Source organism: Jidongwangia harbinensis (assembly GCF_020216025.1).
Taxonomy (GTDB): domain Bacteria; phylum Actinomycetota; class Actinomycetes; order Mycobacteriales; family Micromonosporaceae; genus Actinoplanes; species Actinoplanes harbinensis.
Genome location: NZ_JAIWNC010000055.1, coordinates 1 through 56201, shown reverse-complemented (window position 1 = coordinate 56201; position 56201 = coordinate 1). Strand labels below are relative to the sequence as shown.

51 protein-coding genes (1 of these 51 running past the window's edge) are annotated in these 56201 nt (G+C 73.6%); 21 read left to right on the top strand and 30 right to left on the bottom strand.

The genetic code is table 11. The features are described 5' to 3' along the window. Positions 1-1636 carry the 5' portion of an ABC transporter permease gene (locus LDL48_RS39865; protein WP_225260378.1) on the bottom strand. Its footprint begins 680 nt before the window's first position, so the window shows 1636 of its 2316 coding nt (coding positions 1-1636); it begins with the start codon at positions 1634-1636; the stop codon falls past the left edge of the window. Then, on the bottom strand, positions 1633-2412 hold the full coding sequence (locus tag LDL48_RS39860) for an ABC transporter ATP-binding protein (protein ID WP_225260377.1): 780 nt from the start codon (positions 2410-2412) through the stop codon (positions 1633-1635). The genes LDL48_RS39865 and LDL48_RS39860 overlap by 4 nt, the downstream gene beginning before the upstream one ends. 109 nt (positions 2413-2521) lie before the next feature. On the opposite strand from LDL48_RS39860, the gene LDL48_RS39855 reads away from it, so the two are divergent. Continuing rightward, the gene (locus tag LDL48_RS39855; protein ID WP_225260376.1) at positions 2522-3778 is read left to right on the top strand and encodes a sensor histidine kinase; all 1257 of its coding nucleotides are present in this window, start codon (positions 2522-2524) and stop codon (positions 3776-3778) included. Further along, entirely contained in the window at positions 3771-4424 is a 654-nt protein-coding gene (locus LDL48_RS39850; protein WP_225260375.1) for a response regulator, read from the top strand. Before LDL48_RS39855 ends, LDL48_RS39850 begins: the two co-directional genes overlap by 8 nt. A 7-nt stretch (positions 4425-4431) precedes the next feature. On the opposite strand, the gene LDL48_RS39845 is transcribed toward LDL48_RS39850, so the two are convergent. Further along, positions 4432-5280 (bottom strand): DUF1028 domain-containing protein, encoded by an 849-nt coding sequence (locus LDL48_RS39845; RefSeq protein ID WP_225260374.1) that lies wholly within the window; start codon positions 5278-5280, stop codon positions 4432-4434. Between the two features lie 352 nt (positions 5281-5632). Between LDL48_RS39845 and LDL48_RS39840 the strand changes: the two genes are divergently transcribed. Further along, complete coding sequence (locus LDL48_RS39840) at positions 5633-8485, top strand: M36 family metallopeptidase (protein ID WP_225260373.1); 2853 nt, start codon at positions 5633-5635, stop codon at positions 8483-8485. Positions 8486-8517: 32 nt separating this feature from the next. On the opposite strand, the gene LDL48_RS39835 is transcribed toward LDL48_RS39840, so the two are convergent. Then, positions 8518-9441 carry a LysR substrate-binding domain-containing protein gene (locus LDL48_RS39835; protein ID WP_225260372.1) on the bottom strand — a complete coding sequence of 308 codons (924 nt, stop codon included), beginning with the start codon at positions 9439-9441 and terminating at the stop codon, positions 8518-8520. A gap of 71 nt (positions 9442-9512) precedes the next feature. Here LDL48_RS39835 and LDL48_RS39830 point away from each other — a divergent pair, with 71 nt between their 5' ends. After that, the gene (locus LDL48_RS39830) at positions 9513-10556 is read left to right on the top strand and encodes a threonine aldolase family protein (RefSeq protein ID WP_225260371.1); all 1044 of its coding nucleotides are present in this window, start codon (positions 9513-9515) and stop codon (positions 10554-10556) included. Between the two features lie 110 nt (positions 10557-10666). On the opposite strand, the gene LDL48_RS39825 is transcribed toward LDL48_RS39830, so the two are convergent. Next, complete coding sequence (locus tag LDL48_RS39825) at positions 10667-11017, bottom strand: winged helix-turn-helix transcriptional regulator (protein ID WP_225260370.1); 351 nt, start codon at positions 11015-11017, stop codon at positions 10667-10669. Positions 11018-11045: 28 nt separating this feature from the next. Between LDL48_RS39825 and LDL48_RS39820 the strand changes: the two genes are divergently transcribed. Continuing rightward, positions 11046-11930 (top strand): NAD(P)-dependent oxidoreductase, encoded by an 885-nt coding sequence (locus tag LDL48_RS39820; RefSeq protein WP_225260369.1) that lies wholly within the window; start codon positions 11046-11048, stop codon positions 11928-11930. Here LDL48_RS39820 and LDL48_RS39815 read toward each other — a convergent pair. The 4 genes from LDL48_RS39815 to LDL48_RS39800 form a co-directional block, all read right to left on the bottom strand. After that, entirely contained in the window at positions 11896-13038 is a 1143-nt protein-coding gene (locus LDL48_RS39815) for a hypothetical protein (protein WP_225260368.1), read from the bottom strand. The two genes, LDL48_RS39820 and LDL48_RS39815, sit on opposite strands and share 35 nt — an antisense overlap. A gap of 166 nt (positions 13039-13204) precedes the next feature. Then, a complete protein-coding gene (locus LDL48_RS39810) occupies positions 13205-14242 on the bottom strand; it encodes a hypothetical protein (protein ID WP_225260367.1) in 1038 nt (345 codons plus the stop codon). Continuing rightward, positions 14239-14568, bottom strand: coding sequence for a PadR family transcriptional regulator (locus LDL48_RS39805; protein WP_225260366.1), 330 nt, complete (start codon positions 14566-14568; stop codon positions 14239-14241). Before LDL48_RS39805 ends, LDL48_RS39810 begins: the two co-directional genes overlap by 4 nt. A gap of 85 nt (positions 14569-14653) precedes the next feature. After that, positions 14654-14890, bottom strand: coding sequence for a hypothetical protein (locus LDL48_RS39800; RefSeq protein WP_225260365.1), 237 nt, complete (start codon positions 14888-14890; stop codon positions 14654-14656). 90 nt (positions 14891-14980) lie between these two features. On the opposite strand from LDL48_RS39800, the gene LDL48_RS39795 reads away from it, so the two are divergent. Continuing rightward, on the top strand, positions 14981-15649 hold the full coding sequence (locus LDL48_RS39795; RefSeq protein ID WP_225260364.1) for a TetR/AcrR family transcriptional regulator: 669 nt from the start codon (positions 14981-14983) through the stop codon (positions 15647-15649). Positions 15650-15692: 43 nt separating this feature from the next. On the opposite strand, the gene bla is transcribed toward LDL48_RS39795, so the two are convergent. Beyond that, on the bottom strand, positions 15693-16586 hold the full coding sequence (gene bla, locus LDL48_RS39790; RefSeq protein ID WP_225260363.1) for a class A beta-lactamase: 894 nt from the start codon (positions 16584-16586) through the stop codon (positions 15693-15695). 127 nt (positions 16587-16713) lie between these two features. On the opposite strand from bla, the gene LDL48_RS39785 reads away from it, so the two are divergent. Then, positions 16714-18189, top strand: a complete 1476-nt coding sequence (locus tag LDL48_RS39785; protein ID WP_225260362.1) for an ATP-binding protein — start codon at positions 16714-16716, stop codon at positions 18187-18189. Between the two features lie 3 nt (positions 18190-18192). Here the strand turns inward: LDL48_RS39785 and LDL48_RS39780 are convergent, their stop codons facing one another. Both LDL48_RS39780 and LDL48_RS39775 read right to left on the bottom strand, forming a co-directional pair. After that, entirely contained in the window at positions 18193-20415 is a 2223-nt protein-coding gene (locus LDL48_RS39780; RefSeq protein WP_225260361.1) for a putative bifunctional diguanylate cyclase/phosphodiesterase, read from the bottom strand. Positions 20416-20467: 52 nt separating this feature from the next. Further along, positions 20468-22075, bottom strand: coding sequence for an acyl-CoA dehydrogenase family protein (locus LDL48_RS39775; RefSeq protein ID WP_225260360.1), 1608 nt, complete (start codon positions 22073-22075; stop codon positions 20468-20470). Positions 22076-22241: 166 nt separating this feature from the next. Here LDL48_RS39775 and LDL48_RS39770 point away from each other — a divergent pair, with 166 nt between their 5' ends. Then, on the top strand, positions 22242-24056 hold the full coding sequence (locus LDL48_RS39770; protein ID WP_225260359.1) for a dynamin family protein: 1815 nt from the start codon (positions 22242-22244) through the stop codon (positions 24054-24056). Continuing rightward, the gene (locus tag LDL48_RS39765) at positions 24053-25486 is read left to right on the top strand and encodes a dynamin family protein (RefSeq protein ID WP_225260358.1); all 1434 of its coding nucleotides are present in this window, start codon (positions 24053-24055) and stop codon (positions 25484-25486) included. The genes LDL48_RS39770 and LDL48_RS39765 overlap by 4 nt, the downstream gene beginning before the upstream one ends. 29 nt (positions 25487-25515) lie before the next feature. Here LDL48_RS39765 and LDL48_RS39760 read toward each other — a convergent pair whose 3' ends face one another. Further along, positions 25516-25866 carry a histone-like nucleoid-structuring protein Lsr2 gene (locus LDL48_RS39760; protein ID WP_225260357.1) on the bottom strand — a complete coding sequence of 117 codons (351 nt, stop codon included), beginning with the start codon at positions 25864-25866 and terminating at the stop codon, positions 25516-25518. Positions 25867-26038: 172 nt separating this feature from the next. Further along, the gene (locus LDL48_RS39755; RefSeq protein ID WP_225260356.1) at positions 26039-27994 is read right to left on the bottom strand and encodes an RICIN domain-containing protein; all 1956 of its coding nucleotides are present in this window, start codon (positions 27992-27994) and stop codon (positions 26039-26041) included. 794 nt (positions 27995-28788) lie between these two features. Here LDL48_RS39755 and LDL48_RS39750 point away from each other — a divergent pair. Then, positions 28789-29700 carry a hypothetical protein gene (locus tag LDL48_RS39750; RefSeq protein ID WP_225260355.1) on the top strand — a complete coding sequence of 304 codons (912 nt, stop codon included), beginning with the start codon at positions 28789-28791 and terminating at the stop codon, positions 29698-29700. A 99-nt stretch (positions 29701-29799) separates the two neighbouring features. Here LDL48_RS39750 and LDL48_RS39745 read toward each other — a convergent pair whose 3' ends face one another. Further along, complete coding sequence (locus LDL48_RS39745) at positions 29800-30513, bottom strand: hypothetical protein (RefSeq protein WP_225260354.1); 714 nt, start codon at positions 30511-30513, stop codon at positions 29800-29802. A gap of 202 nt (positions 30514-30715) precedes the next feature. Here LDL48_RS39745 and LDL48_RS39740 point away from each other — a divergent pair, with 202 nt between their 5' ends. Further along, the gene (locus tag LDL48_RS39740) at positions 30716-31492 is read left to right on the top strand and encodes a class I SAM-dependent methyltransferase (protein ID WP_225260353.1); all 777 of its coding nucleotides are present in this window, start codon (positions 30716-30718) and stop codon (positions 31490-31492) included. Positions 31493-31548: 56 nt separating this feature from the next. Here the strand turns inward: LDL48_RS39740 and LDL48_RS39735 are convergent, their stop codons facing one another. The 3 genes from LDL48_RS39735 to LDL48_RS39725 all read right to left on the bottom strand — a co-directional run bounded on the left by LDL48_RS39735 (position 31549) and on the right by LDL48_RS39725 (position 33922). Beyond that, positions 31549-32142, bottom strand: coding sequence for a VOC family protein (locus tag LDL48_RS39735; RefSeq protein ID WP_225260352.1), 594 nt, complete (start codon positions 32140-32142; stop codon positions 31549-31551). An 84-nt stretch (positions 32143-32226) separates the two neighbouring features. Continuing rightward, a complete protein-coding gene (locus LDL48_RS39730) occupies positions 32227-33465 on the bottom strand; it encodes a cytochrome P450 (protein WP_225260351.1) in 1239 nt (412 codons plus the stop codon). 100 nt (positions 33466-33565) lie between these two features. Continuing rightward, positions 33566-33922: a nitroreductase family deazaflavin-dependent oxidoreductase gene (locus LDL48_RS39725; RefSeq protein WP_225260350.1), complete on the bottom strand. Its 357-nt coding sequence runs from the start codon at positions 33920-33922 to the stop codon at positions 33566-33568. Between the two features lie 151 nt (positions 33923-34073). Between LDL48_RS39725 and LDL48_RS39720 the strand changes: the two genes are divergently transcribed. Both LDL48_RS39720 and LDL48_RS39715 read left to right on the top strand, forming a co-directional pair. Next, positions 34074-35135: a hypothetical protein gene (locus LDL48_RS39720; protein WP_225260349.1), complete on the top strand. Its 1062-nt coding sequence runs from the start codon at positions 34074-34076 to the stop codon at positions 35133-35135. 55 nt (positions 35136-35190) lie between these two features. Next, positions 35191-35448: a hypothetical protein gene (locus LDL48_RS39715; protein WP_225260348.1), complete on the top strand. Its 258-nt coding sequence runs from the start codon at positions 35191-35193 to the stop codon at positions 35446-35448. A 263-nt stretch (positions 35449-35711) separates the two neighbouring features. Here LDL48_RS39715 and LDL48_RS39710 read toward each other — a convergent pair whose 3' ends face one another. Both LDL48_RS39710 and LDL48_RS39705 read right to left on the bottom strand, forming a co-directional pair. Further along, complete coding sequence (locus LDL48_RS39710; protein ID WP_225260347.1) at positions 35712-35873, bottom strand: SMI1/KNR4 family protein; 162 nt, start codon at positions 35871-35873, stop codon at positions 35712-35714. 54 nt (positions 35874-35927) lie between these two features. After that, a complete protein-coding gene (locus tag LDL48_RS39705; protein WP_225260346.1) occupies positions 35928-36353 on the bottom strand; it encodes a MarR family winged helix-turn-helix transcriptional regulator in 426 nt (141 codons plus the stop codon). 149 nt (positions 36354-36502) lie between these two features. Between LDL48_RS39705 and LDL48_RS39700 the strand changes: the two genes are divergently transcribed. Genes LDL48_RS39700 through LDL48_RS39690 form a run of 3 tightly spaced genes read left to right on the top strand, consistent with a single transcriptional unit; the run spans position 36503 to position 41058 of the window. Continuing rightward, positions 36503-37342, top strand: coding sequence for an NAD(P)H-binding protein (locus LDL48_RS39700; RefSeq protein ID WP_225260345.1), 840 nt, complete (start codon positions 36503-36505; stop codon positions 37340-37342). 45 nt (positions 37343-37387) lie between these two features. Further along, complete coding sequence (locus tag LDL48_RS39695; protein ID WP_225260344.1) at positions 37388-39436, top strand: S9 family peptidase; 2049 nt, start codon at positions 37388-37390, stop codon at positions 39434-39436. A gap of 11 nt (positions 39437-39447) precedes the next feature. Beyond that, positions 39448-41058, top strand: coding sequence for a hypothetical protein (locus tag LDL48_RS39690; protein ID WP_225260343.1), 1611 nt, complete (start codon positions 39448-39450; stop codon positions 41056-41058). Positions 41059-41080: 22 nt separating this feature from the next. Here LDL48_RS39690 and LDL48_RS39685 read toward each other — a convergent pair whose 3' ends face one another. The 3 genes from LDL48_RS39685 to LDL48_RS39675 are packed head-to-tail and all read right to left on the bottom strand — an operon-like array spanning position 41081 to position 43094. After that, positions 41081-42265: an RNA polymerase sigma factor gene (locus LDL48_RS39685; protein WP_225260342.1), complete on the bottom strand. Its 1185-nt coding sequence runs from the start codon at positions 42263-42265 to the stop codon at positions 41081-41083. A gap of 23 nt (positions 42266-42288) precedes the next feature. Further along, a complete protein-coding gene (locus tag LDL48_RS39680) occupies positions 42289-42639 on the bottom strand; it encodes a YciI family protein (protein ID WP_225260341.1) in 351 nt (116 codons plus the stop codon). Positions 42640-42671: 32 nt separating this feature from the next. Beyond that, the gene (locus tag LDL48_RS39675) at positions 42672-43094 is read right to left on the bottom strand and encodes a DUF6069 family protein (RefSeq protein WP_225260340.1); all 423 of its coding nucleotides are present in this window, start codon (positions 43092-43094) and stop codon (positions 42672-42674) included. A gap of 179 nt (positions 43095-43273) precedes the next feature. Between LDL48_RS39675 and LDL48_RS39670 the strand changes: the two genes are divergently transcribed. From LDL48_RS39670 to LDL48_RS39655, 4 genes are all read left to right on the top strand, one after another. Further along, entirely contained in the window at positions 43274-43711 is a 438-nt protein-coding gene (locus LDL48_RS39670) for an SRPBCC domain-containing protein (RefSeq protein ID WP_225260339.1), read from the top strand. Beyond that, positions 43698-44027 carry an ArsR/SmtB family transcription factor gene (locus LDL48_RS39665; protein ID WP_225260338.1) on the top strand — a complete coding sequence of 110 codons (330 nt, stop codon included), beginning with the start codon at positions 43698-43700 and terminating at the stop codon, positions 44025-44027. Before LDL48_RS39670 ends, LDL48_RS39665 begins: the two co-directional genes overlap by 14 nt. Positions 44028-44039: 12 nt before the next feature. Then, on the top strand, positions 44040-44828 hold the full coding sequence (locus LDL48_RS39660; protein WP_225260337.1) for a DUF899 domain-containing protein: 789 nt from the start codon (positions 44040-44042) through the stop codon (positions 44826-44828). A gap of 238 nt (positions 44829-45066) precedes the next feature. Beyond that, entirely contained in the window at positions 45067-45969 is a 903-nt protein-coding gene (locus tag LDL48_RS39655; RefSeq protein WP_225260336.1) for a LysR family transcriptional regulator, read from the top strand. A gap of 7 nt (positions 45970-45976) precedes the next feature. Here the strand turns inward: LDL48_RS39655 and LDL48_RS39650 are convergent, their stop codons facing one another. The 5 genes from LDL48_RS39650 to LDL48_RS39630 all read right to left on the bottom strand — a co-directional run bounded on the left by LDL48_RS39650 (position 45977) and on the right by LDL48_RS39630 (position 52835). Next, positions 45977-47152 carry an aminoglycoside phosphotransferase/kinase family protein gene (locus LDL48_RS39650; RefSeq protein WP_225260335.1) on the bottom strand — a complete coding sequence of 392 codons (1176 nt, stop codon included), beginning with the start codon at positions 47150-47152 and terminating at the stop codon, positions 45977-45979. 172 nt (positions 47153-47324) lie between these two features. Next, the gene (locus LDL48_RS39645; protein WP_225260334.1) at positions 47325-48128 is read right to left on the bottom strand and encodes an SAM-dependent methyltransferase; all 804 of its coding nucleotides are present in this window, start codon (positions 48126-48128) and stop codon (positions 47325-47327) included. 64 nt (positions 48129-48192) lie between these two features. Then, a complete protein-coding gene (locus tag LDL48_RS39640) occupies positions 48193-49317 on the bottom strand; it encodes a GNAT family N-acetyltransferase (protein ID WP_225260333.1) in 1125 nt (374 codons plus the stop codon). Then, positions 49314-50387, bottom strand: a complete 1074-nt coding sequence (locus LDL48_RS39635) for a LacI family DNA-binding transcriptional regulator (RefSeq protein WP_225260332.1) — start codon at positions 50385-50387, stop codon at positions 49314-49316. Before LDL48_RS39635 ends, LDL48_RS39640 begins: the two co-directional genes overlap by 4 nt. A gap of 1014 nt (positions 50388-51401) precedes the next feature. Beyond that, positions 51402-52835 carry an RICIN domain-containing protein gene (locus tag LDL48_RS39630; RefSeq protein WP_225260331.1) on the bottom strand — a complete coding sequence of 478 codons (1434 nt, stop codon included), beginning with the start codon at positions 52833-52835 and terminating at the stop codon, positions 51402-51404. 147 nt (positions 52836-52982) lie between these two features. Between LDL48_RS39630 and LDL48_RS39625 the strand changes: the two genes are divergently transcribed. Next, positions 52983-53621, top strand: a complete 639-nt coding sequence (locus tag LDL48_RS39625) for a class I SAM-dependent methyltransferase (protein WP_225260330.1) — start codon at positions 52983-52985, stop codon at positions 53619-53621. Here LDL48_RS39625 and LDL48_RS39620 read toward each other — a convergent pair. Together LDL48_RS39620 and LDL48_RS39615 are read right to left on the bottom strand one after the other, a co-directional pair. Further along, positions 53618-54397, bottom strand: coding sequence for a class I SAM-dependent methyltransferase (locus LDL48_RS39620; protein ID WP_225260329.1), 780 nt, complete (start codon positions 54395-54397; stop codon positions 53618-53620). The two genes, LDL48_RS39625 and LDL48_RS39620, sit on opposite strands and share 4 nt — an antisense overlap. A gap of 58 nt (positions 54398-54455) precedes the next feature. After that, positions 54456-56000 (bottom strand): acetolactate synthase large subunit, encoded by a 1545-nt coding sequence (locus LDL48_RS39615; protein WP_225260328.1) that lies wholly within the window; start codon positions 55998-56000, stop codon positions 54456-54458. Positions 56001-56201: the final 201 nt, after the last annotated feature.

Genomic DNA, 56201 nt, shown 5'->3' with positions numbered 1-56201 from the left:
CGTACCCGGTGACCGTGCCGCCGTGGTTGACATGCACCCAGGTCGGCAACTGCGACTCGCCGCGCTGCGCGGCCACCGCGGCCTCGGACAGGCCGGGCGTGCCGTCCGCGGTGGCCACCGTGATCGCCGGGATCTTGGCCAGCTCCTCCGCGCCCTCGACCTCGGTGATCGTCGCCACGGTGCCGGTGAGCAGCATCGCGAACCCGACGGTCAGCAGCACCGGCGCGGCGGTCGAGGCGACCCGGCGTACCCCGGTGAGCGTGCCCTCGCGGACCACCATGCCGGTCGCCCCGCGCCGCCACGGCCAGGTGACCACCCGGACCAGCGGGACGATCACCACCGGTGCCAGCAGCGCCCCCGCGGTGAGCAGCAGCATCGCGGCACCCATGCCGACGGTGGCCTGCGACTGGATCGCCAGGTTCGGCAGGAACACCAGCAGCGCCACGCCGCCGGCCGCCGCGAGCAGCCCGGCCACCCAGCGCAGCGGGGACATCGCACGCTTCGAGACCTCCGCCTCCCGCAGCGCGTCCAGCGCCGGGGTCCGGCCGGCCCGGCGGGCCACCGACCAGACGCCCAGCAGCGCGACCACGATGCCGAGCGCGAACGTGCCGGCCAGCGCCACCGGCTGCACCGACACGGTGAAGATCGACGGCTGCAGCCCAGAGTCGATCATCGGCTGGGCGAGCAGCGGCGCGACGGCGGCGCCCAGCAACACCCCGACCGCGCTGCCGGCCACCGCGACCACCAGCGTCTCCGCGTACATCAGGCGGTGCACCTGGCCCGGAGTGGCGCCGACGGCGCGCAGCAGGGCGATCTCCCGGCGGCGCTGGGCGGTGCTCAACGCGGTCGTGGAGGACACCACGAAGATCGCGACGAACCCGCCGATCGCCACCATCGCGATCAGCAACTGGGCGCCCAGCCAGCGGGTGCGGGTCACCTCGCCGGGCTCCAGCCGGTCCCGGTCGTCGCCGGTGAGCACGGTGCCGTCCGCGCCGACCACCGCGCGGGCCGCCGCCGCGACGGCTTCCGGCTCGCCGTCGACCACCAGGCCGATCACCGGTACGCCGGCGGACCGGCGCAGCGCCGCGGCGTCCGCGACGTAGAACCCGGGTCCGTCCACCGTGCCGGTGACCGTCCACCGGGCCGGGCCGGCGACGGTGAGCACCTCCACCACCGTGCCGGGGGCGGCACCGGCGAGCGCCACCTCACCCTCCGCGGCCGGCGCCGTCCCCGCGGACAGTCGGTAGCCGCCGAGGACCGCGGACGACCACGCGTGCCCGGCGTAGCGGGACTGTTCCGGATCGCCGGTGGCCCGGCCGTCCACCACCCGCTGGACGTAGAACGACGGGTCGGGCACCGCGGCCGTCACCCCGGGCACCTCGGCCAGGCGGCCGGCCAGGGCGGTCGCCTCCGCCGCCGGCCACGGGCGGTGGTGCGGTCTACCGAGTTCGTACTCGCCGCTCTCCGGGGACTCGACCAGGACGGCGCTGCCGGCGTACCGGGCCGGAGTCTCCGGCTGCGACGACAGGTACAGCGTGGTGGCGCCGGCGACCACCGCGACGCCCAGCGCGACCGCCAGGAACGTGCCGGCGAAACCGGCGAACCGGTGCCGCACCATCTGCCAGGCCAGGTTCATCGCCGGGCCTCCGCGACGTCCCCGGCGCGGACGCCCTCCTCCAGCGCCGCGGTGCGCATGGCGATCTCCTGGGCGCCGGCCGGACCGGCCAGCGAGTCGACCACCCGGCCGTCGGCGAGGAACAGCACCCGGTCGGCGTGTGCGGCGGCGAACGGATCGTGGGTGACCATGACGACGGTCTGGGCGTGCCGGTCCACGGCCGTCCGGAGCAGGCGCAGCACCTCGCGCCCGGAGGCCGCGTCGAGCGCGCCGGTGGGCTCGTCGGCGAACAGCACGGCCGGCCGGGTGACCAGCGCCCGGGCGATCGCCACCCGCTGCTGCTGGCCGCCGGAGAGTTCGCTGGGGCGGTGCCCGGCCCGGTCGGCCAGCCCGACCTCGCCGAGCATCGCGGTGACCTCGCCCGGCTCCGGGCGGCGGCCGGCCAGCCGCAGCGGCAGCGCCACGTTCTGCGCCGCGGTGAGCGCCGGCACCAGGTTGAACGCCTGGAACACGAAGCCCACCCGGGCCCGCCGCAGCTTGGTCAGCGCCCGTTCGGTGAGGCCGTCCAGCGACACGCCGTCGATGATCACCTCGCCGCCGGTGGCCCGGTCCAGGCCGGCGGCGCAATGCAGCAGTGTGGACTTGCCGGAGCCGGACGGGCCCATGACGGCGGTGAAGCTGGCGGACGGGATGCGCAGGTCGACGGCGTCGAGTGCGGTGACCGCGCGCTCGCCGGTGCCGTAGACCCGGCGTACGGCACGAAGCTCGATGGCGGGTGCGGTTGTCGTGATGGTCATGGCGTCCAGCCAACCGGGCCGGCCGCCGCCGCACAGTCACGCGGCGTCGAGACTGTGGGGTATACCCAGCACTACCGTGCCCGTGGCGGTGCGCCGGTAGCGTCGGGGCATGCCGGTCCGCAACGCTCTGGACGCCCTCACCATGCGTCCCACCCGGTTCCTGCGGTCGGCGTGGCCGTGGCGGTCGCTGGCGTACCTGATCGGCGGCACGGTGCTGGGTTTCGCCACCATCTGCGCGGTGATCGGGCTGCTGGTCGCCGGGCTGATCCTCGCGGTCCTGGTGATCGGCGTCGCGGGCCTGGTCGCCACGGTGCTGTCCGGCGTCGCGGTGGGCCGGCTGGAACGCTGGCGGATGCGGCTGGTCGACGACGAGGTGCTGCCCGACCCGCACCGCCGCCCGCCGCGACCGGGCTTGCGGGCGTGGCTGGCGGTCCGGCTGCGGGAGAACGCGACGTGGCGCGAACTCGGCTACACGATCATCTCCGCGACCGTGCTCTGCTGGATGGACGCCATGGTGGTGGCGGGCGCGGTCTACCTGCCGCTGACGATGTTCGCCGCACCGCTGTACCTCAACGACGAGCCGGTGGTCAACCAGCTGCTGCTCTCGGCCGGCGGTGTCGGACTGGCCGTGGTGATGACGTACCCGGTGACCGCGTGGGCCGGTGCGCGGGCCGCGATGGCCCGGGCCATCCTGGCACCCCGCGCCGACGACACCGACGTCCGGCTGATCGAGGTGACCCGGTCCCGGGCGCGTCTGGTGGACGCGTTCGAGGTGGAGCGCCGCCGGATCGAGCGCGACCTGCACGACGGCGCGCAGCAGCGGCTGGTCGCGCTCAACCTGCAACTGGGACTGGCCCGGCTGGAGCTGCCGGAGGGGTCGGCGGCCGCGGCGCAGGTGGCCGCCGCGCACGACCTGGCCAAGGACGCCCTCGGTGAGCTGCGGGAGCTGATCCGCGGCGTGCACCCGAAGATTCTCACCGACCGGGGGCTGGCCGCCGCGATCGGCGACGCGGCCGGCAACGCACCGGTGCCGGTCGACGTCCGGGTGCGGCTGCCCGGCCGGTTGCCGCCGCCGGTCGAGGTCACCGCGTACTTCGTGGTGGTGGAGGCGCTGGCGAACGTCGCCAAGCACAGTGGCGCCACCCGGGCGGCGGTGGCCGCGTGGCTCACCGGCGGCTGGCTGGCCGTGGACGTGCGCGACGACGGCCGCGGCGGCGCCGATCCGCGCCGCGGCTCCGGTCTGGTCGGTCTCGCGGACCGGGTCGCGGCGGCCGGCGGGACGGTGGCGCTGACCAGCCCGGCCGGTGGCCCTACGCTGCTGCACGTGGAGATTCCGGTGACGGTGGACGACGAGTCGCATGGCTGACGCGCTGCGGGTGGTGATCGCGGAGGACGGGCTGATCGTCCGGGAGGGCATCGTCGGCATGCTGCGCCGGTTCGGCCACGAGGTGGTGGCCGCGGTGGGCGACGCGGACGCGCTGCGGGCCGCGGTGGCCGAGCACCGGCCGGACATCGTGGTCACCGACGTACGGATGCCGCCCGGTTTCAGCGACGAGGGGCTGCAGGCGGCGATCGAGTTGCGCGCCGCCGACCCGCGGCTGCCGGTGCTGGTCCTGAGCCAGTACGTGCAGCAGACGTACGCGGCCGAGCTGCTCGACGCGGGCCCCTCGGCGGGCGTCGGCTATCTGCTCAAGGACCGGATCGGCGAGGTCACCGAGTTCGTCGACGCGCTGCTGCAGGTGGCCGCCGGGCGTACCGTGGTCGATCCGGAGGTGGTCCGGCAGTTGCTGGGCCGGCGCCGCGACCCGCTGCTGCGCCTCACCCCGCGGGAGCGGGAGGTGCTGGGGCTGATGGCCGAGGGCCGGTCGAACGCGGCCATCGCCCGGGCCATGGTGGTCACCGAGGCGGCCGTGGCCAAGCACATCGGCAGCCTGCTGATGAAGCTGGACCTGCCGCCGGACGGCGACGACCACCGCCGGGTCCGTGCGGTGCTCGCCTACCTCCGGGACTGACCGCGGCTCACCCCGTCGCGGCGCGCAGCTGGGCCAGCACCAGCGGGTCGATCGCGCCCGCGACGATGCGCTCCTCCAGGTTCTCGATGCCGGCCCAGGCCGCCAGCGCCGTGTCCAGGCCGGCCGTGCCCGGCCCGGCCGGGTGCCCGGCGGCGGCGAGGCGGGACCGCACCTCGTCGGCGACCGCGCCGTCCAGCGGGATCAGTGTCGCCGGGTCCGGACGTTCGAAGTAGAGCGTGTGCATCTCGAGCAGGCGGGCCAGTTCGGTGACCGGGTCGGCGTGATCGTCGACGCGCAGGTCCACCACCACGTCGCTGGTGCCGCCGTACCCCATGCCCTTCGCCACCACCAGCAGCGCCGCGCTCTGCCGCCCGCGCCGGTCGCCGCCCGCCAGGTCGCCGGCGCGCAGCGCGGCCAGCAACCGGTAGGCCGGCCGCCGCTGGTCCGCGGCGGCCTGCCAGGCGGCCTCCATGTCGGTCACCACGCGCGGGCCGGCCAGCATGTTGCCCTGGATCGCGTAACCGTCGCCGGCCACCCCGCCGGCCCACGGGTGACAGGACTCACCGGTGAACGTGGCGCCCGGCCCGGACGTGCCGACCACGCCGACCTGGCGGTGGTCCACCGGGCCGTCGTCCCCGGCGATCAGGGCTCGCACCGTCCCGGGCGCCGCCACCCCGGTGCCGAGCAGGGCCAGCGCCTGCGGCCGGTAGGCGAGGTTGGCGTAGGACTGGGTGGCCACCGCGCCCACGTCGGCCAGGGCCGCGGGCACCGCCGCGCCGGCGCCGAGGAACCGGCTGGCCACCGCCACGCCCAGCGCGGTGCCGTCGGCCGAGCGCGCCACGATCGAGAACGTCATGCCTCGACGGTAGGTCATCTCGCAGTCCACGAAGACTCTGCCGTCCGGGTACGACGTTCGTAACGTTGACGGCGCACACTGGGCGGACGGGGTATCCCGTCGACCCCATCCGGCCGTGCCCGCCGCCGCCCCGGCGTGGCCGGTGAGGATCGCACCTCGACGGGCTCCGCCGCCCGGTGGCGTTCGACGAGCGGTCCGGTGCTGCGGGCGGGGAAAGCGGTTGCCGCCGCTGACCCGCCCGCAGCGTGCATTCGGCCCTTCCGTACCCCAATTCATTGCCCGCTCTCGATATCCGGCTGCCCTCTAGGTAGTTTCATCTTCAAGCTTTTGGGTGGATGCCATGGGAGGCGACATGCACGGATGGAGACGGGTGGCGGCGGCGGGTGTGCTGACCGCGTCGACAGTGTTCACCGGTGCGGCACCGGGTGCGGCCGGGCCGCCGGTGACCGCGCCGGCCGCCGGTGCGGGCCCGGCCGAGACGGAGTACGCGTTCCTCGACCACCGACCGCGGCCCGCCGGGCCCGCGGCCACCGACTCGCGGCGGGCACCGGCCGGCCTGACGGCCCGGTTCAACGCGCTGGGTACGCCGGCCGCGGTGTCCAGGATGGACGGACGGCCGCTGGCCACCGGCCTGTCCCGGAAGCCGGACACCGCGGCGCGGCAGTACCTGGCCGGCAACCGCGGCCTGTTCGCGCTCGACCGGACCGCCGTCGACGCGCTGGAGACGGTCGCGCAGACCCGGATCGGCGGCGGCACGGTCGTCCTGCTGCGACAGCGGTTCGGTACGCTGCCCGCCGGGTTCGAGGGCCTCGCCGCGGTGACCGTCCGCGACGGCGACGTGCTGCGGGTGACCTCGTCGCTCAGCGCGGCGGCCGGCACCCCGGCGGCCGCGCAACTCACCGCCGCGCGGGCGTTGGAGATCGCCCTCGACGACGCCGGGATTCCCGCCGATCGGCTGGCGCAGCAACGGGTCCGGCTGGTCGCCATGCCGATGCCCGGTGCTGCGCCGCGGGCGGCGTACCAGGTCGTGGTCGTGTCCGACGACGCGCACCATCCGCTGGGGTACACCACCTACGTGGACGCCCGGGACGGCGCCGTCCTGGTGCGGGAGAACCTGATCGACTTCGCCGACGACAACCCGCGCTGGAAGGTCTTCGCGGAACCACCGTCCGGCGACGGCGCGGACACCCGGCAGACCTGGTGCGCCATCGCCGTCGACGGCTGCGACCGGGCGGTCGTCGACCCGGCCACCGGGCAGGCCTGGGACACCGACGCCGGCACCGGCCGGCCGACCGGAACCACCCGGGGCAACTCGGCGGAGACCGTGGTCTCCTGGGGCAACGGCCACCCGGTGGCGTCGCCGACCAGCAGCCCGAACCGCGAGTACACCTACCCGTTCACCGATCAGTGGCACCAGCAGAAGTGCGACCCGGCCGCGCTCACCTCACCGCAGCGGGCGGACGCGGACGCGGCGGCGGCCAACCTGTTCGCGGTGCACAACCTGATGCACGACTGGTCGTACCACCTGGGCTTCACCGAGGCCACGTGGAACCTGCAGACGGTGAACGCCAAGCCGGGCGGGCTGGGCGGGGACGCCGAGCGGGGCAACGCCATGAACGGCGCGGCCACCCCCGACGTGCGGAACAACGCCAACCAGAGCTCCACCCCGGACGGGGTGCCGCCGACCACCAACATGTTCATGTTCCAGCCGCGGCGGGGCGAGATCTACGCGCCCTGCGTGGACGGTGACTTCGACGCCACCTTCATCGCGCACGAGTACGGGCACGCCATCTCCAACCGCATGATCGCCGGGCCGGACACCCGGCTCAACTCGCTGCACGGCAACGCCATGGGGGAGAGCTGGTCGGACCTGATCGCGATGGAGTTCCTCTTCGAGCACGGCTATGCGCCGGCCGGCGACTCCCCGTTCGTCACCGGCGGCTACGTCAGCGGCGACCCGGTCAGCGGGGTGCGCAACTACGACATGAGCGACAGCCCGCTGAACTTCTCCAACGTCGGCTACGACGCCACCAACAGCGTGCACTCGATCGGCGAGATCTGGAGCGCGGTCAATGCCGACATCCGCGCCGCCATGCTCGACCGGTACGGCGCCGGCGACCGCGAACTGCAGGAGTCCTGCGCGGCCGGCCGGACCGCGGTGGACCAGTGCCCCGGCAACCGGCGCTGGATCCAACTGGTCCTCGACTCGTTCCTGCTCCAGGCCACCGGCGAACCGAGCATGCTGGACATGCGCGACAACCTGCTGGCCGCCGACCAGGCACGCTTCGACGGCGCGAACGCCGACCTGCTGTGGCGGGCCTTCGCCCACCGGGGCTTCGGGGCCGACGCGGCCAGCGGGCCCGGCGACCTGGACCCGACGCCCAGCTTCCGGTCCCCGGCCGGCGACAACGTCGAGGTGACGCTGCGGCCGACCGGCGCCGGACAGGACCGGCCGGTCGCGCTCTACGTCGGCGACTACGAGGCGCGGTCCGTCCCGGTCGCCGACACGGACCCGGCCACCGCGCTGCCGGACACCGTGTCGATGGTGCCCGGGGACTACCGGTTCCTCGCCGTCGGCAAGGGGCTGGGCCACACCCGGCTCACCGGGACCGTCTCCGCGGACAACGCCACGGTCAGCCCGGAGATGCACCGCAACGTCGCGTCCGGCACCAACGGCGCGGTCGCGGCCGGCGGCACCGGCGCGACGGCGTTGCGGGCGGACCTGCTGGACGACGACGAGGACACCTTCTACATGAGCGGCCTGCTCCTCCCGCAGCCGGTCGCGCAGCCCTACGTCACCGTGGACCTGGCCGGGACCGCGGCCCAGGTGGTGACCCGGGTGCAGGTCGGCTCCGCCCAGGTCTCGGGACAGCGGTTCGACGCCCTGCGGTCGTTCCGGGTGGAGGCGTGTGACGCCACCGCGGGCGCGGACTGCGCCACCGACGCGGGGTACCGGGTCGCGTACACCAGTCCGGCCGACGCCTTCCCCGGCGGGACGTTCCGGCCCAAGATGCCGGACTTCACCACCCGGTCGTTCGCGCTGGAACCGACGCCGGCCACGCATCTGCGGATCCGGAGCCTGACCAGCCAGTGTTCCGGCAACCCGCACTACACCGCGGAGTCCGACAACGACCCGCGGACGTCCACGGTCTGCGCGAACAACAACGCGTCCAACTGGAACGAGTTCCAGGCGTTCACCGACTGATCCGTGGTGCCCGCGACCGGGACCGCCGGCAGTCACGGCGGTCCCGGTCCGCGCCTCCGGTGCCGGACCAGTTCCTGGCGGAAGGCGGCGACGGCGGGGGAACGGTCCGAGGTCCGGGTGGTGACGTGCACCGTCCGGGCCAGATGGGCCGGGGCGGTGATCTCCAGCAGCGCGACGCCGGGACGCCGGGCGGCTGCGGAGCGCGGGACCAGGGCGACGCCGAGCCCGGCCGCGACCAGATCGAGCTGCACCGGGTAGGTGTCCGCGCGGGACCTGATCCGGGGCTCGAAACCGGCCACGTGGCAGGCCATCTCGGTGACCGCCTGAAATCCCTGGGCGGAGATCCCGGAGATCCAGTCGGCGCCGGCGTAGGCACGCAACTCGGCGCCGGCCGGTCCGGGCGGCTCCGGGTCGGCGGCCAGGGTGGCCGGAACCGCCAGGAGCAACGGATCGGTGAAGACCAGCTGCTCGTGGAGGCCCCGGACGGACGGGCCGGGGAAGCCCGCGTACTGGTGGGTCAGGGCCACGTCCACCCGGCCGGCGGCCACCGCGGGAACGGACTCCTCCGGCTCCATCTCGGTGAAGGTCAGCTCGGTCCCGGGGTGCCGGCGCCGCATCGCGATCATCGCCGGGGCGACCACCCGGCGGGTCGCCGTGGCGAAGGACGCGATCCGCAGGTGAGCGGCCGTCTCCGAGCCGGCCGCGGCGACCGCCCGGGCGGCGGTGTCCAGGTCAGCGAGGATGCGGCGGGCGTGGTCGGTGAGCAATCGGCCGGCGTTGCTCAGCCGTACGCTGCGGGCCGAGCGTTCCAGCAACTGGGCCCGCGCCTCCCGCTCCAGCACGGCCAACTGCTGGGAGGCGGCCGCCGCGCTGCATCCGACCGTGGCGGCGGCCCCGGCGATGGAGCCGGTGTCGGCGACGGCGACGAGCAGGCGCAGCCGGTACGAATCGAGCATCCGAAAATCTTATGCTCAGCATTTCCGGCATCGGTTTCGCCGCGCTGCCCCAGCCGGTGAGGATGACGGACATGATCCTGCATGACCGGGAAGCCCGGGGCTTCGCCAGCGACAACTACTCGGGCATCCACCCCGAGGTCCTCACTGCCATCGCCGACGCCAACCACGGCCACCAGGGCAGCTACGGCGGCGACGTCTACACCCGGCGGCTCGGCGAGGTGTTCCGCGCGCACTTCGGCGACACCGCCCGGGTCTTTCCGGTGCTGACCGGCACCGGCGCCAACGTGGTGGCGCTGCAGGCGCTCTGCTCCCGATGGGGTTCGGTGATCTGCGCCGACTCCGGCCACATCCATGTCGACGAGGGCGGTGCCCCGGAGAAGACGGCCGGTCTCAAACTGCTACCGGTGGCGGCGCAGCAGGGCAAGCTGACGGTGCCCGCGATCCGTGCCGAGGCCCGCGGCTTCGACGACCCGCACCGGGCCCAGCCACAGGTCGTCTCCCTGGCGCAGGCCACCGAGCTGGGCACGGTCTACACCCCGGCCGAGATCCGGGAGATCGCCGGCTTCGCCCACGACCACGGCATGTACGTCCACCTGGACGGCTCCCGCCTCGCCAACGCCGCCGCCCACCTCGGCCTGCCGCTGCGCGCCCTGACCACGGACGCCGGGGTGGACGTCCTGTCCTACGGCGGCACCAAGAACGGGTTGCTGCTGGGTGAGGCCGTGGTGGTGCTCAACCCCGCGGTCGACCGGGGCACCGACCGGCTGCGGAAGACGTCCATGCAGCTGGCGTCGAAGCAGCGCTTCATCGCGGCCCAGTTCATCGCGCTGCTGGCGGGCGACCTGTGGCGGCGCAACGCGACGCACGCGAACGCGATGGCCACCCGGCTGCATCGGGCGGTCCGGCACGACGTCGAGGTGGTCTACCCGGTCGAGACGAACGCGGTGTTCGCGCGGCTGCCGGAGCAGGCGCTGGCCCGGCTGCACGACGAGTTCCCGTTCTACGACTGGGACACGGCGGCCGGCGAGGCCCGCTGGATGACTTCCTTCGACACCACCCCGGAGGACGTCGACCGGTTCGCCGCGGCGGTCCGGGCGCACACCCGCCGACCGTGACGAGGTACCCACCTTTTTGTGGGTACTTGGCGGCTGCCCGCGCCGTCGGCGAAGCTGATCGCGGGCGGCGGGCGGGCGGGTGGCTCCGGCGAGCGGGAGGTGACGACGGTTCAGACGGTCTGCGGACCGCCGGTCAGCCGGTCCAGGCGGCGGTGCCCCCAGTCGGACAACGGCGCCAGCGCCTCGGACAGCTCGCGGCCGAACCCGGTCAGTGAGTACTCGGTCTTCAGCGGCCGCACCGGGTGCGCCTCCCGGTGCACCAGGCCGTCGGCCTCCATCTCGCGCAGCGCCTGAGTCAGCACCTTCTCGGTCAGTCCGGGCAGCCGCCGCCGCAACTCCCCGGGGCGCTGCGGGCCGGACTCCAGCAGCCACAGCAGCGCCGTTTTCCACTTGCCGTCGATCACGGCGATCGCCGCGGTGACCCCGCACACGTTCGGGTCGCGGGCCCGGCTGCGCGTCATCGGTGTTCCCCTTCGTGGAGGTAGGTCCATGTCCTCGTACCCCGGAAAGTCTGTCACCGTCCTCGGTCTGGGACCGATGGGCCGCGCCCTGGCCGGCGCCTTCCTCGACGCCGGCGTGCCCACCACGGTGTGGAACCGGACCCCGGGCCGGGACTCCGCACTCGTCGCCCGCGGTGCGTCCGGTGCCGGCTCGGCCGCGGACGCGGTCGCCGCGAGCGACCTGACCGTGGTGTGCGTGGTGAACTACGACGCGTCGGACGCGGTGCTGCGTCCTGGCGAGGTGGCCGCCGCGCTCGCCGGCCGTACCGTGGTGAATCTGACGGCGGACACCCCGGCCCGGGCCCGGGAGACCGCGGACTGGGCGCACCGGCACCGCATCGGTTACCTGGACGGCGCGATCATGACACCGACCACGACCATCGGTACGCCGGACGCGGTCTTCCTGCACAGCGGTCCCGCCGACGTGTACCGGCGGCACCGGCCGGTCCTGGACAGCCTCGGCGGCACCCACACCCACCTCGGCGAGGACGCCGGCCGGGCGGCGGCGTACGACATCGCCCTGCTCGACGTCTTCTGGACCGCGCTGGCCGGCTACACGCACGCCCTGGCCGTGGCACACGCCGAGGGCGTCACCGCCCGGGAACTGGCACCGTTCGCCGCCGGCATCGGGACCATCCTGCCGCGGATCTTCGAGCAGGTCGCGAACGACGTGGACGGCGGCACGTTCTCCGGCGTGGACAATCCGATCACCTCGGCCGCCTCCTCGATGGCCCACATCGTGCACACGTCCGAGGCGCACGGGATCGACGCCGGGATCATGCGCGCCGCCGAAGGGCTGGCCCGCCGGGTGATCGGGCGGGGCCACGGCACCGACGGGTTCAGCCGGGTCGCCGAGTACCTGCTGCGCCGGTGAAGCGCTCGGCCAGGGCGTGGAAGGCGAGCTTCGGCTCCCAGTGCCAGCGCGGGCCAGGATCGGCGGGCGTGTCCCAGATCGTCCGGACGATGCTGTAGCTGGCCAGGTCGAGGTCGTACCGGGGGTCGCGGCGGTGCGGTGCGTCCGGGGTGACGAAGTCGTAGACCAGCGCGGCGTACAGGCCCATCGCCTCGAACCGGCCGAGCTGGCCGGTGAGGAACCGCGCCTGGTCGCGCTCGCTGCGGACCAGGTCGCCGACGATCTCCGGCGGGTCCTTGTCGTAGTCGACGACGTTCCACCCCATCCCGCCGTCGGCGGCGGCCCCGGCGTACGTGCAGCAGCCGAACTCGGTGACCGCGACCGGCTTGCCGAGGCGCAGATGCGGCGCCAGGTCGCGCTCCGGGCGGTCGCCGTAGTAGTTCGCGCTGATCAGATCGAACGGCGACCAGTCGACCTCCTCGTCGTACCCGGCGCCGTAGGTCATCGGCCCGTGGAAGACCGACCGTCCGGTGCGGGCCGCGCGCCCGGTGAACGCGGCCAACCGGCGTCGCAGGACGGCCGGGTCGTAGTTGCCGGCCAGCAGGTTCCGCACCCGCTCCAGCACGTCGTCGCCGGGGACGATGCCGGGCACGAAGAGCACGAACTCGCACCCGACGCTGAACACCACCCGGGCACCCTGCCGGCGCATCTGTTCGGCCCGGCGGCCGGTCTCCGCGAGGTGGTCCAGGATGTCCGCCGGTGGTACGTCGGCCAGCCGCGGCTGCAGCCAGACGTGCAGCCCGCGCTCGGCCGCCTCGGTGGCGGTGGCGGCGAGGCGGTCGACGCCGGAGCCGTACACCGAGACCGAACTGGCGTGCAGGTCGGTGGCGATCGCCCGCAGGTCGGTGCGCATCCGGGCGGCGGTCCATCCGGTGGCGGGGTGGTCGCCGTCCTGGACGCCGTAACAGACGCCCCGGTGGGTCAGCCGCCGCGCCGGGCCCTTCGCCGCCGATCCGCCCGCCGCCGCCGATCCACCGGCCGCCGCCGGGGCCCCGCCGGCCACCGCGGCGGCCACGGCGGCGCCGGCTCCGGCCAGGAACGTCGCCCGGCTGATTCCCCGCTTGTCCATGTCGCCTCCCCTGAGTTGCTGCCAGTCTCGGCGGCAACCTCGGGCGCCCGCGTCGGCCATCGGGCTACGGCCGCGGCTACCAGGGTCGTAGGCCGCGGCGACCTAATACTGCAACGGCATCTCCCTGAGGTCACCGCGAGGGCGCACCGGGCTGCCTTCCGTTCGATCAGGTGGCGACGGCCCGGTCGTCCGCCCGGCCCGGCCGGGCGACGATCGCCGCGATGGCGATCAGGCCGAAGCCCCAGATCGGCAGCACCGCGAAGTCGCTCGGGACCAGGATCCAGCCCTCGCCGATGTCCATCCTGCGCATCCACTCCGTGGTCGGCCCGAAGGCGAAACCGTCGAAGTGCGGCAGGTGACCGCTGCCCGGCCGGCCGGTGGCCGTCGTCAGATAACTGGTCAGCGAGGCGACGAAGCCGACGGCCGACGGGGCCACCAGGAACACCCCGAGAGCGGTGAGCACCATGCTGACGATCGGCCGGCCCGCCGCCTGGATCCGGTGTGCCAGCGCTACCCCGGTCAGCCAGCCGGCGACCAGGCCGAGCAACAGACCGGCGATCGTCAGCGGCAGATAGGCGGCGGGACGCTGCGGCCAGCCAGTGAGCATCAGGAGACCGGCGCCGTCGGCGTCCGAGTACGCGTAGACGTCCAGAACGGTCTGATCTGTCGCGGCGTAGAAGTGGACGTTGGCGAGGACACCGTCCGTGCCGTCGCCGGTCTGCAGCGGCCCGGTCCGCCAGCCCTCGGCCGCCAGCCGCTGCCGCACCGACTCGGCGGCCGCCCGACCGTCCACCGCGGCACCGAAGCCGCTGTTGCCCTGCAGGTAGAGGTCACCGGTGCTGCCGGTGGCCGGGGCCGGCAGCACCCGCTCGGCCAGGGCGGCACCGTCCGGCATGGTGGCGTAACCGAAGGAGCCCAGCCAGGACCCGGCCGCGGCACCCAGGGCGCCGCCGATCAGCAGCGCCAGGATCGCCGCGACCAGGGCGATCGGGCGGCGCACCGGGGGACGGAACCGCTCGCGGAGACCGTCGAGCATCAGCAGGCCTTTCGCTTTGCGGGTCGGCGCGCCACCAGGACCGGCCATCTCCAGGATGGTGTCGATCAGTTCGGCGCCGTGCTTGCGGCGGATCCGGGCCGGATAGGCGGCCAGTACGGCCCGGTAGCCCCGAGCGGCCGGCGACGCCCTGGCGAACGAGTCGCTCATGCGGCACCTCCGGCGATGTTCGGGCGGAGGGCGAGCTGTCGGTCGGCGGTGTCGGCGCGCCGCCGCAGGCGCTGGGACTGCGCGGCGAGCGCGGCGGCGCCGCTGTCACTGAGCCGGTAGTAGCGGCGCAGCCGGCCGTCGACGGCCTCCTCCCGGTCGACGGCGATCAGCCCCTGCTGGTCCAGACGGTCGAGAGCGCCGTAGAGGGTGCCGGGGCGAAGGTTCACCTCCCCGTCGGAGAGTCGGGTCACGGCTTGGGTGATCCCGTAACCGTGCAACGACTGCGTGGCGAGCACGGTGAGGATCAGATAGGTGGGTTCCTGCACGTCGTGGACAGTACGTCCACCGATGTATAACGTCAATCATGGTATTCACCCCACCGCGGGGCGTGATCGCCGGGTCGGGTGTCGATCACGGCCGTCCGCGCACGGTGTCCGGGTAGATCTGCACGTCGTAGAGCAGGCGGACCGGTTCGCCGTTCGTGACGCCGACGAAGACCGGTTCCGCGGCCGGAGTGCGACCGCGCCGCCAGACCTCGGCCCGCGCGGCGTCCCGGGACGGGCGATGGATCCGGTCGGCCCGGTGCAGTTCCAGGACCCGGCGGGCGGTGGCCCGGTCGCTGTCCAGCTGGATGCGCATCAGGGGCATGAACCGCGCCTCCTCCCGAGCACTACTTAACACTGTGCAGGAAAACTTATCAACGTAAAATCGGCTTGTGCAACGTCTTACGATCGCGGGGTGACGGAAACACAGCCCGGTTCGGTATGGCTCCGGGAGAACGCCGCGCGACCCCGCCCGGCCCCGCTGAGCCGGGACCGCATCGTCGACGCGGCGGTGGCCCTGCTCGACGAGTACGGCATCGACGGGCTGACCATGCGCCGCCTCGCGCAGGCGGTCGACGTGACCTCGACCGCGCTGTACTGGCACGTGAAGACCAAGGAGGACGTCCTCGACCTGGCCCTCGACCGGATCTTCGGTGAGGTGCCGTTGCCGGAGGCCGGCGACGACTGGGCGCAGGACGTCCGCCGCCTGATCCGCGCCTGGCGCAGCGTCATGCTCCGCCACCCCTGGGCGCCGGGCCTGATCGGCCGGCCGATGCTCGGGCCCAACGTGCTCGCCCGGACCGAGCACCTGCAGTCCGCGCTGGTCCGCGGTGGCCTCGCCGGCCGGGACCTGGCCGTGACCACCCGCCTGCTGGCCAACTACGTGATCGGCGCCGCGCTGACCGAGGCGACCTGGCGCCGGACGGCGGATCCGGCCGCGCAGCGTGAGGCCCGCCGGCACATCACGGCGGACCCCACGGCCTATCCCACGCTCAACGCCTCCGGCCACCTGGACGCCGGCCGCTGGGACGACGACGACCTGTTCGAACGCGGCCTCGACGCCGTCCTGGGCCGTCCGGGGTAGCCGGGCACCGCCACGACCCGCCTCCGCCGGGCGGCAGCGCCGGTCAGCGCGCGGTGAGCGCCCCGGTCAGGATCCGGGCCGTCTCCGCGATCACCGTCTCGTCGTACGGCCGGCCCGGCTCGTCCCGCCGGGTGTAGACGGCGAGGATCACCGGCGCACCGACCGGCCGGTGGGCGACGGCCACGTCGTTCGCGGCGCCGTACGAGTCGCCGGCCGAGCCGGTCTTGTCGCCGACCGTCCAGTCGGCCGGCACCCCGGCCCGGATCCGGTTGTCCCCGGTCACGGTGGCCCGCATCCAGCCCACCAGGGTCGCCCGGTCGTCGGCGTGCAGCGCCCGCCCCACGGTCAGCGCCTGCAGGTCGTGGCCGATCGCGGCCGGCGTGGTGGTGTCCCGGCGCTCGCCCGGCGACCAGATGTTCAGGTCGGTCTCCCAGCGGTCCAGCCGGGACACCGGATCGCCGAGCCGGCGCAGGTACCGGGTCAGCCCGGCCGGCCCGCCGACCAGGCGCAGCAGCAGGTTGCCGGCGGTGTTGTCGCTGAGCGTGATGGCGGCGTGGCACAGCTGCGCCACGGTCAGCCCGTCCGCCACGTGTTCCCCGGTGACCGGGGAGTACTCCACCAGGTCGGCCTCGGTCCACCGGACGGTGCGGTCCAGCAGGCCCGGCTCGCAGGTGCGGCCCCGGTCCAGCACCGCCGCGGAGACCAGCACCTTGAACGTGGAGAGCAGCGGGAACCGCTCGCCCGCCCGGTACGCCAGCGTGGTCCCGGTCCCGGTGTCCCGGACGTACGCGCCGATCCGTCCGGCGTAGCCCCGTTCCAGCTCACGCAGCCGCTCCCGCCACCCGGATTGCGGGGGCGCGCCCACGGCCGCACCGGGCAGAAGCAGCACCGCCGATCCGGCGGCCCCGGCGAGCAGACTTCGGCGTGACAGCGTCACGTGTACCTCCATGATCTCTCCAACGATTCCCCGCCATTGTGCAAACCTCGTGCCCGGTACCCGGGCACCGTTCGTCCACACGTGTCACGCTTGCCTCAGCACACCCGTTCGAGGGCGGAGGATGGCCATGTCGGAGGCAGGTTCGGGGCCGCGGTCGCGCAGCCAGACGTTCGAGTACGCCGGCGCCACGGTGGAACTGGTCGACGCCGCGACCGTCCTGGCCGCCGCCCGGGTCAACCCGGTCGAACTGCTCCGGCGGGCGCAGTGGCCGGCTCCGGTGCAGCGGGTGGAGATGACGGTCGCCGGCACCGACACCGCGGCCGGCCCGGTGCACGTGTTCACGGCCGCGATCAGCACCGTGGCCGACCCGCTGAGCAAGGAACGGATCCGGGCGCTGGTGCTCGGCTCGGACCCGGTCGGGCTGCTGCTCGCCAAGCGGGTCGAGGCGGGCGACCCGATCGCCACCCGGATCGTCGACGGCGTGGGTACGGCCGCCGCGGCGGCGTACCGGAAACTCGGTCTTGATCGTGGCCAGCCGGTCGCCCAGCGGGAGCCGGGCACGCTGGCCGACGCCGTGGTGGGCCTGCAGGCGAGCGTCACCTACGACGAGTCGGGCACGGTGGTGCGACTGCGGGCGGAGGTGCCGCGGGACGACGTGGCCCCGGCGCACCTGCAGGCGTTCGCCGGGCTGACCCTGCAGGCGGTGCTCGAGCTGGCCGGCCCGGAGAGCCTCACCGGCCGCCGGTACGTGCTCAGCCGGGAGAGCCTGCCGACCGTGCCGGCCACCACCCAGACCGTCACGCTGGACCAGGTCGGCGGCCTCGCCGACATCGTGGCCGAGCTGCGCCAGATCGCGGTGTCGTTCCGGCACCCGGAGGCGATGGCCCGCTGGGGCGCGCGCCGCCCGCAGGGCATCCTGATGTACGGCCCGCCCGGCACCGGCAAGACCATGCTGTCGCGGGCGCTGGCCAACGAGATCGGTGCCGACTTCCGGGAGATCCGCACCCCGGAGATCCTGGACAAGTGGCTCGGCGGCTCGGAGCGCAACATCAAGCAGATCTTCCGGGACGCCCGCCGGTACCGGGTGCCGACGCTGATCCTGTTCGACGAGTTCGACTCGATCATCAGCTACGCGGGTGCCGGCGGGGACGCCGCCAGTCAGGCGATCAACGCCGTGGCCGGCATCTTCAAGCAGGAGATGAACGACCTGATCGAGGCGAATCCCAACGTCATCGTGGTGGCCACCACGAACTTCCCGCACCGGGTCGACGACTCGCTGATCCGGTCCGGCCGCTTCGACGTCAAGGTGTCGGTGCCGAAGCCGGACGACGCCAGCCGCGCCGAGATCTTCCGCAAGATGATCCGCGGGCTGATCGCCGCGCACGAGGCGCCCGGCTTCCAGATGTTCGACGACGACCTGGACCTCGCCGAGCTGGCCCGGGCCAGCCACGGCATGACCGGGGCGGACATCAAGGAGGTGCTGCGCCGGGTGCAGCTGGCCAAGGCGATGCAGGACGCCCGCGGCGGTCAGGTGGGGCCGATCACCCAGCGGGAGCTGGCGGACAGCATCGCGGCGCTGCGCGGTCCGCGGCCGGCGGCCTGACCGTCAGGCGGTCAGCTGCCCGGTGCGGGTGAAGTCCGGTTCGGCGGTCGGGCGGCCGAAGTGGAAGCCCTGGACCAGCCGGTAGCCGAGCCGGTACAACTCGTCCGCCTGCTCCCTGGTCTCCACGCCCTCGGCCACCGCGGTCAGCCCGAGACCGTCGCTGACCTGGATCAGCGCGGTGGCGATGACGGCGTGCCGGCCGGCCATGGTGATGTTGTCCACGAACGACTTGTCGACCTTGAGAATGTCCACCGGCACGGTTTGCAGCAGGCCCAGCGACGAGTGGCCGGTGCCGAAGTCGTCGAGCGCGATGCGTACCCCGAGGCGGCGCAGCTCGTGCAGCGTCTCCAGGGCCTGCCCGCCCTCGAACACCGCGGTCTCGGTCACCTCCACCGCCAGGCCGGACGCGGGCAGGCCGCTGTCGGCCAGGGCGTCGGCGACCTCCTCGGCGAATCCGGGCCGGGCCAGCTGCCGGGCCGAGACGTTCACGCTGATCTTCTCCGGGGCCGCGGCACCGTGGTCGGCCCGCCACCGGGCGGCCTGCTCGCAGGCGGTCCGCAGGATCCACCGGCCCAGCTCGACGATCAGGCCGTTCTGCTCGGCGACCGCGATGAAGTCGGCCGGGTTGACCAGGCCGCGTTCCGGGTGGGCCCAGCGCACCAGCGCCTCCACGGCCACCACCCGGCCCTCCGGCAGGGCCACGATCGGCTGGTACACCAGCCGGAACTGGCCGGTGTCCAGCGCGGTGCGCAGTTCGGCGCCGAGGCTGGCCTGCGCACTGGCCCGCTCGTCCAGCTCCGTGGTGTACCGGCGGCGCTGCTCGCCGTTTTCCTTCGCGGCGTACATCGCGACGTCGGCCCGGCGGAGCACCTCGAACGGGTCGTCGGTGCCGGTGCCGTCGGTGACGCCGAAGCTCGCGGTCACCAGCAGCTGGTGACCGCCGACCCGGACCGGTTCCCGCAGCACCCCGGCGAGCTGGTCGACCAGGTGGTCGGCCTCCGCCGGCCCGGCACCCGGTACCAGCACCGCGAACTCGTCGCCGCCCATCCGGGCCACCGTCGACCGGGCGCACACGGTCGCCCGCAGCCGTCCGGCCAGTTCCACGATCAACCGGTCGCCGAGGGCGTGCCCGAGGTCGTCGTTGACCTTCTTGAAGCCGTCCAGGTCGAGCAGCGTCACCAGGACCGGGCCGCTGCCCAGCGCCTGGCGCAGCTTCTGCTCGAACCGGCGCCGGTTGGCCAGCCCGGTGAGGTCGTCGTGCATGGCCAGGTCCTCGAGCTGGCCGGCCTGCCGCTGCACCTGCTGCACGAAGCCCGACATCCGCAGGACCACCAGCAGGAACAGCACCATGGCGCCGAGCGCGACGGCGGCCCGGTCGGCGTCGTCGTCGCCCACGCCGGGCAGGAACAGCATGGCCGGCGCGATCAGCGAGCAGGCCGCGAGCAGCAGTAGCCGCCCGCGGCCGATGCCGGCCGGTCGGGTACCGGTCGCGTCGGTGCCACTGATCCGCATCGACGGGTGCAGGGCGGCGGCCGCCCAGGTGACGTACGACATCAGCCACAGCGCGTCGAGGCTCCGGGCCTGCCCGTCGGAGTAGAGCGTGACCACCGAGTACCCGATGTCCGCGACCAGCAGCAGCAGCGTGGCGAGCGCGAGCAGCCGGACACTGGACGTGGTCCGGCGGCTGCTCGTGTAGAGCCGGGCCAGCAGCGCCAGCAGCAGCACGTCCGCCGCCGGGTACGCGGTGCTGATCAACCGTTCCGTCCAGCCGACGCTGTCGTCCGACGCGATCGGCTCCAGCACGAAGATCCAGAGCACCAGCCCGAGCCCCGTGCCCACCACCGCGGCGTCGATCAGCCCGGCCAGGTCGCGGCCGCGACCGCCGCGGACCAGCGGGAGGAGGCCGAGGATCAGCAACGGGTACGCGCCCAGGTAGAACACGTCGGCCGCCGACGGGTACGGCTCGACGTGCCGGACGTACGCGTAGTACTCCCACACCACGTCGCCGATCACCCAGACGATCTGTCCGGCCGCGAACCAGTACCACAGGCCCGGCATCTCCGGCCGGTGCAGCCGCACCCCGGTCAGGATGAGGAGCCCGGACGCCAGCCCGATGACGTTGTACGCGAGGCTGCTGGTCAGCGAGCCCCGGGGCAACAGGAAGTAGCCGGCGGTGGCCGCGGAGCCCACCGCCAGCCATACCCACCAGAGCCTGCTGAACCGCACATTGTGCCATCGGCGGCGGCGGTCCCGACCTGAGCCGCTCGGGCGCCCGGACCTAACCCGGAAGCACGCGTGTGACCAGCGCCGCAGCGTCCGCGCCGGGCGGGAGGGTGCCGAACGCGTACCCGCCGTCGCCGAGCCGGCTCGCGCAGAAGGCGTCCGCGACGGCCGCCGGCGCGTACCGGATCAGCAGCGACGCCTGCAGGACCAGCGCCATCCGCTCCACCGTGCGCCGCGCCTGCCCGTCCGCGCCGTCCGGGTCGGCGAGTTGCGCGACCAGCCCGGCCAGGGCCGCGTCGAACCGCCGGTCGGCGCCCCGGGCCGCGGTCACCTCGGCGATGAACGCCGCCACGCTGTCCGGCTCGCGGCGCAGCGTGCGCAGCACGTCGAGGGCCTGGACGTTGCCCGAGCCCTCCCAGATCGAGTTGAGCGGCGCGTCCCGGTACAGCCGGGGCAGGCCGGAGTCCTCCACGTAGCCGTTGCCGCCCAGGCACTCCAGCGCCTCACCGACCACGGCCGGCTGCCGCTTGCACACCCAGTACTTGCCGACCGCGATGGCCAGTCGGCGGAACGGGTGCTCCGCGCCGCCCCGGTCCACCGCCCCGGCCAGCCGGATCGCCAGCGCGGTGGCCGCCTCCGACTCCACGGCCAGGTCGGCCAGTACGTTGCGCATCAACGGCTGGTCCGCCAGCCGGGCCCCGAACGCGCGCCGGTGCCGGGCGTGGTGCACGGCCTGCACCAGTGCGGCACGCATCCCGGCGGCCGACCCGGTCACGCAGTCCAGCCGGGTCATCGCCACCATCTCGAGAATGGTGCGCACGCCCCGGCCCTCGCCGCCCACCGGCCACGCCACCGTGTCGTCGAACTCCGGTTCGCCGCTGGCGTTGCTGCGGTTGCCGAGCTTGTCCTTCAGCCGCTGGATGCGGAACACGTTGCGGGTGCCGTCCGGCAGCACCCGGGGCACCAGGAAGCACGTCAGCCCCGCGGGCACCTGCGCCAGCACCAGGAACAGGTCGCACATCGGCGCGCTGGTGAACCACTTGTGACCGCGTAACCGGTAGGAGCCGTCGCCGGCCGGGGTGGCGGTGGTGGTGTTCGCGCGGACGTCCGACCCGCCCTGCTTCTCGGTCATGCCCATCCCGGCGAGCAGCCCGCGCTTGGTCAGCGGCGCCCGCAGCCCGGGGTGGTAGGTGCGGGCGGCGAGCAGCGGCTCGTACGCGGCAGCCAGGTCCGGCGCGTGGCGCAGCGCGGGCACCACCGCGTACGTCATCGAGATCGGGCAGATGTGCCCCGCCTCCACCTGGCTCCACACGAACAGCCCGGCGGCCCGGGCCACGTGCGTACCGGGGCGCGGGTCGGTCCACGGCGCCCCGGCGAGGCCCTCGGTGACCGCGACGTCCATCAGCCGGTGCCAGGCCGGGTGGAACTCGACCTCGTCGATGCGGTGGCCGTACCGGTCGTGGGTGCGCAGTCGCGGCGGGTACCGGTCGGCGTCCTCGGCCCAGCGTTGCGGCTCGGCCGTGCCGGCCAGCCGGCCGAGCCGGTGCAGGTCGTCCACCGCCCAGCCGGCGCCCTCCCGGGTGACCGCGTCGAGCAGCGCCGGGTCCGCGGCGACGTCGTGGTCCACCAGCGGCGGCGGCTGGTTCAGCACCTCGTGCGTCATACCGCGAATGTAGAGCGGGCCGGGACTGCGCGCCGTCCGACGCACGATCATCGACTTCTCTACCATGGGACCCTCAGGGCAGGTTTCCGACAGCGCGGCGGTGGTCGTCGCGACCCGCGGACACGTACTGTTTGACCTGCCTGCGTCGACGGATGTGAGGGAGCGGTTGGCCACGGTTACGCCCACGGCGGCGCGGCGCGGCCAGGCGGTCGCCGGCGTGCTCGCCGAACTCGACAACGCCCGGCAGATCGCCGCGGGCGCGCAGCGCCCCGACCTCGCCGAGCGGGTCGAGCGCGCCGCCGTCCGGTTGCGTGCCGACGACGTCGCGGTGGCCGTGGTGGGCGAGTTCAAGCAGGGCAAGAGCACGCTGGTCAACGCGCTGCTGCGGACCGACATCTGCCCGGTGGACGCGGACGTCGTGACCGCGGTGCCCACCGTGCTGCGCTACGGCCGACCGCCCGCGGTCTTCCTGCAGATCCCCGGCGCCGACGGCCGCACCGAGTCGGTCCCGGTGCCCTTCGACCAACTGCGCCGGCACGTCACCGAGGGCGCCCCGGCTGACGACCGGCCCGCGCCGCGCAGCGTCGAGGTGCGGCTGGAGCGGCGGTTGCTGGGCGCGGGTCTGTCCTTCATCGACACGCCCGGCGTCGGCGGGCTGGACTCGGCGCAGGGCAACCTGACGCTGGCCATGCTGCCGCTCGCCGGGGCGGCGCTGTTCGTCACGGACGCGGCGCAGGAACTGACCGCGCCCGAGGTGGAGTTCCTGCGGCGCACGCTGGAGCGCTGCCCGCGGGCGTTCTGCGTGGTCACCAAGACCGACCTGTACGCGGAGTGGCGCCGCATCGTCGACATCAACCGCGGCCATCTGCAGCGCGCCGGGCTGGACGTGCCGATCGTCGCGGTCTCCTCGTTCCTGCGGATGCGCGCCCAGTCGCAGAACAGCGCCGACCTCAACGCCGAGTCCGGCTTCCCCCGCCTGGTCGACCTGCTCCGCCGGGACGTGCTCGGCGCGGCCGAGGGCGCCGCCCTGACCGCGGCCCGCAGCGAGCTGGGGTTCGTGGTGGAGCAGCTGCGCGAGCGGGTCGCGGCCGAACAGGCCGCCGCGGCCACCCCGGAGGAAGCGCCGGAGATCGCCCGCCGGTACGCCGAGAAGACCCGCCGCAGCGCCTGGCTCAGCGGCGGCTCGTGGCAGACCGTGCTCGGCGACGGCATCCAGGACCTCACCGCCGACGTCGACCACGACCTGCGTGAACGGCTGCGCCTGATGGTGCGCAAGGGCGAGGAGCTGATCGACGAGTCGGACCCGCGCGACACCTGGCGGGACTTCCAGGCCTGGGCCGCCCGGGAGGCCACCGCCGCCGCCGTGGACAACCTGATGCTGCTGGTGGCGCGCACCGAACAGCTGGCCCGCGACGTCGCCGAGCGCTTCGACATCGAGTACGACAGCCTGGACGTGGACCTGCCCGCACCGCAGGCCGCGCTGCGCAAGGTGGACGACCTGGACGTCAGCTTCGACAAGTCCCGGATGCAGCAGTTCCTCGGCGCGTTCACCGCGGCCCGGGTCACCTACGGCGGTTTCTACATGTTGGGCGCGGTCGGTGCGCTGTTCAACCTGGCCGTGGCCGCACCGCTCGGCCTGCTGGCCGGCATGACGCTGGGGCGGCGGCTGGTCCGGCACGAACGCGAACGCCAGATGCAGCAGCGCCGGGCCCAGGCGAAACAGGAGCTGCGCCGGTACGTCGACGACGTCTCGTTCCACATGGGCCGCGACTCGCGCGAGGCGGTCCGGCGCACCCAGCGGTTCCTGCGCGACGAGTTCGCGGCCCGCGCGCTGGCGGTGGAACGCTCCGCCGCGGCCGCCGCGGACGCGGTCCGCACCACCGCCGCCCTGCCCGACGACGAGCGCGCCCGGCGGGCGGAGCAGCTGGCCGCGCAGCGCCGGGAACTGGACCGCCTCGGCCGGACGGTGTCCCGCTCATGACGGACCTCCTCGATCGGGTACGCACCCTCCTGGACCGGGCGTCCGTGGAGTTGCGCGATCCCGGTCTGCGGGCCCGCCTCGCCACCGCCCGCCGCCGGGTCGACGAGCCGCTGCGGGTGGCCATCGCGGGCAAGGTGAAGGCGGGCAAGTCCACGCTCCTCAACGCGCTCGTCGGGGAGGAACTCGCGCCCACCGACGCGGGGGAGTGCACCCGCATCGTCACCTGGTACGCCGACGGTCCCACCTATCAGGTGCAGTCGTACCTGCGCGACGGCACCGCCGAGCCGCGCCCGTTCAACCGGGTCGGCGGCGCGGTCCGGATCGACCTGGGCCGTCCCGCCGACGAGGTGGACCACCTGGAGGTACGCGTACCCAGTGCCCGCCTGCGCCGGCACACCCTGATCGACACCCCGGGCATCGCCTCGCTCTCCACCGACGTGTCGCTGCGCACCATGGCGTTCCTGGAGGCCGAGGGCGAGCGGGCCGCGCAGACCGACGCGGTGATCTACCTGTTGCGCCACATGCACGGCAGCGACGTGCGGTTCCTCGAGTCGTTCCACGGCGACGGGCTGTCCAACGGCACCCCGGTGAACGCGGTCGGGGTGCTGTCCCGGGCCGACGAGATCGGCGGCTGCCGGCTGGACGCCATGGCGGCCGCCGCCCGGGTCGCCGGCCGCTACGCCTCCGACGAGCGGCTGCGCCGGCTGTGCCCGGTGGTGGTCCCGGTGGCCGGCCTGCTCGGCGCGGCCGGTGCCACGCTGCGCGAGGAGGAGTACGCGACGCTGGCCGCGGTCGCCGGCCTGCCGATGGCCGACGTGGTGGAGCTGCTGCTGACCGCCGACCGGTTCGGCGGGTCCGGTCCGGGCCGGCAACCGGTGCTGGACCGGCTGGGGCTGTTCGGGGTCCGGCTGTCGGTGCGGCTGATCCGGGAACGCGCCGTGCACGACTCGGCCGACCTGGCCCGCGCGCTCACCGCGCACAGCGGCATCGACCGGCTGCGGGACGTGTTCGAGGCGCAGTTCGTGGGCCGCAGCGAGGTGCTCAAGGCCCGGTCCGCGCTCGCCGTCATCGACGAGTGCCTGCCGTCCGACTCGGCGCTGGCCGGGGAGGCGGAACGGATCCGGGCCAGCGCCCACGAGTTCGTCGAGCTGCGGCTGCTGCACCTGATCCGGTCCGACCGGCTGCCCGGCACCGACGAACAACTGGCCGAGATGGACCGGCTGCTCGGCGGGGCGGGCGGGGCCGCGTACCACCGGCTCGGCCTGCCCGCGGACGCCCCGCCGGCGCGCATCGCCGCGGCCGCCCAGCAGGCCCTGGCCCGCTGGCAGGCGGTGTCCGAGCATCCGTTCTCGGCGCGCGAGCTGCGGACCGCCGCCCGCGCGGCCGCCCGCAGCTGCGAGGGCATGCTCGCCACCCCGGCCCGTTCCTGACGGTCTCTTACCGACGGTCCTCGGGCACGTCAGTGTGCTTGGTGGAAGGCCTCCACCACCGACGTCGGGATGCGACCCCGCTCCGACACCTCGTGGCCGTTCTGCAGCGCCCATTCCCGGATCGCCTGGTTCTGATCGCGGTTCGACCGGCTGCCCGATACGGCTCCCCGGCCGCGACCCGGACCGCGGCTCTCCAGGCCACCGCGGCCCACCCGGGTGCCCGCGGCGATGAACGGCTCCAGCGCCTGACGCAGCTTCTCGGCATTGGAGTCGGAAAGATCGATCGTGTAGTTCACGCCGTCAAGACCGAATTCGACGCTGCGGTCCGCCTCCGACCCGTCGAGATCGTCGGTCAAAAGAGTAATGACCTGTCTAGCCATACCGTGATCACTCCATATCGCAGAGTTACCTACTCGTGGAAATCCGAATAAACGTAACGCCAGATAAGAGTACCCGAATGGGGATCGCCGGAATGCCCCGTAGAAATGCATCCACGGTACGCCGGGCCGGCCGAGGAGCGAACGGCCGGCCCGGTTGTTGCGACGAGATCGGTCAGTTCGGCGCGTGGACCTCGTCGCCCTTGCGATTACCGAACGCGCCGTTGTTGCAGTAGTTCTTGAAGTTGATGTGCAGCGGCGCCTGACCCTCGAGCATGGCATGGTTGCCCTCGAAGCTCTGCGCGATGGCGCCGGTGAACGGCGTCTCCGAGAACCGCAGCCCGTGCACGTCGGTGTACCAGGTGGCCGGGCCGGTGTTCTGCAACGCGAACATCGAGAAGAACTGCCGGCCGCACCCGTTGAACGGCGAGGCGGTGCTGTCCCAGGCGACGCCGTCCTGGACGTCCCTGCACGAGCCGAACGAACCGCGGTCGCGCAGGCCCGGCACCGAATAGCACAGGTCGATCGTGTGGGCGAGCTTCTTCGGCTGGGCCGGGTCGTAGTAGCGGGCCGGGTTGAGCACGTAGAACATCGAGTCGGACCGGAACGTGAGCCTGCCTTCCGACACGTTGAACCGCGGGTTCCAGAACTCGTGGGTGGTGTTCAGCATGTCGCCGCCGTCGCGCAGCTTGTCGACGCACGACACGTCGGGAATGGTCCGGCCGGACACCGTGCCGAACAGATCGCCGCGTCCCTTCGGTACGTCCCGCGAGTTGGCCGGCGACGCGGTTCCGGTGTTCTTCACCTCCTGGAAGCTGCACGGGCTGACGAAACTGCCCGGGTGGCCGAACGGCACCAGCGCCTTGAACCGGGTCGCGATGACCTCGCCGTTGTCCGCGTACGTACACGTCAGATTGAGGTTCATCTCGTGCTCGTTGCTGGCGAACGCGTCCGGCGAGTGGGTGCCCTGGTGCACCATGGCCAGCGCGCTGCAGGTCTTCTGCGTGGTGCCGCCCGGGCGGTTCGGGTTGGTCACCACGTCGCCCTTGACGACCGGGAAGTCGTTCTCGGCGAACAGCTTGTAGCCGTAGTGGTCCTCGTTGCGCTGGCTGGCCGGGTCGCTCGGCGCCAGCTGCTCGTTGACGTAGCCGAACGCGGGCAGGCCGGTCTTGCCGAACAGGTTCGACGTCCGCGGGTCGGCGCCGTGCTCGTGCCCGAACGCGCAGCCGCTAGCGTCCCGGGCCGGGTGCCAGGTCGGGTACACCTTGCCGTCCGCGCCGAACACCCAGTACCGGGCGTGGATCTCCGTGCCGCACTCGGCGCCGCGCGGCCGGTAGCCCTTCTCGCTGTCGCCGAGGAGCAGGTCGTAGGCCCGGCTGCGGGGCGCGCCGGCCGGGGGCGGTTCCTTGCCCCAGAGCGGATTGTCCGGGGTACGGGCGGAGGCGTCGCCGGTCCCGGTGGGATCGTCCACGCCGGTCGCCGCCGGTGCCGGTGCCGAACTGGCCGGCGCCTCCGTCCCGGTGCCGGGTCCGCTGCCAGGTCCGGTGCCGGTCGACGGCGGCGCGGCGGTCGCGGTGCCGGTGCCGGTGGTGGCCGCGCCGTCGGCCGGCAGGCTGGGCGCCGCGGTCTCGATGCGCCACACCTCGTTGCCGGCGGTCCGGGCGTCGCCGCAGGCCCACTGGAGGACGTGCGCCCCGGCGTTCTGGCTGCCGGAGAAGACGTCCAGACACTTGCCGGAGTGCGCGGCCACCACCATGTACGACTTCTCCGCCGCGGCCGGGCGCAGGCCGAACCGCTGGTTGCCCCGCCCGGTGCACCGGCCGGTGGAGGTCAGTGGCGTGCCGTTGTCCACCCGTGCGCGGTGCACGTCCAGGCACGCGTCCCAGGCCACGCTACGGATCTGGTAGGCGTCCGACCCGGCCCGGAGGAACTCGAACCTCTGCTGGTCGCTGCCGTCGCACGGTGCCTGGCGCAGGCTCAGGGCGTCCCGGGCCGGCACCGTGAGGCACTGGCCGGAGTGGGCCGCCACCAGAGTGCTGGCGAAGTCCGGCGACTCGGCGATGGTCACGGCGGCGTACGCCGTGCCGGCGACGCCCAGTACCCCGACCGTCAGGAAGGTGGCGATCCGCACCGGGGTCCGGGAACGGTTCGAAAATGGGGAAAGTCGCACGAACATGCCTCCGTCGAAGCAGAACTGGTGGAATAACGCAAACCACGGCGCGGCCGGTGGAGCATGACGATTAGACACGTGCGGGCGAATCAGGTCATCCCCGGACGCTCGGTCTAAGCCATTCTTAAGGGATACTTGAGAGTATTCTTCAACGTCGATTGAACTGATCCATGGTCATCGAATCCCCTGAGGCGATCTCAGGGCGGCCGGCGGGGGCGTTTCACCGGGGTGCGGACTCCCGGCAGGTATCGCCGAGCCCGTCCATGCCGTTGTTCGCTCGGTGCCGGTGTTCCAGGTGATCTCAGTAACGAATGCTCGGGGTGCGACACGGGCAATCCGCTGGAGACGGGCATGAGATGCGGAGGGCGTGGGCCCTCGGTAGGTGATCACCAGCCTTGGTGAGGGCCTCACGTGACCCCCTATCGCGCCGATCCTCGATCTCGTGGTTCGGCGGCGGGTCGCTTCGGAGCGCGATCATCGGTGCCGAGTTCCGATTCGACCGGGCCGCCAAGATCTGACGCGCCCGTCGCGCCACCTCGCTGAGATCACCTCTGTGGAACACCGCGGTAGTTGTCGGGTGCCCGTAACGACGCTGGTGTTCCACTGGAGCGCTCCAGTGGAACACCAGCGTCGTTATGAGGGCCGGATAACCACGCTGGTGTTCCACCGAGGCGGGCGTCGGGGTGATCGTGGACGGGGGCGGAGTTGTGCGTGGCGGCCGGGTGCCCCTGGTGCGGGTTGCCTACATTGCTGCCATGATCCTGAAGATCGCCCGGGTCGCCGCGCTCGCCGCCGTGCTCGGCCTCGCCGGTTGCGCGAACGCCACCCCGTCCACGCCGCCCGGCGACTCCGCCGACGCCAGGCGGGCGCTGGAGGGTTCCCTCGGCGGCGTGCGGGCCGGCAACTACACGTTCACCCGGACCGGCGGCGGCCAGTCCGAGGGCGCCGTCCACCTGCCGGGCAGCTCGCTGATCGCCCAGGGTCACGGCCCGTCGGTGCTGCGTACCGGGTCGGGGTTCTACCTGCGCTACCGCATCCACGGCGACGGCTACGCATCCTGGGCGAAGCTCTACCAGAAGCATGCCGGCGACGCCGACGCGAAGCAGCGGGCCGAACTGGCCCGGGTGCGACGGGTGATGGCGGTGCTGGACGGTACCCACTGGGTCCGGGCCGACGAGAAGCGCCTCACCGCCGCCGCGGCCGAAGAGGACCTCAGCGGCCTGGAGCGGATGCCGCCGGTGCCCACCGCGGAGAAGCCCGACGTCACCGGCGCGACCGAACTGGTCACGGCGGCGGTCACCGCCCGGCGCGACGGCGACACCGTCACCGGCACGCTGGACGCCACCAAGGTGGACGCCGAGCTGGGGGTCTTCGCGAACGATCCGTACTACTTCTACGGCCCGCGGGCCTCGGCGATGCCGTACCGGGCCCGGCTGGACGCCCAGGGCCGGCTGACCGAGCTGACCGTCGAGGTACCCGGCCAGCTCGAGGCGCCGGCCTCGCAGCCGCCGGCCGGCTTCCCGTCCGACGCGCCGACCGCGCCCGCCGACCCGCCGGTGGTCATCACCATCACCCGGTACGGCGAGACGCCCGAGCAGCCCGTCCCGAAGGGCGTCACCGACCTGGACCCCGGCGCCTACGAGATGCTCACCAACGACGTCGACTGAGACGCATCCGGCGGCGCGTGCCGAGGTGCCCGGTGCGCGGACCGACGGTGGGCTCGGCGCCCGGATGCCGCCTTCCCCGGGGAGGGCCGCCCCGAGCGCTCAGATCAGCAGCGACTCGCGCATGTCCTTGCCGGGGTTGATGCCGCCGGCGATCCGGTTCTCGGTGGGATGGTGGACGTCGATGACGTTGTTGCGGCGCATCAGTTCGCGGACCGGCGGCGGCAGCGGCGGCGGGTCCGACATCGCCGAGCGCAGCTCCCGGGCGCCGGTGATCAGCCGGTCGGCCAGGGAGGCCGCGTCCACGTCCACCCGGACCCGGGCGAACTCCCAGCCGGCGACGGTGAGGTCGAGCACCTCGAACAGGTGCGCCAGCAGGGGCTCCGGTTCGGTCACCCGGACGATCCGGCGGGACCGGGCCCCGACCACCGTGACCGCCCCGGCCACGTGCACGTACGGGTGGAGCCCGCCGGGCAGCGCGAACAGCGGCCACCGCAGGTAGGGCCCGGCCGCCTTCCACATGGGCCGGTAGTTGCGGCGGTCGACGGCGAGCCCGCGTCCGGTACGCCGCTGCAGGTCGGCCGCCTGCGCGAGCATGTCGGCGTACGCGGCGTCGGCGAACTCGCGCAGGATCGCGGCCGCCACGGTCAGCCCGTCGTCGCCGTCCAGCAGCCCGGCGATCGCGTCCACCTGGTCCGGGAACCGCATCTGGACGTGCGCGCCGAAGCGGTCCCGTACCTCGTGGAACAGCGCGGCCTGCCGGTCCGGGTCATGCTCCACCTGCCGCTTTCCCAGCCCGCGCCGGAACCACCGCATGTCGCCTCGTCTCAGCAGCCAGTTGCAGAACGCGGCAATGCTAATGGAGACGGTCCACACCGCGATCGCGACCGGGGGCGGCACCGGCCCGGCCCGGCCCGGCCGACGGCGACCATCGAGGGAGCGGTCACCATGACGGCGACCGGCCGGTCGCCTAACCTGGGGCGCGGCCCCGGTCGGCCGGGCGCCGGGAGGGACCGCGATGGGACACGCCGCAGGGTACGACGCCGAGCTGCGCCGGCATCACGAGGTGTTGCGCCGGGCGGCCGGCGTCCGCGTCACCGATCACGTCCTGGACGTCGGCTGCGGGGCCGGGCAGACCACCCGGGACGCCGCCCGGGCGGCCGGCGCGGGCAGTGCCCTGGGTGTCGACGTGTCGGCGCCCGCGATCGCCCGCGCCCGTGAGCTGGCCCGGGCGCAGGGCCTCCGCAACGTCACCTTCGAACGGGCCGACGCGCAGGTGCACCGCTTTCCGCCGGCCCGCTTCGACGTGGCGATCAGCCGGTTCGGCACGATGTTCTTCGCCGACCCGGTCGCCGCGTTCACCAACCTCGGCCGCGCGCTGCGGCCGGCCGGGCGGCTGGTGATGATGGTCTGGCAGGCGGCGGAGCGCAACGAATGGGACGTCGCCGTCCGCCGGTCCCTCGCCGCGGCCGGTGGGGCGGTGGACGGCGCCCGACCCGGACCGGACCCGTTCGCGCTGGCCGACCCGCCGGCCGTGCGGGAGATCCTGCGGGACGCGGGCTTCCACGACGTCGCGTTCGCGGACGTCCGCGAGCCGGTCTGGTACGGCCCGGACGTGGCCGCCGCCCTCGACTGGGTCCGCGGCTTCACCTGCACCAGCGAGATCCTGACCCGGTCGGATCCCGAGGCCGCGGGCCGGGTGGAGGAGCGGCTGCGCCGGGAATGCGCCGCGCGTCTGCGCGACGACGGCGTCTGGTTCGACTCCCGCGCCTGGATCGTCACCGCGCACGTGTGAGCCGGCGGCGGCCAGGCCGCCGCCGGACGACACCGGCCCCCACGTCGATGACCGCCCTAGCTGGGTGGGGCGGTGCCGTCCTGCTCGCTCACCATGAACCGCGCGTACCAGTCGGGCCAGTCCTCATCGCGTACCCCGGTGCGCTTCTCGTGTTCGCCGTGCGCGGCCTCGGCGCGCCGCAGCGCGCCGGCCAGCTCGGCCACCGTGGCGAAGGAGGCGGTCCCGGGGTCGATGCGGCCGGGCAGCCGGGTGGTCACCTCCTGCAGCAGCCAGCCGTTGCCGTCCGGATCGGTGAACGCGGAGTACGAGTTGTAGGTGCCGCGGTCGGGTGCCGGGCCGTCGGCCCGGCCGTCCGGCGTGAGGTGGAAGATTCCGCCGGTGGTGACGCCGCGCCGGGCCAGGTCGTCGCGGGCCGCCGCGATGTCGGGAACGACCAGGAACAGCCCCTGTGCCGATCCGGGCGGGACCGCCGGGTTGCCGGTGCTGAAGTGGATCGAGCAGGCGGAACCCGGCGGCGTGAACTGGATGGCCCGCCGCCCGCCGAGGACGAAGTCGGCGTCGAGCCGCCAGCCCAGGCCGGCGTAGAACTCCTTGGCGCGGTCCAGATCGGCGACCGGGATGGTGACCACTTCGAGTGCGAGAGCCGTCATGTCGGTTCCTCCCTCAGGTGACGGGGAGGATTGTCCTCCGTGGACCGGCGCGCCACCAGGCCCGGCGGCGCGCCGCCCGGCGGCTCAGGGCCGGGGCCAGACCGCGTCGAGGCGGATCGGGCCACGGTGCAGGAGATTGGCCAGGTACGGCGCGTGGAAGCCGTCGGCGAGCCGGATGCCGGGCAGCCGTCGTACCAGGGTGGTGATCGCCGTGCGCGCCTCCAGCCGGGCCAGGGCCGCGCCGACGCAGAAGTGGATGCCCCGGCCGAACGCCAGGTGCCGGTCGGGGCGTTCGCGGCCCGGGTCGAAGGTGTCCGGATCGGTGGTGGCGGCGGGGTCGCGGTTGGCGGCACCGATCACCGCGAACACCTGCGCGCCGGCCGGGATGCGGACGCCGGCCAGTTCGGTGTCGGCCACCACGGTGCGGAACGAGCCCTGTACCGGGGGATCGGCGCGCAGCGTCTCCTCGATGAGCGGATCGGCCCGGGCCGGATCGGCGGCGACCGCCGCGGCCAGGCCGGGGTCGCGGAGAAGCAGCAGCAGCGCGCTGCCGATCAGGTTCGCGGTGGTCTCGTGCCCGCCGAAGATCAACGTGAGCAGCAGGCTGACCAGCTCGGTGGTGGAGAACCGCCAGCCGCTGTGCTCCGGGGCCTCGGCGGCCAGCAGGTCGGTGAGCAGGTCGTCGCGCGGGTCGGCACGGCGGGCCTCGACGAGGCCGGCCAGGTACTTCTCGAACGCGACGGACTGGTGCGCGGCCGCGCGCTGGCGTTCCGGCGTCACGTCGAACGAGGTGAGCGTCTTCAGTTCCTCGGTCCACGCCCGCACCTGTCCGGCGTCCGCCGGGTCGATGCCGATCAGTTCGCAGATGACCTGCAGCGGAAGCGGCAGGGCGAACCGGCCCACCAGGTCGGCCCGGCCGTCGTCGGCGAAGCCGTCGATCAGCGCGTCGGTGAGCTGTTGGACGCGCGGCGCCAGCTGACGGGTCCGGCGCGGCGAGAACGCCGCGGCGACCAGGGCCCGGGTACGGGTGTGCGCCGGCGGGTCCTCGTTCAGCAGCGCCGGCACCTCGGGGTGGCCGGTGGCGAGGATCTCCCGCACGCCGTCCGCCGCGACCAGGGGGGTACGGATGCCGAACGCCGACGAGAACCGCTCGACGTCGGTGAGCACGGTCTGCACATCGTCGTGCCGGGTGACCACCCAGACGCCGAACGCGTCCGCGAAGTGCACCGGCGCCTCGGCGCGCGCCCGCCGGTAGAGCGGGTAGGGATCGTCCAGATGCGACGCGGAGAAGCGGTCGAACACGAACGTGTCAGCCTCGGTCATATCCGCTCCCGGACGTCGCCTGCAGTGCCGGCAGCCTAAGCGTCCGCGGGGCGGTGCGGCGATCGGCGGATCGGTCGGAGAATCCGATGCGGACACCCGATCAGGCCAGTTCGATCTCCACCAGGGGACTGCCGTCGATCCAGGTCCCCACGTCGCCCGCCCAGGACAGACCCGGCACGATCTCCCGGAACACCCGGGTGCGTTCCTGCTGATCGGTGACCACCCGGCCGCGTACCGGCAGATCCAGGCCGGTCAGGTGCAGCGTGAAGCGGGGATGGGCCACCAGGTTGGCGTACCAGTCGCGCGACCCGGGGCTGCCGGTCAGCCAGTACCGCCCGCCGGCCCGGTAGCGCCAGGTCTCGATGCGACGTGGCTGCCCGCTCCGGCGCCCGATCGTGGTGATCTCCACCGTCTGCTGCCGGTCCAGCGCCCGGCGCACCTCGTCCGTCTCGGTCATCCCGCCATGCTGCAACCTCGAGCGGACTTCAGGTCAACCGGTACGGCCGGATCCGGGTTGCCCGAAGGGCTGCCCGTGGGGCCTTCCGGCCCCGCTGCCGGTCGCCGACAATGACGCCAGGGGCATTCCACCGCCGGAGGGTACGAAACCCATGGATCGAGTGCGAGCGGGCACGGAGGCCGCGGCCGAGGAGGACCTGCCGGGGCCGTGGCGCGCGCCCGGACCGTCGGTGGTGCCGTTCCAGGCGTCCGGCCGGCCGGCCCACCTCACGCCGGCGGCCGTGCTGTCGCTGCAGGGCTCCGCCGGCAACGCGGCGACCAGTCGCGTCCTGGGCGCCGCGGAAGCGGGCTTCGGGGAGACCGATCCCGACCAGACGCTGCGTGACGAGGAGCCGGTCCTGGTCGCCGCGGAGGGGGTCGCCGCCACCGTGTCCGGCGGATCGCCGGCCCCGGTGCCGGCCCGGGCGGGCGGGGTCACGGTCGACCTCGACGCGCTCAGCGCGTTCCAGACCGTCGCACCGGGCGGCGGGCCGAACCGGCACAACGGCGGTGGCAACGACTGCACCCCGGGCCGGCCGACGCTGACCTGGGCGGTGGTGGACACCGGAGCGACCTGGAAGGTCGATGTGACCGCCCTGCGGCTGACCGGCGAGATGCACGTCACCGACTGGCCGAGCGCGCCCAGCTCGATGACGGTGCCGAACACCGCCAACCCGGTCGACGGCGGCAACATCAACAACACCGCCGGCTCGCCGAACCACTGGCAGGCGGCGATCGACGACATGACCGACTACGACACGGTCGGCGGTGGCCGCGGGCCGAACTGGCACAGCACGGCAGCATCGTCGGCCCACGAGAACGCGCACTGGGACGGCGACTACCTCGGCGACGCGCTACCCGCCGGCAACTGGGCCCAGACGAACACCGATCTCGACGCCATCAGCATTCCGAAGGCGTCGGCGGCCGACGCGGCGGCCGCGCGGGTGGCGCTCGAACCACTGGTCGCGGCCCGGCTCCGCACGTTCAACCAGGCCGTGATCGCCCGGTGGAACGTGCTGATCACCACGACCGACAAGCCGGGCAGCGGCGGGCGTGGCTACGCCGCCGGTCAGGCCGTGCTGAACGGCCTGATCAACGGGGTCCGCGCCTATGCCACGGCGAAGGGCTGGAACGCCCCGCCGGCACCACCGCCCGGTCCGGCGCCCGGCCCGTGACGACGCGTGACGACCGGACCCGATCCGTGGTCGAATGTCGGCGAGAAGGTGAGCTGTGACCGAGTTGAGTACCGCGACGGCCCTGACCGAGGCGATTGCCCTCGCCGAACGCTCGTTCCCGCCGGACGACCGGCCGGAGGACTACCGGCTGATCCAGGCCGAACTCCAGCTCGGCAGCCAGGTGTGGCGGCTGACCTTCAAGCGGGCACGGCTCCTGCCGGACTCCGCCGAGGACCCGATCGGCGCCGGTGGTGAGCTGTTCTTCACCGTGGATCTGGCCGGCCGGTCGGCGACGTACACCGGCGGCGAGTGATACGGCGGCCTGCTCCGCGGCGCCCCGCAACTCCCGGAACCGCGTCCAGTCCCGCGCGGTCCACGCCGCGGTCTGCTGCTGCTCCCGGCCGGCCGGATCGTCGGCGAGCACCGCCCGGGCGGTGGTGAGCAGCAGTTCGGTGGTGCGGACCACGTGCGCCGCGACCCGGTCGGCGGACCAGGAGCCGGCCGGTGCCGGACCGAGGTCACCCGCGCGCAGTTCGGCCACGAAGGCGGCATAGCGTCGGCGGAGCCGGGTCACGTTCACCGGCATGCTCCCGCCGCTCGACCAGCGGCCCCGCTCTGCTCGGCGGCGCGGAGGTCGTCCTCCGAAGCGGGCGGCCGGATCCGCGCCGACGTGGGTGGGGAGTGCCGGCGCAGCCACTCCACGATGACGTCCCACGAGTCGTCCACGGTGGGCAGCATCCGCCCATGATGCAAGCGGTCGCCGGGCCGGTCCAGTGTGGACCGGGCGGCAGCTCAGCGTCCGAGCGCCTTGCGGAGCAGCGTCGCCAGCTGGTCCTGTTCGGCCGGGCTCAGCTGGGAGATGGCGGACCGGGCGAACGCGAACGACTCCTCGAAGTCCGCGTACAGCGTGCTGCCGGCCGGGGTGCGGACGATCTGCCGGGACCGCCGGTCGTGCGGACCGGTGCGGCGCCGTACCAGATCGCGGGTTTCCAGGCGGGCGATGATCTGGGTGACGTTGGAGGCGTCGCAGCCCAGTTCGTCGGCCAGTTCGCGCATGCCGCGCGGGTCGGCGAGGCGCCCGAGCACGCAGGCCTGTGCCGCGGTGAGCCCGTGCCGCACGGCGGCGGTCTCGTAGGCACGGTCGTAGGCGTCGACGAAGTCGAACATGGCCCGTTCGGCCTCGGTGGACGCGGCGACGGGCCCGGACGGTACGGCCATGCGACCACTCTAGCAAAAAGCTTGAGTCCCTAAACTTTCCGTGCGAGCATGATGCTTGAGTGGATAAAGCATCTACCGGAGGAGGTTCCGATGACCGTCGGAGGCAAGCGCCGAGCTCCCGGGTGGCACGTCCGACCCGGGGAGCTGCCATGACCCGCACCGTCCTGGTCACCGGCGCCCGGGGCAAGACCGGCCGCGAGGTGGTCCGCCGGCTGCGGCACGCCGACGTCGTGGTCCGCGCCGGATCGTCCCGGCCCGCCGGGGAGCCGTCGCCGTCGGTGCGCCCGGTCCGGTTCGACTGGTCCGACCCGTCGACCTGGCCGGAAGCGGTCGACGGGGTGGACGCGATCTATCTGATGCGGCCCGACCGGCCCGACGCCCCCGACCTCGCCGCCCGCCTGGTCGGCCTCCGTCCCACCGCCCACGTGGTGCTGCTGTCCGAGCAGGGCGCCGAGCGGATGCCCGCCGGGCACTGGGCCCGCCGGGTGGAGGACGCGGTCGTCGCCGGGGCGGCCGGCTGGACCCTGCTCCGGCCGTCCTGGTTCCACCAGGTCCTGACGGACGCCCGGTTCTACCGGGACAGCATCCGGACCGACCGGGTCTTCGGCCTGCCGTCCGGTGGTGCGCCGATCGCCTGGGTCGACGCCCGGGACATCGCCGCCGTGGCGGTGGCCGCGCTCGGCGATCCCGGCCGGCACCACGCGCGGGCGTACACGCTGACCGGGCCGGCGGTGCTGACCGTCGAGGAGGTCGCGGCGGAACTGTCCGCACAGCTCGGGCAGCCGGTCCGCGCGGACGACCCGCCCGTGCGGCAGGCCATCGAGGGGCTCGACGCATGGACCGCGGACCTGTACGCCGAGGTCTTCGACCGGGTCCGGCGGGGCGACTTCGCGGAGACCTCGCCGGCCGTGGCGGAGGTGACCGGGACGCCGCCGGTCCCGATGCGCGCCTTCGTCGCGGAGCACCTCGGCGAATGGCGTGCGGGGTAGCGGAACGGGGCAGCCGTCCGGGCGGCGTTGCTGAAGACTGTCGGCATGACGTCGTACCCCGGGCTGGTCGCCCGTACCCAAGGCTTCGCGCTCGGCCGGGCACGCCACTTCGTGGTGGCCCCGGACGGCTCACGGGTGTTGTTCCTGCGGTCGAACGGGGGCACCGACCCGGTCGGTCACCTCTGGTCCTACGAGGTCGCCACGGGGGAGGAGCGGCTGCTGGTGGACGCGGCGGCGCTGGGCGTGGCGGACGGCGCGCCGCTGTCCGAGCGGGAACGCGCACGGCGCGAGCGGGCCCGGGACCGCGCGTCCGGCATCGGGTCGTACGCCACCGACGCCGCGGTGCGCACCGCCGTCTTCACCGTGGCCGGCCGGCTGTACACGGTGGACATCGCCACCGCTGAGGTCACCGATCTGGACGCCCGGGAGCCGGCCGCCGAGGCGCGGATCGACCCGACCGGCCACACGGTGGCGTACGTGTGCGACGCCGAGCTGCGGGTGATCGGCCGCGACGGCACGGACGACCGGGCGCTCGCCGAGCCGGACGGCCCGGAGGTGTCCTGGGGGCAGGCCGAGCACGAGGCGTCCGAGTCGATGGACCGGTTCGAGGGCTTCTGGTGGGCGCCCGACGGCCGGAGCCTGGTCGCGGCCCGGGTGGACAACGCGCCGGTGCAGGTGTGGTACATCGCCGACCCGGCCCACCCGGAACGACCGCCGACCGCGCTGCGCTACCCGGCCGCCGGCACCCCGAACGCGGACGTCAGCCTGTACGTGCTCGGCCTGGACGGCAGCCGCGTCCCGGTCAACTGGGACCGCGCCGCCTTCGAGTACGTGACCCGGGTGGTGTGGGACGCGGCGGCGCTGCTGGTGGTCGTACAGAACCGGCGCCAGACGGTGATGCGGGTGCTGACCGCCGACCCGGCCACCGGCGGCACCACGCTGCTGCGTGAGGACACCGACCCGGGGTGGACGACGATCGTCGAGGGCGTGCCGGCGCACACCGCGTCCGGCGCTCTGCTGTGGACGGTCGACGACGGCGACACCCGGCGGCTCACCGTCGACGGCACGCCGGTTACCCCGCCGGGCCTGCAGATGGAGGAGGTGCTCTCGGTCGACGGCGACACCGTGCTGTTCGCCGGCCGCGAGGACCCGACCGAGCGCCACCTCTGGACCTGGTCGGCGGACGACGGCCCGGTCCGGGTCACCACGTCGCCCGGGCTGCACGGCGGTCGCCGGGCGGCCGGGCTGACCGTGGTGGACGCGCGGACGCCGGACGGCGAGACGGTCACGGTGGACGGTCTGCCGCTGCGCAGCGTCGCGGCCGAATCGCCGATCCGCCCGGTGGTGCACCTGATGGCGCTGGGCGAGCGGGAGCTACGGACCGCGGTGCTCTTCCCGACCGGACACGAGCCGGGCTCGGCCCGCCTGCCGGTGCTGATGGACCCGTACGGTGGCTCCGCCGCGCAACGGGCGGTCGCCGCCCGGTCCTGGTTCTGGGACTCGCAGTGGTTCGCCGACCAGGGGTTCGCGGTGGTCGTGGCGGACGGCCGGGGCACACCCGGGCGCGGCCCCCGCTGGGAACGCGCCCGCGGCGACGACCACGCCGGGCCCCGCGTGCAGGACCAGGTGGACGCGCTGCACGCCGCGGCGGAGCGGTACGGCGACCTCGACCTGGAGCGGGTGGGCATCCGCGGCTGGTCGGCCGGCGGCTACCTGGCGGCCCTGGCGGTGCTGCGCCGCCCCGACGTGTTCCATGCCGCGTCGGCCGGAGCCCCGGTCACCGACCAGCTGCTCTACAGCTCGCACTGGCAGGAACGCACGTTGGGTCTGCCGTCGGAGAACCCCGAGGGGTACGCTCATGCCTCGCTCATCGCCGACGCCCCGAACCTGCGCCGTCCGCTGCTGCTCATCCACGGCCTGCTCGACGACAACGTGCTGCCGGTACACACCATGAAACTCTCCGCCGCCCTGCTGTCCGCGGGCCGCCCGCACACCGTGCTGCCGCTGCCCGGCGCCTCCCACATGGGTGCCGTGGCGGACCGGCTCTGGGAGTTCGAGCTGGCCTTCCTGCGGACGTCGCTGGGCATCGACTGATCGGAGCCCCGATGCGACCTCCTCGTGGTCCGCGCCTGGTCCGGCGACTGTTGGTCGCCCTGCCGGCCGTGGCGACCCTGTTGCTCGCCCCGGCCGTGGTGCCGGCCGCGGCGGCCCCGGCGGCCGGCGTCGGCCTGCGTTTCCGGGACGTCACCCTGGCACCCGGGGGTTCGCAGGGACTGTCCGCCGTCGTGTACGCCCAGCGCCCCACGCCGCTCACCGGCGGCGTGCTGAACCTGCGCCTGAGCGACAACCTGACCGGCGTCCTGCTGCTCGGCACCGGCACACCGGGCCCGTGTGGCCAGGACGCCAGCAAGACGATGCAGTGCACCCTGAGTCCGATCACGGTGCGGCCCGGCGCGGCCGGGACCAGGCTCGATTTCGTCGGGTACATCGGCGCGGGGGCGGACGCGGTGCCCGGCACGGTGGGCTCGCTGTCGGTGACCCTCACCGCCGACAACCTGGCGCCGGTCACCACCACCGCGGTGGTCCGGGTCGGTGACGCCGTCGACCTGGACGCCACCGCCGAGGTCGAACTCACCGCCGCGCCCGGGGCGTCGTTCGGTGTGCCGCTGCGGGTCCGCAACGACGGCCCGATCGCTGCGGACGGCGCCGCGATCCTGCTCCGGGCGCCGTACTCGTTCGCCGCCGGACAGCGGTACCGGAACTGCTTCTACGACGGCGACCAGCTCCGGGCCTGCACCTTCGACCAGGACCTGGCGCCCGGGGCGAGCTACCGGGCGACGCTGCCGACCCGGCTGCGCCCGGACACCTACGCGCCGAGCACCCAGTACGCCCAGACGGAGTGGATGACCAGCGACGAGTTCACCGACCTCCGGACGTTCCTGACCAACGGCGACTACCAGGGACTCGGCCGGCCGGGCACCGGCGGCGTGCTGACGCTGACCCCGACCGCCACGGCCGCCGCCTCCGCCCAGGCGGACCCGGACGCCTCGGACAACACGGCGTTCCTCCAGGTGGCGGTCACCGGGCGGAAGGCACCCAACCTGGTGGCCGTCGGCGCCCGCCTCACCGCGAAGCCCGGTGACGTGGTCACCGCCGGGGTCGGCGTCCGCAACGCCGGACCGGCCACCCTGGACGGCACCCAGGTGCCCGGCGGCTCGGTGTGGGTCTTCGTCTCGATCCCGGTCGGTACCACCGCGACCGCCGTGCCGGACACCTGCTATCCGCTGGTCGACGGCGGAATCTCGCGGTGGGACGGCTCCGCCGGCAAACCCGGCCGGCGGCAGTACGAGTGCCTCGCCGACCCGGTGCTGGTCGCCGGCCGCACCCAGACGTTCCCGATCCGGTTGCGGGTCACCGCCGCGTCCGTGACCCCGGGCGTGGTCGAGGTCAACCGGCCCTGCCGGGGATGCGACGACCTGTTCGTCGACGAGTCCCCGAAGTCCGACAACAAGGCCGCCATCACGGTGCGCGCACCGGCCGGCGCGGGTACCGGCGGCGACGGCCAGGGCTCAGGTGCGGGCGGCGACGGCCAGGGCGCCGGTGGCGGCCTGCCGATCACCGGTCCGGCCTCGGGGGCGATCGGCGCGGTGGGCCTCGCGCTGCTGCTGACCGGGGTGGCCGGCGTGGTGCTGGGCCGCCGGCGGCGTACCGGCTGACCGGCTCGCGCGGGTTGTTCCGCTAGAGCGCCAGGCGGGAGCGGCGGGTCTGCAGGAAGGCCCGCTCGGTGTCGTTGGTGGCCAGCGCGATGGCCTCGTCGTACGCGGCGCGCGCCTCGGCGTCGCGCCCGAGCCGGGCCAGCAACTCGGCGCGGGTGGCCGGCAGCAGGTGGTAACCGGGCAGGTCCACGGACTCCAGGGTGGCGAGGGCCAGCGCCGGGCCGTGCACCTCGGCGACGGCGACCGCCCGGTTGAGCGCGACCACCGGTGTCGGGGCGTGCCGGAGAAGCTGGTCGTACAGCGCCAGCACCTGCGCCCAGTCGGTGGCCGGCCCGTCGGTGTGCACGGCGTTGATGGCGGCCTGGATCTGGTACGGGCCGGGCCGGTTGCCGCGCAGGCAGCGGCGTACCAGAGCATGGCCCTCGTCGATCAGCTCCCGGTGCCAGAGCGACCGGTCCTGGTCGGCGAGCGTCACCAGTTCGCCGGCCGGGCCGACCCGGGCCGGGCGCCGGGCCTCGATCAGCAGCAGCAGGGCGAGCAGGCCGAGCACCTCGGGTTCGTCCGGCATCAGCGCGGCGAGTTCCCGGGCCAGGCGGATCGCCTCCAGGCACAGGTCGGTGCGCAGCAGCGCGCCGGAGGTCGACGTGTAGCCCTCGTTGAAGATCAGGTAGAGCACGGTCAGCACCGGCGGTAGCCGGGCCGGCAGTTCCTCGGCCGCGGGCACCCGGTACGGGATGGCGGCGTCCCGGATCTTCTTCTTGGCGCGGACGATGCGCTGGGCCACGGTCGCCTCGGGCACCAGGTAGGCCCGGGCGATCTCCGGCACCTCCAGCCCGCCGAGCAGGCGCAGGGTGAGGGCGGTCTGCGCGAGCGGCGCCAGAGCCGGGTGGCAGCAGGTGAAGATCAGTCGCAGTTGGTCGTCGTACACCGGTCCCACCTCCTTCGGCTCGTCGGGCTGGTGCAGCAGCAGGGCCTCGGCGTGCCGGGCCTCGCGGGTGGACTCCCGGCGTAGCCGGTCGATGGCCCGGTTGCGGGCGGTGGTCACGATCCACGCGCCGGGGTTGGGTGGCGGTACGTCCCACTTCTGCAGGGCCACCGCGAACGCGTCCTGGACGGCCTCCTCGGCGAGGCCGATGTCGCCGAGGAGGCGGACCAGGGTGGCCACGCAGCGGCCGTACTCCGCCCGGTAGATGCCGGTCAGGTCCATGTCGGTTCCGCCCGGGTGTCCGGTCAGTCCTCGTCCTGGAAGGGCCGCACCTCGACCGGGTTCATGCAGGCCTGCGCGCACTTCCCGGCCCAGGCGAGCGCCTGGTCGAGATCCTCGCAGCGGATCACCCAGAACCCGCCGAGCTGTTCCTTCGTCTCGGCGAACGGGCCGTCGGTGACGGTGGTCGAGCCGCTGTCGACCCGGACGACGGTGGCGCTGTCCGGTGGCAGCAGGCCGCCGCCGAACACCCAGGCGCCCGCGGTCCGCAACTCGTTGTTGATCTTGTCGACCTGGGCGAACGCGGTCTGCATCTCCTCGTCCGTCGGCGTCGGCGCGCCCTCGACGGAGTGCACGGACAACATGTACTGCTTCATCTTCGCTCCCTGCGGGTGGTGGGGGACAGGTGTCAGGCGGCGAGCCGGCGCGCCACGGCCGGGATGACGATGGCGGCGGCGACCAGGTGCGTCACCATCAGCAGCGCCTTGGTGGCGGTCGTCGCGTCGGCGATCGCGTCGGGCACGAGCGACAGCGCGGTGAGCACCACGGTGCTGCGGACGAAGACGGTACGCGGGCGGCGGGCCACCCGGGACAGTACCGCGGCGAGAATCAGGCCGACGAGGGAGAAGACGGCGGTCAGCGTGGCGAATCCGAGGACCGGGATCGGGGCGCCGCTGACGTCGAGGCTGATCCCCGCGGCGTGCCCGGCGGCGGCCACCGCCGAGGTCGCGGCGCTGGCCACCGCGATGGCCAGGACGCCGGTCCCGATCAGCGGGCGGATCGTCGAGGTGGCGGCGGGGGCGGCGGTACGGGTGGCGGTGGTGCTGGACATGACGGCCTCCGGTGCGGTGCGGACCGGCTCGGTGCCGGTCTCTCATCAGGGCTACGAACGGGATCGCCCGTACTCGACAGGTCCGGCGAAGTTCCTCCGGAAACTTTTCGGCGAGTTGACGCAACCAGTTGATTGCTATAACTTCAGTAGCAACCAAACGGTTGCTATAAGGAGATGACATGGGATTCCCCGATCGGATCGAGCGCACCCTCCAGCTGGCCCACCCGCCGGAGCGCGTCTGGGCCGCGCTGACCACCGCCGAGGGCCTGGGCACCTGGCTCGGCAACACCGCCGAGGTCGACCTGCGCGTCGGCGGCCAGGCCAAGGTCAGCTGGGACAGCGGCGACACCGCCACCCTCACCATCGAGCGCATCGAGCCGCCGCACGTGTTCGGCTACACCTGGCCGGTCAACGGCCTGTCCGACAGCGATCCGCGACGCACCTACGTGGAGTTCACCCTGGAGCCCGCGGGCACCGGCACCACGCTGACCATGGTGGAGACCGGGTTCGCGCAACTGCCGGACGCCGACGAGCACAAGACCGCGTACGCCGGCAACACCCAGGGCTGGACGAACGAGCTGGGTGAGCTGGTCGCGTACCTCGATGGACACGCCTGATCTGGAAGCGGTGGCGCAGGAGGTCTTCGCCGCCCTGGCCGACCCGAGCCGGCGAGGCATCCTCGCCGCGCTCGCGGCCGGGGGTCCCGCCACGGCCACCGATCTGGCCGGCCGGCTGCGGATCTCCCGGCAGGCCATCGCCAAGCATCTCGTCCTGCTCGCCGGGGCGGGGCTGGTGGTGGCCGAACCGGGGGAACGCCGCCGGGTCCGGTACCGGTTGGAATCCACGCCGATGAAGGTGGCGCAGCAGTTCCTCGCCGCACTCGCCCGCGACTGGGACGGTCCGCTGGCGGCCCTGCAGAACCGGTTGAGCTGAGGAGACCACGAGATGACGACGATGGGTAACCTGCCCGAGGTGGTGTCGCCCGAGGAGTGGCGCGCCGCCCGCAAGCAGCTGCTGGTCAAGGAGAAGGAGCTCACCCGGGCCCGGGACCGGCTCAACGCCGATCGCCGCCGGTTGCCGATGGTCCGGGTGGACAAGCCGTACACGTTCGAGGGCCCGGACGGGACGGTGCGCCTACCGGACCTGTTCGAGGGCCGGCCGCAGCTGGTGATGCACCACTTCATGTTCGACCCGCAGTGGGACCAGGCGTGTGCGAGCTGCTCCTCGGCCGCCGACGAGATCGGCCGGCTGCGCCAGTTGCACGTGCGCAACACCACGCTGGTCGCGGTGTCCCGGGCGCCGTACCCGAAGATCGCCGCCTACCGCGAGCGGATGGGCTGGACGTTCCCCTGGTACTCGGCGTACGGCACCGACTTCAACTACGACTTCCACGCCACCCTCGACGATCGGGTCGCGCCGGTGCAACTGCACTTCCGCGACGAGACGGAACTCGCCGAGGCCGGCACGCCGTGGACGAACGGGCCGTGGACGGAGAGCATGCGCGGTGCGGAGTTGCCGGGCATCAGCGCCTTCCTGCGGGTCGGTGCGGACGTCTTCCACACCTATTCGACGTACGGCCGGGGCCTCGAGGACTTCCACAACGGCTACCGGTACCTCGACCTCACCGCGCTCGGCCGCCAGGAGCCGTGGGAGGAACCGCGGGGCCGCGCCGCCCCGCTCGGCCTGCACGTCGGCGGTCCCCGGATGCGCGTGCCGGACGAGTACGACGTCTAGGGGTGCTCCGCTTGTGGTCTGATGGCAAGCTCGGGTCCCGTGATGAATGATCTCGTGAGGGTGCGGTTCTGGATCGTGGCCTGGGTCTGCGTGGCGGCCGGTCTGGGCGTGTTCTACTCGGATTTCCTGGCGGCTGTCGGATAGCGGTCGCCGCCCGCCCGCCCGGGCACGGCACCGCGACGGTGGGTGGCGGTGGTCGGCCCACCTTCCGGTCCGGCCGGTTGTCGTACAGTCGGGCGTGGCTCTGGATCTCAATCTGCTGACCGCTCTGGACGCGCTGCTCGACGAGCGCAGCGTCACCGGCGCCGCGCAGCGGCTGCGGTTGTCCCCGCCGGCGATGAGCCGCACCCTCAGCCGCATCCGGAAGGCGACCGGTGACCAGATCCTGGTGCGCACCGGCCGCACCATGACCCCCACCCCGCACGGACTGGCCATCCAGGCGGAGGTGCACGATCTGGTGCAGCGGGCCCACGCCGCGCTGCACCCGGAAGGCGACCTGGCCCTGGCGGCGCTGGAGCGGACGTTCACCGTCCGCGGGCACGACGCACTGATCGCGGCGATCGCGCCGCACCTGCTGAACCGGGTGCTGCAGCGGGCGCCCGGCGTGTCGGTGCGGCTGCTCGCCGAGGCCAGTACGGACACCAACGACCTGCGCCACGGTCGCGTCGACCTCGAGATCGGCTCGGCGGCTCCGGAGCTGCCGGAGGTCGTGGGCGAGACGATCGGCGAGGACCATCTGGTGGCGGCGATGCGTTCCGGCCACCGCCTGGCGGCCGGAACGCTCACCGTCGAGGGCTTCGCGAGCGCCGATCACCTCACCGTCTCGCGGCGCGGGCGGCTCAGCGACCCGATGGACGACATCCTGCGGGAACGGGGCCTGCGGCGACGGGTGGTGGCGTCGGCGCCGACCAGCACGACCGGGCTGTCCGTGGTGGCCGGCAGCGACCTGCTCGTCGCCGTGCCGGGCCTGGTGTGCCGGCCCATGCTGGACCGTCTGGGGCTGGTCACCCGCCCGCTTCCGTTCGCCGTGCCGCCGGTGCCGGTCATCGTGTCCTGGCACCAGCGGTACCACAGCGACAAGGCCCATGCCTGGCTGCGCACCTGTGTGCGCGAGGCGTTCGGCGCCACCGGGACGCCGTGAACCGGTGTCAGCCCGCCGGCAGCGCCGCCTCGAGCACCCGCTCGAAGGTGGCCCGGGTGGGCAGATGGGTGAGCAGGTGCCGGATGTTGCGGTCGGTGAACCGGACGTCCTCCTCCTCGTGGGCGTGCAGGGCCAGCTCGATCTGACCGGACACGTAGTTCTGCAACGCGATCGCCGTGCCGCCGAACGTGTCCAGGCTGAGCGGCGGGAGGGCACCGGCCCGGGCACGGTAGCCGTCGGCCAGGGCCCGGGCCCCGGCGGCGTTGACGCCGCCGTTGGGGTTCACCGCCCAGCCGGCCAGCGCCGCGGACAGCTCCCAGGCCGGCGGGAGCCCGTTGGCGTGCTCCCAGCCGGTGAGGATGAGCCGGCCGTCCGGGCCGACCCGGACGTTGCCGGGGCTCACGTTGTTGTGGCACAGCACCGGTTCGGCCGGTGCGGCCCGCTCCCCGAGCGACTGGAGTTCGACCAGCGTGGGTACGGTCGCGGCGAGCACCGGTGCCCAGGGCGCGCCCTTGGCGGCGGCCAGGTCGGCGAACTCCGCCCAGCCGCGGGCCGCGAGGCGTACCGAACTCCACGGGCAGATCCCGTCCACCGGCACCCGCATCCCGTGCAGGACGGCCAGCAGGTCACCGACCGAGCGGGTGATGACCGCACTGACCGGGGCCGCCAGCGGTGGCCCGGACTGCAGCCACTCGTACACCCGCCACTTGTTGCCGCCGATGACCTCGACCACGGTGCCGGCGGTGCTGCGGACCGGCGCCGGCAGGGTCACCCCGGCCCGCGCCGCGGCCTCCTGGAAGCGGGCGTTGTCCTCGCCGTCGGTCACCGGATACACGTCGTCCACGGTGCGGGGCGCCCAGCGGCCGCGATCGGTCCGCAGCAGCCAGCGCCGCCCGCTCTCGTCCGGGCGGGACACCGACCGCATCTCGCCGACCACGTCGCCCAGGGCGAACCGGGCGGCGATCTGCCGGGCGAGCGCCGGATCGGCGACGTCGGCGCGTCCCTGCCGGCGGTCCACCTCCGCCTTGAGGCCGGTCCAGGTGCGGAAGCCATACTGTTCGGCCAGGGACGCCTGGGCGTCGGCGAGTGTCGCGTCCGGCCGGGAGTCACGCAGCCCGGCGAGCAGGTCCTTGGCCTGCCGGCGCAGGTGGTCGAGGTTGGGATTGTCGGGCAGCGTCTTCATCGGTGCACCTCGCTCAGCGCCCGGACTCGCACGGGCGGACAGAGCGTCGGCAACCGTCGCCCCACCGGACATCACGTGGGGTGGCTTCGAGCCTTCCGGCGAGTCGCGGCGCGTACCCAACGCGCGCCCCGAGGCTAACCGACGGGGCCGCGGGCCTGTCAACCCCGGCGGGTCAGGGTTTGCGGGCCACGCCGCAGTACACGTTCAGCTTGGTCGGCGCGCTGCCCGGTTCGGGCCGCCACAGGGGTGTCGGTACGACGCCGGGGTCGACCAGGTCGAGTCCGGTGAAGAAGCCCTGGATCTGCTCGGGCGTGCGGAGCTGGTAGTCGGCGCCGCTGTTCCGGGCGGTCTGCACGGCCTCGGCGGTCTCGGGCGTGATGACGCTGTCGTTGATCACCAGGTAGCTGCCGGACGGCACCGCGTTCAGGAAGTGCCCGACGATCTCGGCCGGACCGGGCTCGTCGTCGTCCGCGACGTTGCCGAGGATGCCGAGCATCATCACGGCGACCGGCCTGGTGAAGTCCAGCGTCTGAGCGGCGGTCTTCACGATGGTGTCCGGGTCGTGCACGTCGGCGTCGATGTACTCGGTGACGCCCTCGGCGCTGCTGGTCAGCAGTGCACGTGCGTGGACGAGCACCAGCGGGTCGTTGTCCACGTACACGATCTTGGATTCGGGTGCGATGCGCTGGGCGACGTCGTGGGTGTTGTCCACGGTGGGCAGTCCGGTGCCGATGTCGAGGAACTGGCGGATGCCGGCCGTGCCGGCGAGGAACCGCACCACCCGGCCGAGGAACGCCCGGGAGGCGACGGCGACGTCGACGATGTCCGGGTAGACCTGCTTGACCTGGTCGCCGACCGCGCGGTCCACCGCGAAGTTGTCCTTGCCGCCCAGCCAGTAGTTCCAGATCCGCGCGCTGTGCGGCGTGCTGCTGTCCAGTCGCGACGACGGATCCGGGTCGGGGACGCTACTGGTCATCGTGCTAGCCCTTCGCTGGATCCACCATCATCGCCGCTGACAACGGTGTCAGCATAACGCTGCGTCAATATTCCGGATCGGCGGTGCGCAGCAGGGCGTAGGTGTAGAGATCGGTACGGCCGCCCGCGCCGTCGGGCAGGCGGCCACGCTCGTGTCCCTCGCGGACGAACCCGCACCGCTCCAGCACCCGCTGGGAGGCGAGGTTCGGCACGTGGACGCCCGCCACCAGCCGCTCGATCGCGGTGTGGGTGAACGCCCATCGGCACAGCAGGCGTACCGCCCGGGTGGCGTAGCCGCGCCCCCGGCAGGCCGGGGCGAGGTAGTAGTCGAGGTCGGCCTGGGCCGTGCTGCGGTCCTCGAGCTGCAACCCGACCTTGCCGGCGAACGCGCCGGTGACCGCGTCCCGGACGGTCAGCCGTACGTCCCGGTCCGCCAGCCAGGCCGCCGGGGCGCCGGCGCAGTACCGCTCGGTCTCGGCCGGCGACGGTGCCCGCCGGGTCACCGTGTTCGCCACGACCTCCCGCGACGCGCGGACCGGGTGCACCTCGGCGGCGTCGCCGGCCCGCATCGGCCGGAGCCGCACGACGCCGTCGGTCAGTTCGCCGCCGGGCAGGTCGGGCAGGTGGCGGGCGGTCGGGCCGGGCGGGTCGCCGGCCACCCGGGACCAGACGATCAGGTCGCGGCGGCGGCCCCGCCGGTCCACGGTCGCGGCCCGGGCGACGCCCTCCCGGACGTATCCGGCGGCGAGCGCGACCCGCTGGCTCGCCGTGTTGGTCACGTCGGTCCGCAACTGGAGCCGGCCGTACCCGGCGGACAGGGCGTGCTCGGTCAGCGCGCGGGTCGCCGCGGTGGCGACGCCGCGGTGGCGGCTCCACGGCGCCACCCAGTAGCCGACGGCGCCCTCGTCGTCCTGCAGGGGACTCAGCCCGATGCCGCCGACCAGGCGGTCGGTGGCCGGATCGGCGATGGCGAAGTTCCCGCCGCCGACGGCGAACGCGGCCGGTGCGCCCTCGGCCACCCACCACACCGCGTCGGCGTCGGTGTACGGCTCCGGCAGCGCGGGAAGGTAGCGCAGGGTCAGCGGATCGTCGCAGGCGGCCCGGACCGCGGGCACGTCGTCCGCCCGGTACCAGCGCAGCCGCACCGCCCCGCCGTCGATCGCGTCGGCCAGCGTCGTGCGCCGGGTCACCGCAGGCCACGCGCGGGACGGCGGCGGGCGCTGCTCTCCCGGATCACCAGCCGGGTGGGTACCAGCACCGTGCCCGGGCGGTCCGGCTCGTTCCGGATCCGGTGCAGCAGCGCCTCCACCGACCTGCGGCCCACCTCGGCGAAGTCCTGGTGGACGGTGGTCAGCGGCGGGATGTACGCGGACGCGTCGGGGATGTCGTCGAAGCCCACCACGCTGATGTCCTCGGGCACCCGGCGGCCGCGCTGGTGCAACGCCCGCAGGACGCCGAGCGCCATCTGGTCGTTGGCGGCGAAGACGGCCGTGCAGTCGCGCTCGTCCGCCAGCACCAGCCCGGCCCGGTAGCCGGACTCCGCCGACCAGTCACCGCATTGCACCGGCGGGGCGGTCCGGCCCGCCTCGGCGAGCGTCCGGCGCCACGCCTCGGTGCGCCGCTCGGCGGCGAACGACTCGGCCGGCCCGGCGACGTGCCAGACCGTGCGGTGGCCCAGGTCGAGCAGGTGGCGCACGGCGAGGCGGGCGCCGGCGGCCTGGTCGGTGTCGACGACGGGGTACCGGTCGCCGGCGTCGGAGTCGATGACCACGACCTGGATGCCGGGCGGCAGCGCCAGATCCGCGGCGCCCAGCAGGTGTACCTCCATGATCACGATGACCCCGTCGACGGCCAGCTCGCCGAGGCGGGTGAACGCGCCGAGCACGCCGTCCTGGGTGGGCTCGGCCACCGGGATGAGCGTGATGGCGTAGCCCTCCCTGGCGGCGGAGGTGGCGATGGCCTCCACGGTGCGGCTGTTGCCGATGGTGGCGAGCGTGAAGAGGATGACGCCGATGGTGCGGAACTCGCCGTACTTCAGCGCGCGGGCGGCGCTGTTCGGGCGGTAGCCGAGCTGTTTCATGGCGTCGAGCACCTGCCGCCGGGTCGACTCGACGACGCCGGGGTGGCCGGTGGACACCCGGGAGACCGTCTGCGACGAGACTCCGGCCACCCGGGCCACGTCGGCCATCGAGGCGCCCCGGCGCGGTCGCCGCGTGGAAGCACCGCTCATCGAGGGCAGCCCCTTCTTGACCCAGGTCAACCGCGGTGACCCTAGCACTCCATCTTTACTCGACTTTCGCACTTTGAGCCCCGGGCGGTCGCAGGTCCGCGCCGCTCGCGCAGTCCGCGGTGCTGCACGGCTGCGGTGCTGCACGGTCTGCGGGGGCCGTCGGTGCGCATGGAGGCGGATGCGGTGGTGCGGTGGATCCGCACAGCTCGGCCACCGCGGAGCGTGTGAAGTTCCGGCGCGGTGGTGGGTGCCGTAAGTCCACACGGTCTGCGAGCCGCGGTCGGAGTGTGGAGTGGGGGTGCGGTGGGTGCCGCAGATCCGCACGGTCTCGAGGTGGCCGTTGGGGCGTGTGGAGTTCCGGTGCGGTGGGTGCCGGGAATCCACACGGGAACCGTTTCTGGTGGTGGCGCGCTCACGGCTACGGCGAAGTCGTATGACTGTTGCCGGGATACGACCCGGCTCTACCCGATCTCCTCGATGGAGGGGCGGCGGAGCCTCCATCTGGTGGGGGCGTCGGCAGCGAGGCCGGCGATGCGGGCACTGTTGCACCGGGACGTTGGCCGGTTGGCGCCGCCCGAGCAGGAGATCTTGCGGCGGGTCCCGGTGCCGGTCTCCGCGTGACAAGAGCATCCAGCCCGCCGACCTCCTCGAGCAGTTCCGCGTCGTGGCGAGATGGGCTGAGCTGGGGGAACGGCGGCCGCCGTCGAGGCGGACGCGAGACCGACAGTGCGAAACTCAAATGGTCACGTAAACACGCGCATGGCGGTGGCGGCGGTGGGGGGTGTGGCGTGGAGCGAGCCGCTCGTTCGCACGCCGTAGCCGGGCCGAAGGCGGGTTTGTCGCTGCGGACGGGACAAAGGGGGCACCCGGCCGCCGGTCGGGTATGGGATCGGGTCGTGCGGCCGTGGGCGAAATGCGACCCGTAGTCCCCGAAATCTATGGCTGAGGAGGCGCATTCGCCGGCTCCACCGCGTGACAGATCGTCAGATGCCGGCGTCGAGGAGGCCCGGAGGTGCCGGGTGAACGGGGCGAGCACGTGGTACCTCAGGACACCTCCCGGGACCACAGCTGGTTGGTGCCGCCGGTGCAGGCGTACTGCTGGATGTCGGCGCCGTCGGCGGTGTTGCGGTCCACCACGTCGAGGCACCGGCCGCTGTGCCGGGCGCGGAGTTCGTGGTAGCCGCCGTTGGCCACCCACTGCCACTGCTGGTTGGTGCTGCCGCCGCAGGTGAACTGGATGATGTTGGCGCGGTCGGCGGTCGACGCGGACGCCACGTCCAGGCACTTGCCGCTGTTCTGGTTGACGATCCGGAACCAGCCGCCGCCGGCGTCCTGGAACTCCCACCGCTGGTTCCCGCCGCCGTTCCAGCCCCACTGCTTGACCTGCGCGTTGTCGGCGGTCGATCCCTCCACCACGTCCATCACCTTGCCGCTGTTGCGGTTGACCACGCGGACGTACGTGGGCGCGTTGCCGGTCACCGTGCCGGCCGCGGTGTCGATGGTGACCGACGGGTACCAGCTCAGGCTCATGCTGGTGCTGGACGGGAAGATGATCGGCAACCAGACGTACGACGAGTCGTTGACCGGCCCGTTCCAGGCGCCCGCCCACCGGTCGCCCAGGTAGAGGTAGCTGGTGGTGGTCGTACCCTGGATCGGCAGCACGTACGTCGGCTGGGAGTTGAACGTGGTGGCGTTGCCGACGTTGGTCCAGCCGCTCCACGGGCCGGTGATGCTCGGCGCGGTGGCGTACTTCGCCTGGTTCGGGTTCCAGCCGGTGGCGCCGGAGGTCAGCAGGAAGTACGTGTCGCCGCGCCGGAACATCGCCGGCGCCTCCCGGTGCGCGTCGTTCCAGAAGTTGCCGACCAGGCTCGCGGTGTTCAGGTAGTCCGGCGTGAGCCGGTAGATGTGCAGGTCGTAGTTCTCGTCCGCGGCGGAGATCAGGTACGCGGTGCCGTTGTCGTGGTAGAGCGTGAGGTCCCGCGACATGTGCTGGCCGAGCGGCCGGAAACTGCCGTGGTACGTGTACGCGCCGTCCACCGTGGCCGACGAGGCGACCGCGGCCCGCGCCTCGCTGTAGTTCGTGCCGTTCTCCTTGTGCATCCACATCACGTACCGGCCGGTGGCGGCGTTGTAGATGACCTTCGGCCGCTCGATGTTGGCGACCCGCAACTCGGCGGCCGAGGACTGGGTGAGGACGTTGTTGCGGAACTCCCAGTCGCGCAGGTTGGTGGAGCGGTAGACGGAGACGGCGCGGAAGGTGTTGTCGGCGTTGCGGTTCTCGCCGAACCAGTAGTAGTGGTCGCCGACCTTGAGGACGCCGCCGCCGTGGGCGTGCACGGGGCTGCCGCCGGTGTCCGCGAACACGGTGCCGTTGGTGACCGTGACCGGTGCCGCGGCGGCCGGGGCGGCCGTCACGACCAGGGCCGCCAGCACCGCCGCCGCGGTGGCGGCGAGCGCCGTTCGGAACGTGCCTCGCATGGTGTCGTCCTCTCGGTACCGGTGGGGGAGCCGGAACACCCATCCGATCAGACGCATCCACGTTCGTCCATATGTTCAGGTCACGGCGTTTTGCCGGACCGGCAAGATTTTGAGCGTGGCCGGGGCCGGGTGAGCGATGGTGGAGCCATGACACAGCGATCGCCCGAGGGCACCGGCGTGGACGCCATGGCGGAGTGGGACGCCCGGTACGCCGGCACCGACCAGGTATGGAGTGGACTGCCCAATCCGGCACTGGTGGCCGAGGTGACCGGGCTGGCGCCGGGCCGGGCCCTGGACGTCGGGTGCGGCGAGGGCGCCGACGCGGTCTGGCTCGCCCGGCACGGCTGGGACGTCACCGCGTTGGACGTGTCCCAGGTGGCGTTGCAGCGCGCCGCCCACCACGCGGACGATGCCGGGGTCGAGGTGCGGTGGCAGCATCGCGGCCTGCTGGACGCGGCGGTCCCGGCCGGCGCGTTCGAGCTGGTGTCCGCCATGTACCCGGCGCTGCCCCGGACCCCGGCCGACGAGGCCGGCAAGGTGCTCGTCGCCGCGGTCGCGCCCGGCGGGGTGCTGCTGGTCGTGCACCACGCCGACGTCGACAGCGAGCAGGCCCGGGAACACGGGTTCGATCCGGCCGACTACGTCAGCCCGGCCGACGTGGCGGGCCTGCTCGGCCCGGAGTGGGAGGTGCGGTTCGACCGGCGGCGGCCCCGCGGCACGACGACCGGCGCGGGCGCGCACCACACCCACGACGTGGTACTGCACGCCCGGCGCCCGCGCACCTAGGCACTCCCCAGGTCCGCGCCGTCGCCCACTTCGGGACCCGCCCCTCGGCGGGCCACGAGGATGATCTCGGGGGAGTCGTCGGTCAGCGGTGCCCGCGTCCAGTCGCCGTACCGGTGGGACACCGTGAATCCCGCGGTCCCGAGCGAGAGCTCGAGCGCCGCCGCGTCGCGAAAAGCGAGAACCGCGCGGTGTACGTCGTCCTCGCCGGTGCGCGGATCGCGGGTGACGGTGTCGTACGCGACCAGCGGCAGCGACACCCAGGCGGTCTCGTGCCAGAACTCGACCGGCCCGTCCGGGGTGTCCACCGTGCGGAGCGTCGCTGCCCGGGTCCAGCGTTCCCACGCGCGGGCGGCCGGATGGCGCGACTCGAAGGCCAGCACCCCGTCCGCGACGAGCGCCCGGTGCAGGTCGCGAAGGGCGCGTAGCCAGGCGGCGTCGTCGGTGAACACCTGGGCCACGTGGCCGGACATGACCGCGAAGTCCGCGGAGCAGGTGTCGGCGCGGTCGCTGAATCCTCGCCGCCAGTCGACGTGCTCGCCGCCGGGGCCGCTCCGGGCGACGCGCAGCATCGCCGGGTCCGGGTCGATACCCACCGCGGTGCGGCCCCGCGCGGCCAGTGCCCGGGTCAGCCGGCCGGTGCCGCAGCCGAGGTCGAGCACCCGGGTGGCGCCGCGTTCGTCGGCCAGCGCGGCATAGCAGAGGTGGTCCCGGTCGTCCGGGTTCAGCTCGTCGTACGCCGCGGCGAAGTCGAAGGCCATCCGTACAGTCAGCAGCATCCGGGTGTCCGGCGCCAGGGATTGACCGCCGTACGGCAGGGCGCGCCGGCGCCGGTCCCTAGGTCGTCAACACCGCCTCGATCAGGTGCGGGCCGGGCTCGGCGACGGCCGCGGCGAACTGGGCGGCGAGGTCCTGCGTGGTGGTGGCCCGGGTGGCCGGCACCCCCATGCCGTGGCTGAGGTGCACGAAGTCGAGGGCCGGATCGTCCAGGTCGACCATCCGGGCCGATCCGGTGCCGCTCCGCCGCGCGCCGACCCGGTCCAGTTCGGCCCGCAGGATCGCGTACGAGCGGTTGTTCAGGACGACGGTGGTGACGTCCAGCCGCTCACGGGCGTGCGTCCACAGCGCCGGCAGCGTGTACATGGCGCTGCCGTCGGCCTCCAGGCAGACCACCGGCCGGTCCGGGCAGGCGAGCGCGGCGCCGGCCGCCAGCGGCAGGCCCTGTCCGATGGCGAGGCCGACCAGCCCGAGTACGTCGTGTGCGGCCGCCCCGGACATCGCCACCGGCAGCGTCGCCAGGCCCGAGGTGATCGACTCGTCGCACACCACGGCCTCGGGCGGCAGCCGGTCGGCGATCACGTAGGCCCAGTTCCGCGCGGTCAGCGGGCCGGCCGGCACGGCGTGACGGACGCGCTCGGCGGGCCGGGCCGCGACGCCGGGCGCGATCCGGTCGGCCAGCTCGCCGAGCGAACCGGTGAGCGTGTGCACCCGGACGCCGGGCGGGACGAGGTCGCCGTCGCGGCCGGGGTAGGCGAAGGACGCGACCGGACGGCGGGCACCGGCGAGGACCAGGTGGCGGACGTCGCCGAGCTGCTCCCGTACGTCCTCGCCGCGGTACCCGAGCGGGGTGACCGCGGGCACCCCGGCGCCGCGGCGGAGCCGGGCCGGCCAGGTGGGGCAGAACAGCCGGGCGCCGGTGACCTGGGCGATCCGGTCCGCCGCGCGCAGCCCGCCGGCCGTCAGCGCCGCCCCGTCCAGCAGCAACGCGGCCGGCTCGCCCGAGGTCAGCACCTTCTCGACGTGGTGCGGCGGCGCGGCGGGCGGGCGCGGCGGCGCGGGCGCGCCCCGGACGGCCGCCGAAGGCTGCGCCACCGCGTCGGCCCAGGACACGTCGGCCCAGGACACGTCGGCCGGGACGATCAACGTGGCGACCGCACCCGCGGCGGCCGCCTCGACCGCCGCCGCCACGTCCCGGGGCAGCGCGGCCGGTTCGGCCGGCCGGTGCACGAACGCGGAGACCGTGCCGGCGAGCGCGTCGATGTCCGACTCGAGCGGGGAGTCGAGTCCCCGGTGCGAGGCGGCGTGGTCGCCGACGACGGTGAGCATCGGCGTACCGGCCCGGCGGGCGTTGTGCAGGTTCGCCAGGCCGTTGGCGAGGCCGGGACCCAGGTGCAGCAGGGTGGCGGCGGGATGGCCGGCCATTCGCCCGTAGCCGTCCGCCGCACCGGTGGCCACGCCCTCGGACAGGCACAGCACGCCGCGCATCCCCGGGTACCGGTCCAGCGCCGCCACGAAGTGCATCTCGGACGTGCCGGGGTTGCCGAAGCACACCCGCACGCCGTGCTCGAGCAGCGCCTCGACGAGCAGATCCGCACCGGTCACCGGCCGGACGGTACGCCCGGGCCGGGCCGGCACCAAGGAGCCGGCGCCGGGACTGCCCGAACGCGCCCGCGGCACCGGTCCGGTACAACCGGGCGGCACCCGAGCGGGCACCGGCGGTGCTCCGTACCCCCGCGAATCTCTTCGTATGCCCGGCCGACGACGAGGCCGGACAAATCCGGGGGGATCAGAATTTTGCGTCGC

Bases quoted from the DNA above. Each gene is read 5' to 3' on its own strand.
- LDL48_RS39860 (WP_225260377.1), bottom strand. From the start codon at position 2,412: ATGACCATCACGACAACCGCACCCGCCATCGAGCTTCGTGCCGTACGC.
- LDL48_RS39855 (WP_225260376.1), top strand. From the start codon at position 2,522: ATGCCGGTCCGCAACGCTCTGGACGCCCTCACCATGCGTCCCACCCGG.
- LDL48_RS39850 (WP_225260375.1), top strand. From the start codon at position 3,771: ATGGCTGACGCGCTGCGGGTGGTGATCGCGGAGGACGGGCTGATCGTC.
- LDL48_RS39845 (WP_225260374.1), bottom strand. From the start codon at position 5,280: ATGACGTTCTCGATCGTGGCGCGCTCGGCCGACGGCACCGCGCTGGGC.
- LDL48_RS39840 (WP_225260373.1), top strand. From the start codon at position 5,633: ATGCACGGATGGAGACGGGTGGCGGCGGCGGGTGTGCTGACCGCGTCG.
- LDL48_RS39835 (WP_225260372.1), bottom strand. From the start codon at position 9,441: ATGCTCGATTCGTACCGGCTGCGCCTGCTCGTCGCCGTCGCCGACACC.
- LDL48_RS39830 (WP_225260371.1), top strand. From the start codon at position 9,513: ATGATCCTGCATGACCGGGAAGCCCGGGGCTTCGCCAGCGACAACTAC.
- LDL48_RS39825 (WP_225260370.1), bottom strand. From the start codon at position 11,017: ATGACGCGCAGCCGGGCCCGCGACCCGAACGTGTGCGGGGTCACCGCG.
- LDL48_RS39820 (WP_225260369.1), top strand. From the start codon at position 11,046: ATGTCCTCGTACCCCGGAAAGTCTGTCACCGTCCTCGGTCTGGGACCG.
- LDL48_RS39815 (WP_225260368.1), bottom strand. From the start codon at position 13,038: ATGGACAAGCGGGGAATCAGCCGGGCGACGTTCCTGGCCGGAGCCGGC.
- LDL48_RS39810 (WP_225260367.1), bottom strand. From the start codon at position 14,242: ATGAGCGACTCGTTCGCCAGGGCGTCGCCGGCCGCTCGGGGCTACCGG.
- LDL48_RS39800 (WP_225260365.1), bottom strand. From the start codon at position 14,890: ATGCCCCTGATGCGCATCCAGCTGGACAGCGACCGGGCCACCGCCCGC.
- LDL48_RS39785 (WP_225260362.1), top strand. From the start codon at position 16,714: ATGTCGGAGGCAGGTTCGGGGCCGCGGTCGCGCAGCCAGACGTTCGAG.
- LDL48_RS39775 (WP_225260360.1), bottom strand. From the start codon at position 22,075: ATGACGCACGAGGTGCTGAACCAGCCGCCGCCGCTGGTGGACCACGAC.
- LDL48_RS39765 (WP_225260358.1), top strand. From the start codon at position 24,053: ATGACGGACCTCCTCGATCGGGTACGCACCCTCCTGGACCGGGCGTCC.
- LDL48_RS39760 (WP_225260357.1), bottom strand. From the start codon at position 25,866: ATGGCTAGACAGGTCATTACTCTTTTGACCGACGATCTCGACGGGTCG.
- LDL48_RS39750 (WP_225260355.1), top strand. From the start codon at position 28,789: ATGATCCTGAAGATCGCCCGGGTCGCCGCGCTCGCCGCCGTGCTCGGC.
- LDL48_RS39745 (WP_225260354.1), bottom strand. From the start codon at position 30,513: ATGCGGTGGTTCCGGCGCGGGCTGGGAAAGCGGCAGGTGGAGCATGAC.
- LDL48_RS39740 (WP_225260353.1), top strand. From the start codon at position 30,716: ATGGGACACGCCGCAGGGTACGACGCCGAGCTGCGCCGGCATCACGAG.
- LDL48_RS39735 (WP_225260352.1), bottom strand. From the start codon at position 32,142: ATGACGGCTCTCGCACTCGAAGTGGTCACCATCCCGGTCGCCGATCTG.
- LDL48_RS39730 (WP_225260351.1), bottom strand. From the start codon at position 33,465: ATGACCGAGGCTGACACGTTCGTGTTCGACCGCTTCTCCGCGTCGCAT.
- LDL48_RS39725 (WP_225260350.1), bottom strand. From the start codon at position 33,922: ATGACCGAGACGGACGAGGTGCGCCGGGCGCTGGACCGGCAGCAGACG.
- LDL48_RS39720 (WP_225260349.1), top strand. From the start codon at position 34,074: ATGGATCGAGTGCGAGCGGGCACGGAGGCCGCGGCCGAGGAGGACCTG.
- LDL48_RS39710 (WP_225260347.1), bottom strand. From the start codon at position 35,873: ATGCTGCCCACCGTGGACGACTCGTGGGACGTCATCGTGGAGTGGCTG.
- LDL48_RS39705 (WP_225260346.1), bottom strand. From the start codon at position 36,353: ATGGCCGTACCGTCCGGGCCCGTCGCCGCGTCCACCGAGGCCGAACGG.
- LDL48_RS39700 (WP_225260345.1), top strand. From the start codon at position 36,503: ATGACCCGCACCGTCCTGGTCACCGGCGCCCGGGGCAAGACCGGCCGC.
- LDL48_RS39695 (WP_225260344.1), top strand. From the start codon at position 37,388: ATGACGTCGTACCCCGGGCTGGTCGCCCGTACCCAAGGCTTCGCGCTC.
- LDL48_RS39690 (WP_225260343.1), top strand. From the start codon at position 39,448: ATGCGACCTCCTCGTGGTCCGCGCCTGGTCCGGCGACTGTTGGTCGCC.
- LDL48_RS39685 (WP_225260342.1), bottom strand. From the start codon at position 42,265: ATGGACCTGACCGGCATCTACCGGGCGGAGTACGGCCGCTGCGTGGCC.
- LDL48_RS39680 (WP_225260341.1), bottom strand. From the start codon at position 42,639: ATGAAGCAGTACATGTTGTCCGTGCACTCCGTCGAGGGCGCGCCGACG.
- LDL48_RS39675 (WP_225260340.1), bottom strand. From the start codon at position 43,094: ATGTCCAGCACCACCGCCACCCGTACCGCCGCCCCCGCCGCCACCTCG.
- LDL48_RS39670 (WP_225260339.1), top strand. From the start codon at position 43,274: ATGGGATTCCCCGATCGGATCGAGCGCACCCTCCAGCTGGCCCACCCG.
- LDL48_RS39665 (WP_225260338.1), top strand. From the start codon at position 43,698: ATGGACACGCCTGATCTGGAAGCGGTGGCGCAGGAGGTCTTCGCCGCC.
- LDL48_RS39660 (WP_225260337.1), top strand. From the start codon at position 44,040: ATGACGACGATGGGTAACCTGCCCGAGGTGGTGTCGCCCGAGGAGTGG.
- LDL48_RS39650 (WP_225260335.1), bottom strand. From the start codon at position 47,152: ATGAAGACGCTGCCCGACAATCCCAACCTCGACCACCTGCGCCGGCAG.
- LDL48_RS39645 (WP_225260334.1), bottom strand. From the start codon at position 48,128: ATGACCAGTAGCGTCCCCGACCCGGATCCGTCGTCGCGACTGGACAGC.
- LDL48_RS39630 (WP_225260331.1), bottom strand. From the start codon at position 52,835: ATGCGAGGCACGTTCCGAACGGCGCTCGCCGCCACCGCGGCGGCGGTG.
- LDL48_RS39625 (WP_225260330.1), top strand. From the start codon at position 52,983: ATGACACAGCGATCGCCCGAGGGCACCGGCGTGGACGCCATGGCGGAG.
- LDL48_RS39620 (WP_225260329.1), bottom strand. From the start codon at position 54,397: ATGCTGCTGACTGTACGGATGGCCTTCGACTTCGCCGCGGCGTACGAC.